The sequence below is a fragment of the Streptomyces niveiscabiei genome, from assembly GCF_033794345.1.
Taxonomy (GTDB): Bacteria; Actinomycetota; Actinomycetes; order Streptomycetales; family Streptomycetaceae; genus Streptomyces; species Streptomyces niveiscabiei.
Genome location: NZ_JARAYJ010000007.1, coordinates 1 through 56710, shown reverse-complemented (window position 1 = coordinate 56710; position 56710 = coordinate 1). Strand labels below are relative to the sequence as shown.

The 56710-nt window shown below is 72.1% G+C and carries 50 protein-coding genes, 1 tRNA gene and 1 riboswitch (1 of these 52 cut by a window edge); of the genes, 9 read left to right on the top strand and 42 right to left on the bottom strand.

Annotated elements, in window-relative coordinates:
• A protein-coding gene (locus PV682_RS11840) for an ABC transporter ATP-binding protein (RefSeq protein WP_319727394.1) crosses the window boundary here: on the bottom strand, positions 1 to 84 show its beginning. It extends 1719 nt beyond the left edge of the window; the window shows 84 of its 1803 coding nt (coding positions 1-84); it begins with the start codon at positions 82 to 84; its stop codon lies off the left edge, out of view.
• A 222-nt stretch (positions 85 to 306) separates the two neighbouring features.
• On the opposite strand from PV682_RS11840, the gene PV682_RS11835 reads away from it, so the two are divergent.
• Positions 307 to 1122: an SAM-dependent methyltransferase gene (locus PV682_RS11835; RefSeq protein ID WP_319727393.1), complete on the top strand. Its 816-nt coding sequence runs from the start codon at positions 307 to 309 to the stop codon at positions 1120 to 1122.
• An 81-nt stretch (positions 1123 to 1203) separates the two neighbouring features.
• Here the strand turns inward: PV682_RS11835 and PV682_RS11830 are convergent.
• Positions 1204 to 1277: transfer RNA gene (locus PV682_RS11830), tRNA-Pro, on the bottom strand.
• A 137-nt stretch (positions 1278 to 1414) separates the two neighbouring features.
• Between PV682_RS11830 and PV682_RS11825 the strand changes: the two genes are divergently transcribed.
• Positions 1415 to 2140 carry a transketolase gene (locus PV682_RS11825; RefSeq protein WP_319727389.1) on the top strand — a complete coding sequence of 242 codons (726 nt, stop codon included), beginning with the start codon at positions 1415 to 1417 and terminating at the stop codon, positions 2138 to 2140.
• A 45-nt stretch (positions 2141 to 2185) separates the two neighbouring features.
• Positions 2186 to 3103, top strand: coding sequence for a transketolase family protein (locus PV682_RS11820; protein ID WP_319727379.1), 918 nt, complete (start codon positions 2186 to 2188; stop codon positions 3101 to 3103).
• Position 3104: 1 nt separating this feature from the next.
• Here PV682_RS11820 and PV682_RS11815 read toward each other — a convergent pair whose 3' ends face one another.
• From PV682_RS11815 to PV682_RS11735, 17 genes are all read right to left on the bottom strand, one after another.
• On the bottom strand, positions 3105 to 3461 hold the full coding sequence (locus PV682_RS11815) for an MmcQ/YjbR family DNA-binding protein (protein ID WP_319727370.1): 357 nt from the start codon (positions 3459 to 3461) through the stop codon (positions 3105 to 3107).
• A 39-nt stretch (positions 3462 to 3500) separates the two neighbouring features.
• Positions 3501 to 4403 carry a LysR family transcriptional regulator gene (locus PV682_RS11810; RefSeq protein WP_319727358.1) on the bottom strand — a complete coding sequence of 301 codons (903 nt, stop codon included), beginning with the start codon at positions 4401 to 4403 and terminating at the stop codon, positions 3501 to 3503.
• A 59-nt stretch (positions 4404 to 4462) separates the two neighbouring features.
• The gene (locus tag PV682_RS11805) at positions 4463 to 5716 is read right to left on the bottom strand and encodes a glycine C-acetyltransferase (protein WP_319727347.1); all 1254 of its coding nucleotides are present in this window, start codon (positions 5714 to 5716) and stop codon (positions 4463 to 4465) included.
• Between the two features lie 9 nt (positions 5717 to 5725).
• The gene (gene tdh / locus PV682_RS11800) at positions 5726 to 6754 is read right to left on the bottom strand and encodes an L-threonine 3-dehydrogenase (protein ID WP_112474816.1); all 1029 of its coding nucleotides are present in this window, start codon (positions 6752 to 6754) and stop codon (positions 5726 to 5728) included.
• 148 nt (positions 6755 to 6902) lie between these two features.
• Positions 6903 to 7436, bottom strand: a complete 534-nt coding sequence (locus PV682_RS11795) for a GAF domain-containing protein (protein ID WP_319727338.1) — start codon at positions 7434 to 7436, stop codon at positions 6903 to 6905.
• 28 nt (positions 7437 to 7464) lie between these two features.
• Positions 7465 to 8085 (bottom strand): GTP-binding protein, encoded by a 621-nt coding sequence (locus PV682_RS11790; protein WP_055720033.1) that lies wholly within the window; start codon positions 8083 to 8085, stop codon positions 7465 to 7467.
• Positions 8063 to 8428 carry a DUF742 domain-containing protein gene (locus tag PV682_RS11785; RefSeq protein WP_109363650.1) on the bottom strand — a complete coding sequence of 122 codons (366 nt, stop codon included), beginning with the start codon at positions 8426 to 8428 and terminating at the stop codon, positions 8063 to 8065. The genes PV682_RS11790 and PV682_RS11785 overlap by 23 nt, the downstream gene beginning before the upstream one ends.
• Positions 8429 to 8433: 5 nt before the next feature.
• Positions 8434 to 8871, bottom strand: coding sequence for a roadblock/LC7 domain-containing protein (locus PV682_RS11780; protein WP_109363644.1), 438 nt, complete (start codon positions 8869 to 8871; stop codon positions 8434 to 8436).
• A gap of 258 nt (positions 8872 to 9129) precedes the next feature.
• Positions 9130 to 11715 carry an ATP-binding protein gene (locus PV682_RS11775; RefSeq protein WP_319727334.1) on the bottom strand — a complete coding sequence of 862 codons (2586 nt, stop codon included), beginning with the start codon at positions 11713 to 11715 and terminating at the stop codon, positions 9130 to 9132.
• 321 nt (positions 11716 to 12036) lie between these two features.
• Positions 12037 to 13209 (bottom strand): MBL fold metallo-hydrolase, encoded by a 1173-nt coding sequence (locus tag PV682_RS11770; protein ID WP_319727333.1) that lies wholly within the window; start codon positions 13207 to 13209, stop codon positions 12037 to 12039.
• A gap of 295 nt (positions 13210 to 13504) precedes the next feature.
• On the bottom strand, positions 13505 to 14269 hold the full coding sequence (locus PV682_RS11765) for an SIMPL domain-containing protein (RefSeq protein WP_319727331.1): 765 nt from the start codon (positions 14267 to 14269) through the stop codon (positions 13505 to 13507).
• A gap of 165 nt (positions 14270 to 14434) precedes the next feature.
• A complete protein-coding gene (locus PV682_RS11760) occupies positions 14435 to 15220 on the bottom strand; it encodes an SGNH/GDSL hydrolase family protein (protein ID WP_055719758.1) in 786 nt (261 codons plus the stop codon).
• Between the two features lie 125 nt (positions 15221 to 15345).
• Positions 15346 to 16053, bottom strand: a complete 708-nt coding sequence (locus tag PV682_RS11755; protein ID WP_319727328.1) for a DUF6250 domain-containing protein — start codon at positions 16051 to 16053, stop codon at positions 15346 to 15348.
• Complete coding sequence (locus PV682_RS11750; RefSeq protein WP_319727326.1) at positions 16037 to 17080, bottom strand: GDSL-type esterase/lipase family protein; 1044 nt, start codon at positions 17078 to 17080, stop codon at positions 16037 to 16039. The genes PV682_RS11755 and PV682_RS11750 overlap by 17 nt, the downstream gene beginning before the upstream one ends.
• The gene (locus PV682_RS11745) at positions 17077 to 19803 is read right to left on the bottom strand and encodes an exo-rhamnogalacturonan lyase family protein (RefSeq protein ID WP_319727324.1); all 2727 of its coding nucleotides are present in this window, start codon (positions 19801 to 19803) and stop codon (positions 17077 to 17079) included. The genes PV682_RS11750 and PV682_RS11745 overlap by 4 nt, the downstream gene beginning before the upstream one ends.
• A 111-nt stretch (positions 19804 to 19914) precedes the next feature.
• Positions 19915 to 20913: a M23 family metallopeptidase gene (locus PV682_RS11740; RefSeq protein WP_319727315.1), complete on the bottom strand. Its 999-nt coding sequence runs from the start codon at positions 20911 to 20913 to the stop codon at positions 19915 to 19917.
• A gap of 2 nt (positions 20914 to 20915) precedes the next feature.
• Positions 20916 to 21080: riboswitch (cyclic di-AMP (ydaO/yuaA leader) on the bottom strand.
• Between the two features lie 272 nt (positions 21081 to 21352).
• Complete coding sequence (locus tag PV682_RS11735) at positions 21353 to 23434, bottom strand: alpha-galactosidase (RefSeq protein ID WP_319727304.1); 2082 nt, start codon at positions 23432 to 23434, stop codon at positions 21353 to 21355.
• A gap of 205 nt (positions 23435 to 23639) precedes the next feature.
• Here PV682_RS11735 and PV682_RS11730 point away from each other — a divergent pair, with 205 nt between their 5' ends.
• Entirely contained in the window at positions 23640 to 24440 is an 801-nt protein-coding gene (locus PV682_RS11730; RefSeq protein ID WP_319727292.1) for a tyrosine-protein phosphatase, read from the top strand.
• A 14-nt stretch (positions 24441 to 24454) separates the two neighbouring features.
• Here the strand turns inward: PV682_RS11730 and PV682_RS11725 are convergent, their stop codons facing one another.
• From PV682_RS11725 to PV682_RS11635, 19 genes are all read right to left on the bottom strand, one after another.
• A complete protein-coding gene (locus PV682_RS11725) occupies positions 24455 to 24580 on the bottom strand; it encodes a DUF6126 family protein (protein ID WP_055719751.1) in 126 nt (41 codons plus the stop codon).
• Complete coding sequence (locus PV682_RS11720; protein ID WP_319727267.1) at positions 24577 to 25188, bottom strand: helix-turn-helix domain-containing protein; 612 nt, start codon at positions 25186 to 25188, stop codon at positions 24577 to 24579. Before PV682_RS11720 ends, PV682_RS11725 begins: the two co-directional genes overlap by 4 nt.
• Before the next feature lie 64 nt (positions 25189 to 25252).
• Positions 25253 to 26638: an aspartate aminotransferase family protein gene (locus tag PV682_RS11715; RefSeq protein WP_319727258.1), complete on the bottom strand. Its 1386-nt coding sequence runs from the start codon at positions 26636 to 26638 to the stop codon at positions 25253 to 25255.
• On the bottom strand, positions 26635 to 28596 hold the full coding sequence (dxs, locus tag PV682_RS11710) for a 1-deoxy-D-xylulose-5-phosphate synthase (protein ID WP_319727249.1): 1962 nt from the start codon (positions 28594 to 28596) through the stop codon (positions 26635 to 26637). Before dxs ends, PV682_RS11715 begins: the two co-directional genes overlap by 4 nt.
• 26 nt (positions 28597 to 28622) lie before the next feature.
• A complete protein-coding gene (gene ispG / locus PV682_RS11705) occupies positions 28623 to 29780 on the bottom strand; it encodes a flavodoxin-dependent (E)-4-hydroxy-3-methylbut-2-enyl-diphosphate synthase (RefSeq protein ID WP_319727223.1) in 1158 nt (385 codons plus the stop codon).
• On the bottom strand, positions 29777 to 30799 hold the full coding sequence (gene hpnH, locus PV682_RS11700; protein ID WP_055719747.1) for an adenosyl-hopene transferase HpnH: 1023 nt from the start codon (positions 30797 to 30799) through the stop codon (positions 29777 to 29779). Before hpnH ends, ispG begins: the two co-directional genes overlap by 4 nt.
• Before the next feature lie 5 nt (positions 30800 to 30804).
• Positions 30805 to 31446 (bottom strand): phosphorylase family protein, encoded by a 642-nt coding sequence (locus tag PV682_RS11695; RefSeq protein WP_319727210.1) that lies wholly within the window; start codon positions 31444 to 31446, stop codon positions 30805 to 30807.
• Entirely contained in the window at positions 31446 to 33698 is a 2253-nt protein-coding gene (gene shc, locus PV682_RS11690) for a squalene--hopene cyclase (RefSeq protein WP_319727203.1), read from the bottom strand. Before shc ends, PV682_RS11695 begins: the two co-directional genes overlap by 1 nt.
• A gap of 122 nt (positions 33699 to 33820) precedes the next feature.
• Positions 33821 to 34888 (bottom strand): polyprenyl synthetase family protein, encoded by a 1068-nt coding sequence (locus tag PV682_RS11685; RefSeq protein ID WP_319728916.1) that lies wholly within the window; start codon positions 34886 to 34888, stop codon positions 33821 to 33823.
• A gap of 107 nt (positions 34889 to 34995) precedes the next feature.
• Positions 34996 to 36387 carry a hydroxysqualene dehydroxylase HpnE gene (gene hpnE / locus PV682_RS11680; protein ID WP_319727179.1) on the bottom strand — a complete coding sequence of 464 codons (1392 nt, stop codon included), beginning with the start codon at positions 36385 to 36387 and terminating at the stop codon, positions 34996 to 34998.
• Positions 36388 to 36475: 88 nt separating this feature from the next.
• Positions 36476 to 37426, bottom strand: coding sequence for a presqualene diphosphate synthase HpnD (gene hpnD / locus PV682_RS11675; RefSeq protein WP_319727157.1), 951 nt, complete (start codon positions 37424 to 37426; stop codon positions 36476 to 36478).
• Positions 37423 to 38313, bottom strand: a complete 891-nt coding sequence (hpnC, locus tag PV682_RS11670) for a squalene synthase HpnC (RefSeq protein WP_319727133.1) — start codon at positions 38311 to 38313, stop codon at positions 37423 to 37425. Before hpnC ends, hpnD begins: the two co-directional genes overlap by 4 nt.
• 303 nt (positions 38314 to 38616) lie before the next feature.
• Positions 38617 to 39399 carry an ABC transporter ATP-binding protein gene (locus tag PV682_RS11665; protein ID WP_319727125.1) on the bottom strand — a complete coding sequence of 261 codons (783 nt, stop codon included), beginning with the start codon at positions 39397 to 39399 and terminating at the stop codon, positions 38617 to 38619.
• Positions 39392 to 40321 (bottom strand): ABC transporter permease, encoded by a 930-nt coding sequence (locus tag PV682_RS11660; protein ID WP_055719741.1) that lies wholly within the window; start codon positions 40319 to 40321, stop codon positions 39392 to 39394. Before PV682_RS11660 ends, PV682_RS11665 begins: the two co-directional genes overlap by 8 nt.
• Positions 40322 to 40457: 136 nt before the next feature.
• Positions 40458 to 41303: a glycosyltransferase family 2 protein gene (locus PV682_RS11655; RefSeq protein WP_055719760.1), complete on the bottom strand. Its 846-nt coding sequence runs from the start codon at positions 41301 to 41303 to the stop codon at positions 40458 to 40460.
• A gap of 44 nt (positions 41304 to 41347) precedes the next feature.
• A complete protein-coding gene (locus PV682_RS11650) occupies positions 41348 to 42127 on the bottom strand; it encodes a CDP-alcohol phosphatidyltransferase family protein (RefSeq protein WP_079056751.1) in 780 nt (259 codons plus the stop codon).
• A complete protein-coding gene (locus PV682_RS11645) occupies positions 42105 to 43166 on the bottom strand; it encodes an iron-containing alcohol dehydrogenase family protein (RefSeq protein WP_055719739.1) in 1062 nt (353 codons plus the stop codon). Before PV682_RS11645 ends, PV682_RS11650 begins: the two co-directional genes overlap by 23 nt.
• The gene (locus PV682_RS11640) at positions 43154 to 43891 is read right to left on the bottom strand and encodes a phosphocholine cytidylyltransferase family protein (protein ID WP_319727062.1); all 738 of its coding nucleotides are present in this window, start codon (positions 43889 to 43891) and stop codon (positions 43154 to 43156) included. Before PV682_RS11640 ends, PV682_RS11645 begins: the two co-directional genes overlap by 13 nt.
• The gene (locus tag PV682_RS11635) at positions 43888 to 45690 is read right to left on the bottom strand and encodes a DUF5941 domain-containing protein (protein ID WP_319727053.1); all 1803 of its coding nucleotides are present in this window, start codon (positions 45688 to 45690) and stop codon (positions 43888 to 43890) included. The genes PV682_RS11640 and PV682_RS11635 overlap by 4 nt, the downstream gene beginning before the upstream one ends.
• 413 nt (positions 45691 to 46103) lie before the next feature.
• Between PV682_RS11635 and PV682_RS11630 the strand changes: the two genes are divergently transcribed.
• Entirely contained in the window at positions 46104 to 47045 is a 942-nt protein-coding gene (locus PV682_RS11630) for a cation diffusion facilitator family transporter (RefSeq protein WP_319727050.1), read from the top strand.
• Positions 47046 to 47260: 215 nt separating this feature from the next.
• Positions 47261 to 47854 (top strand): isopentenyl-diphosphate Delta-isomerase, encoded by a 594-nt coding sequence (gene idi, locus PV682_RS11625; protein WP_055722157.1) that lies wholly within the window; start codon positions 47261 to 47263, stop codon positions 47852 to 47854.
• Between the two features lie 291 nt (positions 47855 to 48145).
• On the opposite strand, the gene PV682_RS11620 is transcribed toward idi, so the two are convergent.
• Positions 48146 to 48649 carry an ATP-binding protein gene (locus tag PV682_RS11620; RefSeq protein WP_319728913.1) on the bottom strand — a complete coding sequence of 168 codons (504 nt, stop codon included), beginning with the start codon at positions 48647 to 48649 and terminating at the stop codon, positions 48146 to 48148.
• 219 nt (positions 48650 to 48868) lie between these two features.
• On the opposite strand from PV682_RS11620, the gene PV682_RS11615 reads away from it, so the two are divergent.
• On the top strand, positions 48869 to 49612 hold the full coding sequence (locus PV682_RS11615) for an enoyl-CoA hydratase/isomerase family protein (RefSeq protein WP_055722158.1): 744 nt from the start codon (positions 48869 to 48871) through the stop codon (positions 49610 to 49612).
• Here the strand turns inward: PV682_RS11615 and PV682_RS11610 are convergent.
• Positions 49596 to 50240: a DJ-1/PfpI family protein gene (locus PV682_RS11610; protein ID WP_319727030.1), complete on the bottom strand. Its 645-nt coding sequence runs from the start codon at positions 50238 to 50240 to the stop codon at positions 49596 to 49598. The two genes, PV682_RS11615 and PV682_RS11610, sit on opposite strands and share 17 nt — an antisense overlap.
• Positions 50241 to 50290: 50 nt before the next feature.
• On the bottom strand, positions 50291 to 51247 hold the full coding sequence (locus PV682_RS11605; protein ID WP_319727018.1) for a GlxA family transcriptional regulator: 957 nt from the start codon (positions 51245 to 51247) through the stop codon (positions 50291 to 50293).
• 61 nt (positions 51248 to 51308) lie between these two features.
• Here PV682_RS11605 and PV682_RS11600 point away from each other — a divergent pair, with 61 nt between their 5' ends.
• Positions 51309 to 53789 (top strand): Tex family protein, encoded by a 2481-nt coding sequence (locus tag PV682_RS11600; RefSeq protein ID WP_319727008.1) that lies wholly within the window; start codon positions 51309 to 51311, stop codon positions 53787 to 53789.
• Here PV682_RS11600 and PV682_RS11595 read toward each other — a convergent pair.
• Positions 53786 to 55426, bottom strand: a complete 1641-nt coding sequence (locus PV682_RS11595; RefSeq protein WP_319726986.1) for an ABC-F family ATP-binding cassette domain-containing protein — start codon at positions 55424 to 55426, stop codon at positions 53786 to 53788. The genes PV682_RS11600 and PV682_RS11595 overlap by 4 nt on opposite strands.
• 223 nt (positions 55427 to 55649) lie before the next feature.
• Here PV682_RS11595 and PV682_RS11590 point away from each other — a divergent pair, with 223 nt between their 5' ends.
• Positions 55650 to 56621: an FAD-dependent oxidoreductase gene (locus tag PV682_RS11590; protein WP_319726984.1), complete on the top strand. Its 972-nt coding sequence runs from the start codon at positions 55650 to 55652 to the stop codon at positions 56619 to 56621.
• Positions 56622 to 56710: the final 89 nt, after the last annotated feature.

Genomic DNA, 56710 nt, shown 5'->3' with positions numbered 1-56710 from the left:
CAGCCATTTCAGCCGTCCCAACTCCCGTCCGTAGTACCGAAGGGCGAGCAGCACCGCGCCCTTGCGTGATTCAGCCGTATCCATCCCGTCCCTGTGTCGCTCAGGTCCCGGGCACGCGAAAAACGGCGCGCGTAAGCGGGACAAATCGGAGGAGGAACGGGAAGTCTCCCGCGCGGGCGGGGGCGGCGTCCAAGCGTTTTTCGGCGGTGGTGTACGGCAGAATGACGCCCACCGACGTCCCGGAGCGCGACCGCGCCCCAAGTGCCCGCTTCCGGGCGGCCCTTGGGCGCGTGAGGAGAGGAAGACGTGAGCGAGAAGCAGAGCGCCGACACAGCGGCTCAGCGAGTCGACACCCGCACGGCACACAACGCTCGCGTGTGGAACTACTGGCAGGGCGGCAAGGACAACTACGAGGTCGACCGGCAGGTGGGCGAGCACGTCGCCGGCATGATCCCCGTCATCCGCGACATCGCGCGCGCCGACCGGGAGTTCCTCGGCCGCGCCGTGCGCCGACTGGCGCGGGAGCACGGCATCCGCCAGTTCCTGGACATCGGCACCGGCCTGCCGGCGCTGGAGAACACCCACGAGATCGCCCAGCGGATCGCGCCCGCGTCACGGATCGTGTACGTCGACAACGACCCCATCGTGCTCGCGCACGCCCGCACCCTGCTGACCAGCGCCCCGGAGGGTGCCACCGACTACATCGACGCCGATGTGCACGACCCGGACGCCATCCTGCGCATCGCCGGAGACACCCTCGACTTCACCGAGCCCACCGCCCTGATGCTGCTCGGCATCCTCAACTTCGTCCTCGACGACGGCGAGGCGCGAGCTATCGCGGCCCGGCTCGTGGAAGCGCTGCCCCCCGGCAGCTTCCTCGTCCTGACCCACCCCACCACGGACCCCGGCCTCGGCGGCGACCTCCAGCTCCAGGCCATGGACTTCTGGAACGCCAACGCGAAACCCCCGGTCACCGCCCGCGGCAGCGAGGAGGTCGCCCGGTACTTCGACAGCCTCACCCTCCTGGAGCCCGGCCTCGTCTCCTGCTCCCGCTGGCACCCGGAGCCGGGCGAGGAGCCCGCGGTCGTACCCCAGCTGGGAGCCGTGGCCCGGAAGGGGTGATCTCCCACCGCCCTTCCCGCACACACGTCGAAGGCCGTGTCAGATCTCTCCGACACGGCCTCTGTTCTCCGACTTCCACAGTCGGGACGACAGGATTTGAACCTGCGACCCCTTGACCCCCAGTCAAGTGCGCTACCAAGCTGCGCCACGTCCCGTTGCCCGTTTGACCTGGGGTTTCCCCTGGTTGAACGCGCAGGGAAAATATACCGCACTCGGATCGCTGGTCGCGCATCGCTTTTCGCGGCGGGGCTGAGTTGACCTCAACTTTGGTTGAGGTTGCACGATCGGTGGCATGACGATCACAGAGGGAACGCGTCGCACGTACGGGTACGACGAACTGGCCGGGCTCATGGAGCGGATGACCGGCGCGGAGAAGCACGGACCAGCGGCGACGTCGACGCTGGACGTGCTGTGGGTGCTGTACGACCGGGTGCTGAAGGTGACGCCCGAGCGGGCCGAGGATCCGGAGCGGGACCGGTTCCTGCTGTCCAAGGGGCACGGGCCGATGGCGTACTACGCGGTCCTCGCCGCGAAGGGGTTCCTGCCGGTGGAGTGGCTGGACGGCTTCGGGTCGTACGACTCGCCCCTCGGCCACCACCCCGACCGCGTCCTCGTCCCCGGCGCGGAGATCGGCAGCGGCTCGCTCGGCCACGGTCTGCCGCTGGCCGTCGGTACGGCCCTGGGCCTGCGCGCCCAGCACCGGCCCGGCCCCGCCGTCTGGGTCCTGATCGGCGACGCCGAACTCGACGAGGGCAGCAACCACGAGGCCATCGCGTACGCCGGCCCGACCGGCCTCGACCGCCTGCACGCGGTCGTCATCGACAACGCCTCCGCCGGCCACGCCCGGCCCGGCGGGATCGCCGCGCGGTTCGAGGCGGCGGGGTGGTCGACGGCCACGGTCGACGGGCGCGACCACACGGCTCTGTACGAGGCGTTCACGGCACCGCACGCCGGGCGACCGCACGCGGTGATCGCCCAGGTGGAGCCGAAGAACCCGGCCCAGGTCCGACGGGGCTGAAGCCCCGCAAGAAGACAGCAGCACCCGCACTCCGAAGGAGCCCCCATGGACACCATGCGCGACCGCCTCGCCCCCACCCTCACCCGCCTCCTCGACGAAGACGCCCGCCTGGCCGTCGTCCTCGCCGTCATCGGCTCCGACAGTTTCGCCGAGGCGAGCCGCCGCCACCCCGAGCGCGTCATCGACGTCGGCATCAGGGAACAGCTGCTGATCGGCGCGGGCGCCGGCCTGGCGCTCACCGGTATGCGGCCGGTCATGCACACCTTCGCCAGCTTCCTCGTGGAGCGCCCCTTCGAGCAGGTCAAGCTGGACCTGGGGCACCAGGACGTGGGCGCGGTGCTGGTCAGCGCGGCGGCGTCGTACGACTGGCCCGCGGGCGGTTTCACGCACATGTCGCCCGGCGACGTCGCCCTGCTGGACACGCTGGACGGCTGGACCGTCCACGTCCCCGGCCACCCCGACGAGGCGGAGACGCTGCTGCGGCACGCGGTGGCCGCCGGGGACGACAAGGTGTACGTCCGCCTGTCGGAGCTGTCCAACGACGAGGCCCGGCCGGTCGACGGACACGGCTTCCTGACCGTACGGGAGGGCCGGCGCGGCGTGGTCCTCGCCGTCGGGCCGACGCTGGACGCGGTGCTCGCGGCGACGGAGGACCTGGACGTGACGGTCCTGTACGGCACGACGGTCCGCCCCTTCGACGCGGCGGCCCTGCGCCGGGCGACCGACGCGGCGGGCACGGACGTCGTCCTGGTCGAGCCGTACCTCGCGGGGACCTCGACGCCCGCCGCGAACGACGCGCTGGCCGACCGCCCGCACCGGGTCCTCGGCCTGGGGGTCGGCCGCCGTGAACTGCGCAGGTACGGCACGGTCGAGGAGCACACGGCGGCTCACGGACTGGACGCGGAGTCCCTGCGGAAGCGGATCGGCGGCTTCCTGGGGGAACGCGGGACGGCGACCGCCTGACCTACACCCCGGCCACCCCCAGCCCCGGATACGCCTCCAGCAACCGCGTCGGCGCGGCCTGTCTCCACGAGTCCGCGAGGATCGCCCTCAGCTCCTCCTCGTCCTCCACCGCCGCGAGCCGGGCCCGCACCCACGCGAACTGGGCCTCATGATCGGCGATCCAGAACTTCCCGGGCTCGGCGAGAACGAGTTCGTCGCGCTCCTCCTTGGGGCAGCGCACCGCGATGGACGTCTCGTCCTCGGGGAGCGTGGCGAACATCTTCCCGGCGACCCGAAAGGTCGGCATGGACCAGGCGACCTTCTCCGTGGTGTCGGGCAGCGACAGGGCGATTCGGCGTACATCTTCGGCGTCCGGCATGCTCCGCACCGTACCGGCCACCACTGACAGTCACCCGCGTCACGGATGGCTCACCTCGGCCAGTGCCTCCAGGACGGGCCGGATCAGTGGATGGGTCTCCGCGCCGCGCCTTATCGCCGCGAAGACCCGCCGGGTCGGGGCGACGCCGTCCACGGGGCGGACGCGGACTCCCGCGAGGTCGGTTCCGAGGAGGGCGGAGCGGGGTACGAGGGCGACTCCCGCACCGACGGCGACCAGGGCGACGACCGCGCGGAAGTCGTCCGAGGCGTGCTCCATACGCGGCTGGAACCCGGCGTTCTCGCAGGCCAGGACGGTGACGTCGTGGCAGGGGTTGCCGGGGTAGGGGCCGACCCAGGTGTCCTTGGCCAGCTCCGCGAGCGGCACCTCGGGCGTGTCCGCGAGGCGGTGGTGCGCGGGGAGGACCGCGTCGAAGGGCTCCGCGTAGAGGGGTACGTGGGTGAGGCGGGGGTCGTCGGCGGCGGGAGCGCCCCGGTACTCGACGGCCACGGCGACGTCCACCTGCCGGTCGAGGACCATCGGCAGGCTCGCGTCGCCCTCCGCGTCCTGGACGCGCAGCCGGATGCCGGGGGCGGTCCGGGCGAGCCGGGTCATCGCGGGCGCGACGACCAGCGCGATGCCGGTCGCGAACGCGGCGACGGTGACCGTGCCCGCCTCGCCGTTGCTGTACGCCGCCAACTCGGCTTCGGCGCGCTCCAGTTGGGCGAGCACGGCGTTGGTGTGGCCGAGCAGGATCTCGCCGGCCGGGGTGAGCCGTACGCCCTTGGCGCCGCGTTCGACGAGGCGGTGGCCGGTCTCCTGTTCCAGGGCGGCGAGCTGCTGGGAGACGGCGGAGGGGGTGAGGTAGAGCGCGGCGGCAGCCGCGGTGACCGTACGGTGGTCGGCCACCGCGCGGAGGATGTGGAGCCGCCGGGCTTCGATCATGGGTCCGATTATCGCAAGGTGCCCAAAACTGACCTAATCGCTCCTCACACGCCAGCTCGTCACACGCCGGCTCCTCGCGCGCCAGTTCCTCGTGCGTCAGTTCCTCGCTCGCCGGTTCCTCCCGCGTCCAGTTCCTCGCGCGCCGACACGAACGCGTCCACCGCCCGGTTCACGTCCTCCAGCGAGTGTGCCGCCGACAGCTGGACCCGGATCCGCGCCTGCCCCTGCGGAACGACCGGGTACGAGAACCCGATCACGTACACGCCCCGCTCCAGGAGCAGTTCCGCGAGCCGCCCCGCCTTCGCCGCGTCCCCGATCATGACCGGCGCGATGGGATGGTCGCCGGGCAGGATGTCGAACCCTTCCTCGGTCATCCGCCGCCGGAACAGCGCCGTGTTCTCGGCGAGCCGTTCCCGCAGGTCACCGGCGGACTCCAGGAGCTCGAGGACGGTCAGCGAAGCGGCGGCGATGACCGGTGCGAGGGTGTTGGAGAAGAGGTAGGGACGCGACCGCTGGCGCAGCAGGGCGACGATCTCGGCGCGCGCGGCGACGTACCCGCCGGAGGCGCCGCCGAGGGCCTTGCCGAGGGTGCCGGTGATGATGTCGACCCGGTCCATGACGCCGTGCAGTTCGGGGGTGCCGCGTCCGCCGGGGCCGGTGAAGCCGACGGCGTGGGAGTCGTCGACCATGACCATCGCGTCGTACCGGTCGGCGAGGTCGCAGATCTCGCGCAGCGGTGCGACGTACCCGTCCATCGAGAAGACGCCGTCGGTGACGATCAGGCGGCGGCGGGCGGTGGCCGCCTCCTTCAGCTGGCGTTCCAGGTCGGCGAGGTCGCGGTTGGCGTAGCGCAGGCGGCGGGCCTTGGAGAGGCGGATGCCGTCGATGATCGAGGCGTGGTTGAGGGCGTCGGAGATGACCGCGTCCTCCTCGGAGAGGAGCGTCTCGAAGACGCCGCCGTTCGCGTCGAAGCAGGAGGAGTAGAGGATCGTGTCCTCCTGGCCGAGGAACCGGGAGAGCCGGGCCTCCAGCTCCTTGTGGACCTCCTGCGTGCCGCAGATGAAGCGGACGGAGGCCATGCCGTAGCCCCAGCGGTCGAGGGCGCGGTGCGCGGCGTCGATCACGTCGGGGTGGTCGGCGAGGCCGAGGTAGTTGTTGGCGCAGAAGTTGAGGACCTCGCCGGGCCGGCCGCCGGAGCTGACGTTGACGGTCGCGGACTGCGGGGTGTCGATGACGCGTTCGGGCTTGTGGAGCCCGGCGGCGCGGATCTCTTCGAGGGTGGCGCGCAGGTCGTCGCGTACGGAGTCGAACATGGGGTTCCTTCAGCTCGTCCAGTCGAGGATGACTTTGCCGCCCCTGCCGCTCGCGGCGTCGGCGAAGGCGGCCTCGTGGTCGCGGTAGCCGTAGCGGCCGGTGATGACGGGGGCGAGGTCGAGGCCGCCCTCCAGGAGGACGGACATCGCGTACCAGGTCTCGAACATCTCGCGGCCGTAGATGCCCTTGAGGGTGATCATCGAGGTGACGATCCGGGCCCAGTCGACGGGGAACTCCTCGGTCGGCAGGCCCAGCATGGCGATCCGGCCGCCGTGCGTCATGTTGGCGATCATGTCGCGCAGCGCCTCGGGGCGCCCGGACATCTCCAGGCCGACGTCGAAGCCCTCGCGCAGCCCCAACTCCCGCTGACCGTCGACGATCTGACGGTCCGACACGTTCAGTGCGAGACTCACGCCGACCTTCCGCGCGAGGTCGAGGCGCTCCTCGCTGACGTCGGTGACGACGACGTTGCGCGCCCCGGCGTGCCGGGCGACGGCCGCCGCCATCAGGCCGATCGGGCCGGCGCCGGTGACGATGACGTCCTCGCCGACGAGCGGGAACGACAGGGCGGTGTGCACGGCGTTGCCGAACGGGTCGAAGATCGCGGCGACATCGAGGTCCACGGGGACGCGGTGCACCCACACGTTGGACGCGGGCAGCGCGACGTACTCCGCGAACGCGCCGTCCCGGCCGACCCCCAGCCCGACGGTCGCCCGGCACAAGTGCCGCCTCCCGGCGAGGCAGTTGCGGCACTTCCCGCACACCAGGTGGCCCTCGCCGCTGACCCGGTCGCCGATCGCGACGTCCGTGACGCCCGCGCCCAGCTCGACGACCTCGCCGACGAACTCGTGCCCCACGACCAGCGGCGTGCGGATCGTCTGCCGCGCCCAGCCGTCCCAGGCCCTGATGTGCAGGTCGGTGCCGCAGATCCCGGTGCGCTGCACCTTGATCAGTACGTCCCCGGCGCCGACCGCCGGCTCCGGGACGTCCCGCAGCCGCAGTCCCGGCTCCGCCTTCTCCTTGACCAGCGCCTTCAACGCAACGGCTCCTGAGGTGAGTCGACCGGCTCGCGGGCACGACGAGGTGACCCGGGTCCGGGGAGGGGGATGGATACGACGACGAATCTGCCGTACCCGTGCCGCCCCGGTCCATCGAGCTTTTCTTAAGCGGCGCCGCAGCTCCGCTTCACGCCCTCTCCTCCAGCAGGACGACGAGTTCGGCGGCGGTCGCCTTGACCGTCTCAAGTCCCGTGGTCCCCCAAGCCCTTGGGGCGAGGTCGGCGACACAGACCGTGCCGAGGACCATGCCGGTGCTGTCGGTCAGGGGGGCGCCGAGGTACGACCGGATGCCGTACTCGTCCACGATCGGGTTGCCGGCGAAGCGCGGGTAGTCGGTGACGTCGCCGAGCGCCAGCGCGCGGCGCCTGACGACGACATGGGGGCAGTAGCCGTGGTCGCGGGGCAGCTCGCGCCCCAACTCCCCGCGGGCGCCCGGCGCGACGTACAGGCCGGCGAAGAACTGGCGTTCCTCGCCCACGAAGTTGACCATCGCGTACGGGGCGCGGGTGAGGTCCGCGAGGCGCTGCGCGAGGCGGTCCAGCATGGGCTCCGCGCGCTCCCCGAGGCCGAGTCGGCTCAGCCTCCGGGCCCGTGCGGGGGCCTCCCGGTCCTCCGGCGTGACCAGCAGCCGCCCCACCGGCCGCGGCGGTCCGTAGCTCATCTCAGGGCTCCTCTCCGCGAGTTGGGGGTCATGCACGGGCGTTCTCGGCGGGCGTGTGGGCGATCAGGTGCTTGACGAGGGTCAGCAGGGTCTGGACGCCGGACGCGGAGATCCGCGCGTCGCAGCGGACCACCGGGATCGCCGGGTTCAGGTCCAGAGCGGCCCGGACCTCCTCCGGGTGATAGCGGTGGCCGCCGTCGAACTCGTTGACGGCGACGATGAATCCGAGGCCGCGCTCCTCGAAGAAGTCGACGGCCGCGAAGCAGTCCTGGAGGCGGCGCGTGTCCGCGAGGATCACCGCGCCGAGCGCCCCTTCGCACAACTCGTCCCACATGAACCAGAACCGCTGCTGGCCCGGCGTCCCGAACAGGTACAGGACGTGCTCCGGGTCCAGGCTGATGCGGCCGAAGTCCATGGCGACGGTCGTCTCGACCTTGTTCTCGACGCCGTCGAGGCTGTCGGTGCCGGCGCTGACGGTCGTGAGCAGTTCCTCCGTGCACAGCGGCGCGATCTCGCTGACCGCGCCGACGAAGGTGGTCTTGCCGACCCCGAACCCGCCCGCGACCAGCACCTTCAGCGCGGTCGGGAACGGGGTCTGATCATCGTGGGAGCCGTACGCGTCGTACTCACAGCTGTCGTCGTAGTCCATCGAGCACCGCCTCCAGTAGGGCCCGGTCGGTGGGGTTGTGGTGGAACTCCGGGGGTTTCGTGGTCAGAGCCCCGCAGTCCACCAGGTCCGACAGCAGCACTTTGGTGACCGCCGCCGGGAGTTTCAGATGGGCGGCCACCTCGGCCACCGGGACCGGGGCGCGGCACAGGTCGAGCGCCTGCGCGTGCTCCGGGCCCAGGTAGCCGAGGGGGCTCGTCCCGGTGGCCCGCACCTGCGACATCAGGTCCAGGGCGACGGTGGGCCTGGTGCGGCCGTTGCTCACGGTGAAGGGGCGCACCAGGCGGCCGGCCGCGTCGTCGAGCCACGGCCCGTCGGCCGCCATCACGTTCACGACCTCATCGCCGGGGGTTCGGCCGGGTGCTGGCGGGGGGCGGTCACGAGGTACGGCCGCACGCTCTTGACGAGCATCGCCATCTCGTACCCGAGCACCGCGGCGTCGGCCTCGCGGCCCGCCATCACGGCGAGACACGTCCCCGATCCGGCCGTCGTCACGAACAGCAGCGCGGAGTCCAGCTCCACCACCACCTGCCGGACGTCCCCGCCGTCCGCGAACCGCACGCCCGCGCTGCGGCCCAGCGAATACAGGCCCGACGCCAGCGCCGCCATATGGTCCGCGCTGTCGTGGTCCAGGCCGTGCACAGACTTCACGAGCCCGTCGCAGGACAGCAGTACCGCGCTCGTCGTGTGAGGCACACGCTGCACGAGGCCGCTCATCAGCCAGTCGAGATCGGATACGTGCCCGGTGGCCGGCGCGTCGCTCGCCATGGTGGATCGACTCCTTGAGGGGGGTTGCGGAGGTGTGGGGTGGGGGCGCGGGGTGGCTCGGGGGTCCGCGGTGGGTGGGGGTCGGGGGGAGGGAGAGGGGCTTGGGGGTGGGGGCCGTGCACACGGGTCGGGGGGCGGGGGTCGGTGAGGGGGACGGCGACGGGGGTGACGGAGTGGCGGGGCTCGGTAACGGGGTCATCGCGAGAAGGGGTTTCTGTCGGAGGGGGCGGAGGTCTCGGAGGGGGCGGCAGCGGTCGTTCATCCGGCGGGGGTGGTGCCGTCGGGGTGGTGGGTGAGCGAGGTCGGAGGGGTGTCCGGGGTCGGGGCCTGGTCCGACTGGTCCGTCTCCATGCCGAGTTGGGCCTCCGCGAGGCCCATCCCCCGCTGGAACGCCGCCATCAGTCCTGGATCGTGTCCCCCGGGTTCCTCGCTCTCGGGCCTCGGCACGGGGCCCCCGCGCAACTGCGGAGCCAGATGCTCCTGCGCCCGGCGCCGGGGCAGCCGGGGCTTCCCCATCGTCCCCCGCACCGCCCCCACCCTGGGCACGGGCACCTCCCCCTGCACCTCCTCGACAGCGGCCCGGTCCTCGACCCTGATCCCGGGCCGAGCCTCGGCGGGGTTGGGCCGCGTCTCCCGGGTGTCGCGCATCGGGAGGGGGGCGGGGCGTACGCCGTTGCCGGGGGCCGGGGCGGTGGGGTGCGTGCCGTCGGGAGCGGCGGGGCCGGGGGGCGTGCCGTTGAAGGCGGGACCGGGACCGGCGGGCGAACCGTCCGCTCGGGGCGCGTGCCCTGGACCCGCCGTACGGCCGGTTCCGACGCCGCCGGGAGGGCTCCCGTCGAGACGGTGTACGCCCCCGGGGCCGGCGCCGTCGGAGACCCCGCCACCCGAACCGCCCACGTGCCCACCAGCACTCCCGGCAGCGGCACCCCCCATGGCCGCGCCGCCACCACCGGAACCCCCCGAAGCCACCCCGTCGAAGCGACGCGTGCCACCGCTGGTCCGGCCGCCGAAAGACGTCCCGCCGAAACTCTGCGCCCCCTCAGCACCGGAACCACCCGCCCGCGGCCCACCGACAGGAGCCGCACCACCAGCGGCCGGGCCGCCGGGACCGTACCCGCCTTCGACACCGGAACCACCCGCCCGCGCGGCATCGACGCGAGGCACGCCCCCGGTGGCCGACCCGGCGGCTCCGTACCCGCCTTCGGCACCGCCCCCACCAACGCCGTACCCCTCGGCGCCGCCCCCACCAGCCCGCACGGCACCGCCCCGAGGCACACCCCCCGTGGCCTGGCCACCGACGCCGTACCCGGCACCGGCACCGGCACCGGCACCGGCACCAACCCCACCCGACCCCGCGCCGCCCCCCCGACGCGTCCCCCCGCCATGCCCGCCCCCGGAACCCGCCCCCGTCGGCCGTGTGCCGGTCCCCTGGGGTGAGGCGTCCGCGCTGTGCCCCCCGGCACGTGTGCCGTTGACCCGGTGTGCTCCGGCGGGCGGTTGTGTGCCGTTGGTGCTGGGTGCAGTCCGGGGGCTCGCGTGGCGGGGGCCCGGCGTGGTGGTGGCCGGTGTGGCAGGTGACGCGGCGCCCGGTACGGCGGTGCCGGCGGTCGGCCGGGGCCCCGCCGTCGTCGTGGCGGCAGGTACCCGCCCGGCGTCTCCCAGGAGGGCCTGAGGCACGACCAGGATCGCCTGGACCCCGCCGTAGATGTTGTTCTGGAGGCGCACCCGGATGCCGTGGCGGCGGGCGAGCTGGGAGACGACGAACAGGCCGATCCGGCCGTCGGCGAGGAGGCGGCCGACGTTGACCTGGTCGGGGTCGGCCAGCAGCGCGTTCATACGGGCCTGTTCCTCCGGCGGCATGCCCAGCCCCCGGTCCTCGACCTCGACCGCGAGGCCGGAGGTGACGAGGTTGGCGCGCAGGAGGACCTGGGTGTGCGGGGCGGAGAAGACCGTGGCGTTCTCGACGAGCTCGGCGAGGAGGTGGATGACGTCGGCGACGGCGTGCCCGCGGAGGTCGCCGTCGACCGGGGGGACCAGCTTCACGCGGGAGTACTGCTCCACCTCGGCGATCGCGGACCGCAGCACCTCGGTCATCGACACGGGATGGCTCCACTGGCGGCGCGACACCGCGCCCCCCAGCACCGCGAGGTTCTCCGCGTGCCGCCGCACCCGGGTGGCGAGGTGGTCGACGTGGAAGAGCCCCTTCAGCAGGTCGGGGTCCTCGATCTCGTTCTCCAGCTCGTCGAGGAGCAGGATCTCCCGGTGCACGAGGGACTGGAGGCGCCGCGCGAGATTGAGGAACACCTCCAGTTTCTGCTCGCTCCCGGTCCGGCTGGACAGCTGCGTCGCCTGGACGACGGCCGCCACGGCCCCGTCGTGCGCACGGGCGAGATCCGCCGCGAGCAGCTCGAACTCGTCGGCGTCCCCGGGCGGCAGCCCCCGCGTACGGCGCTGGGGCGGCGCCTCCCCGCGCCGTAACGCCTCGACCAGCGCCCGCAGATCGGCCTCGCCGCGCGCGGCGGACCGGCGCAGCGCGTCGAGCCGGTCGGTCACGGACCGCGCGGTGCGCCCCGCGGCGACGGCGGCGACCCCGATGCCCGCTCCGGTGACGACGACCGCGCCCGCGAGGACGGCCCACAGGGTGGGTCCGAGGCGGACGCCGGTGGCGCGCACGGTGAACAGCACGACCGCGCACGCGCCGAGCGCGACGGCGGTCGGCGGCAGTACCGCGAGCCGCAGGAGGTGCGGCCGTATGTGGGTCTCGGCCGTGCGGGCGACCGGTCGTCCGTGCCGTCCGCCCTCACGGCGGTCTGCGCGTGCGGCGGGTGCGCGGAGGTGCGACATCCGTGTCCTCGTCCTGATCCGTCGGGTCCCTGGCTGTGCGGCGACTCACAGTAGTTGCCAACGAGGCATGCAGGGCGGGCAGTTGGCGAACTCCTGCGGCAATCGTCCCGCTCTGGTATGAGCGCTCGCACGTCTGCCCGATAACCCGTCACAGGCGGGTATCACATAGGGAAAAGAACTGATCAGAGGCGGTCTCGAACGGTCCCACACGGAAGCCGGAACCCCCTCCCGGGCGCCGGTCACTCAACGTGTTCGCTTTGGCCAACAAAAAGCCGGGGCGGGCCCGAAAGGAACCCCGCCCCGGCGTACGGCCGGCCGGTCTCAGCCCTCGCCGACGAGCCCCAGGTCGTCCCGCGACACGCTCGGCACCGGCCACTCCTTCTGAAGCGGCGCCGAGACGCTCCGCCACCAGGCCCGCACCGGCAGCTCGCCACCGGGTTCGAAGGGCTGGCCGGGGATCGGTACGGCGACGGCCTGGCCGACGGCCTCGCCCGCCGCCAGCGTCCACTCCCCCGGCTCCGCCCACGGGTGCTGCGCGAGGTTGAACGTGCCCCAGTGGATCGGCATCATCACGCCGGACGGGGCGCCGCCCTGGAGGTCGAGGTGGGCGCGCATGCCCTCCTCGGGCGTCATGTGGATGTCCGGCCACAGCGGCGAGTACGCGCCGATCTGGATCATCGTGATGTCGAACGGGCCGTGCGCGGCGCCGATGTCCCGGAAGCCCTCGAAGTAGCCGGTGTCGCCGCTGTGGTAGATCCGGTGCTCGGACCCGGCGACCGACCAGGACGCCCACAGCGTGTGCTGCGTGTTGCGCAGGCCGCGCCCGCAGAAGTGGCGGGCCGGGGTCGCGGTCAGGGTGAGGCCGCCGACCTTCGCCTCCTCGTGCCAGTCCAGCTCGCGCAGGCGGTCCGCCGGGACGCCCCAGTGCTCCAGGTGCGCGCCGACGCCGAGGGGGACCGCGAAGAGGGTGTCCGTACCGGCCAGCGCCTTGATCGTGGGCAGGTCGAGGTGGTCGTAGTGGTCGTGCGAGATGACCACGACGTCGACCGGGCCGAGGGCGGCGAGCGGGAGCGGTACGGGGTGGAGGCGCTTGGGGCCCGCGAAGGGTACGGGGGAGCAGCGCTCGCCCCAGACCGGGTCGAACAGCACGCGGTGGCCGTCGATCTCCGCGAGCACGCTGGAGTGGCCCATCCAGGTCACGCGCAGGCCCGTCGCCGGGGGCCTGGCGAGGTCGGCGAGGGTCGTGGCGTGCACGGGGATGGTGCCGGTGGGGGCGCGGTGGGGGCGGGTGTCCTTGTCGAAGAGGCCCTTCACGAAGTCCACGGCCGTACCGGAGTCCCGCGGGGCCGAAGGGCCCCCGGGGTTGACGAAGACCCCGTCCTTGAAATGCGGCGATCTGCGGATCCGCGCCATACGCTCACCGCTCGGGTCCACGCCGAACGCCTCGGGCGTCAGCGCACGGAGCCCGGAGCTGAGGGAACGGGAACCGGCCACGGTACCTCCAGATGGTTCTGCTGAGGCGTCCCATTATGGTCGGCCCCTCTGACAACCGGCCCGGCCCCGGGGACCCTCCGCCGACCCGCTCCGGCCCGGCCGCGTCCCCGGCACCGCCGGACCCTCCGCGAGAACACCGCGGCGGCCTGCTTGATTCCGCGACGCCGGGGGCAACGCGACTCGGGCCCTGCGTACCCCGCCCCACGCCGGCCCCGGAACCCCTGCCCCCGAAACACCGCAGGCCGCCCGAGCCCCAGCCCGGACGGCCTGCGTGTGCCTGTACGCGCGGCTGCGCTCAGTCCAGCTCGTACACCACCGTCACCGAAGACGTCGCCTTGATCTCGCCCGGCGCGAGCGGCACCGCCCCGAGGCCGCCGGCGGGCATGTCCGCGGCCATCGGCGGGGCCGGGGTGGCGTAGCCCGTGCTGCCCTCGCTCAAGGTGACCAGGCGGCCGAGTCGGCGACCGCTCAGCGCGGCGTACTGCTCGGCCTTGGCGCGGGCGTCCGTGAACGCGGCCTTGCGGGCGGCGCGTTGGAGGGGTTCGCGGTTCGCCAGGTCGAAGACGACGGAGTTGACGCGGCCCGCGTCGCCGGTGGCGTCGGTGACGGCCTGGAGGACGGCGCCCGTGCGGTTGATGGCGCGGACCTTGACCGTGAAGGACTGGGCGGCCCGGTACCCGGTGAGCACGGAGGTGCCGTCCGTGTAGTCGTAGACGGGGCTGAGGGAGATGCCGTCGGTGTGGATGTCCTTGTCGGCCACCCCCTGCCCCCGCACCGCCTTCAGCAGCGCGTCGGCCGCCTTGTTCTGCGCGGCCATCGCCGCCTTCGCGGTCTTGGCGGTCGCCTCGACGCCGACGCCCAGCACCGCGAGATCGGGGTCGGCGCTCGCGCTGCCGTCCCCGGTCACGGTGACCGTGGTCGGCGCGGGCGCGGCCCGCTCGGCGACGGGCGCGGACGCGTGCCCCCCGTCCAGCGCGGCGGCACCGGGCGCGGACAGGCCCAGCGAGAGGAGGGTCACGGCGAGCGCGGCGGTGACACGGGACGTACGGGAACGGGGCATGCGGGCGGGTCCTTCACACGGTCGGGGACGTCGGTCCGCCGCCGGGGAACCCCCCGGAACCGGCGTCCGGCCATCCCAGCACCCGCGCCGGGACCCCCGCCCGCACCACTCCCGTACGATCACCTCACTGGCCGAGCCCTCGTGACAAGCACACGACACCGCGCCTCAGGCCACCGCCGAGATCCGCATCTTGATGTCGTCCGGCGACAACGTGCCCTTCGCCGTCACATGGTCCCCGGAGGACTCGCCGCGCAGCCGGCGCCCGATCCACGGCACGAGGTACTCGCGCGCCCAGTGCACGTCGTCGCGCCGGACGTCCAGCGTGCCGCGCGGCGGAAGCGCGGGCCACGGTTGCTCGGGGTCCGCCGGGATGTCGAGGCCCAGTGCCTGCCCCGCCCGGAGCGCGACGCGTGTGTGCCCCTCGGGGGACAGGTGGAGCCGGTCGTCGTCCCAGGCCCGCCGGTCCTGGATGGAGCGCAGGGACCACAGGTCGAGGACGGGGCAGCCGTACCGGTCGGCGATGGCGCGGACGTGTCCGTTGTACGTCGCGATCTTCCCGCGCAGGTGCTTGAGGACCGGCATCTGCCGGGTGTCGAACCCGGTCGTCACCATGACCGTCCCGGCCACGGACGCGAGCTGCGCGACGGCGAGCTCGAACCGTTCGGCGACCTCGTCGGGGTCGGTGCCGGGCCGCAGGATGTCGTTGCCGCCCGCGCACAGGGACACGAGGTCGGGGGCCATCGCGACGGCCTGGGGAAGCTGGTCGGCGACGACCTGGTCGAGCAGCTTCCCGCGCACCGCGAGGTTCGCGTACGCGAAGTCGCCCTCGGCCCGCCGGTCCGCGAGGAGTACCGCGAACCGGTCGGCCCAGCCGACGAACGCCCCGTCGGGGCCGGGGTCGCCGACGCCTTCGGTGAAGCTGTCCCCCACCGCCACGTACGACCCGATCATCACTGTCTTGCTGTCACTCTTCGAATCGTCTGCCACAGCAGCCCATGATTCACCTTCGAATGTGACCTACGCGACCGTAATAAAGGGTTGACGGGTGGTGAGATAAGCCACTTCTAAAGAGTTACTCAATCCGGGAATACGCCCCACACCCGGAACCTCTCGATCCGGAAATGGCTCCAGGTGGTCCGGAAGGCGAAATGCCCGCCCGTGTACGGCTCGGGGTCGGTGTAGTCGAAGACGAGCCGCCCGTTGTCCCACCACTGGACCGTGGACCCGTCGGAGACGATCCGCACCCGGTTCGGCTCGTTCGCGACGAGCAGCGGCTCGGTGTAGTCGTAGATCAGCGGGCGCACCCCCGCCTCCCCGACGTACCGCCGCAGCCGGGTCGTCGTGTTGTAGTTCGCGCCGTACCCGGAGTAGTAGGTCTTCAGGTAGTCGTACTCCGCGAGCGCGCCCCCGCGAGCGGTCGCGAAGAGGTCGTCCGGCGAGCGCACGTCGACGGCGTTCCAGAAGTTGTTGAGGTCGGAGACCCGGTCGTTGACGCCACCGGCCGAGACGGGGGTCGCCGTGTACTCGATGACGTACGGCCCCTGAAGGGGCTGCCGGAACCAGACGGTCGCCCCGGCGGGCACGTCGACCTCAAGCACGCCCCGCGAGGCGGTGACCGTGCCGCCCTTCTCCAGTTCCACGGCCCACTTCCCTAGCCCGTGGCAGAAGTCGTCGCGGGCGAGAAGCCGTCGGCGGGGTGCGGCGGCGGCCCGCGTCGCGGGGGCGACGGCGGCGAGGGCGGCTCCCGCCGCGAGGGCGCCGAACGCTCTACGCGTGGTCGTCATGTCGGTGCGCTCCTTCGGTCAGCAAGGTGATCAACCGGTCCGCCACCTTACGGTGGCCCCGGACGTTCGGGTGGACCGCGTCGTTCAGATCCTCCGTGGAGATCCAGCCGGTGGTGTCCACGAACTCGGTGCGCGGGTCTCCGAGTTGGGCGACGGCCGCCGAAACGTCCGCCGCGTGCGTCCCGTTGAGGGGCCGCAGCGCCAGGATCCGTGCGTGCGGGGCGGCTTGGCGCAGCCGGGCGAGGTACGCGCGGTAGGCGGCCGTGAACTCCTCGGCCCCGTACGCCGCGTCGTTCGACCCCTGATTGACGACGATCACGTCGGCCTTCCGGTCCGAACTCGCCGGTGAGCCCGCGTAGTTCCACCCGTACGCGGCCCTCGCGTCCGGCACTCCCCCGTTCCCGGTGAGGAGCACGCCCTGGCGCCCGAACCCGACCTGGGTCAGCGAGGCGTGCAGCGCGTCGGCGACGAGCGTCGGGTAGGCGGCGGTGCCGTCGGCGCAGTCGGAGGTGCTGTTGTCGCCGCACAGGGCGTTGACGCCCTGCGTGATGGAGTCGCCGTAGAACGCGAACTGCCGCTTGTGCACCGGCTTTTGCGGAACGATCCGCCCCTTGAGCCCGGTGAGCGTCACCCCCGTCTGAAGCGGCGGCACCCAGCGGTTCACCCGCGAGAACACGTCCTTCACGGACAGGACGGCGGTGTGCGGTCCGCGCCCCTTCGCGGTGATCTCGATGTCGGCGCGGTCGACGGCGTACCGCTGCCTGGGGCCGCCGTCGACGGAGACGTACACCTGCGCGGGAACCGTGACCGAGGTGACGTCGAAGAGGGCGTGGACGGTGTTCCCGGTGAACGAGAAACGCAGCCGGGAACCGGAGTTGACGGTGACGGCGGCCTCGGGGCCGCGGCTCCAGTGGCCCTCGTAGGCGAGGCGGCGGTCGTCGGGGCGGACGGTGTCCTGGCCCGCCGCGTGGGCGGGCTGCGGGACGAGGAAGGCGAGGCCGAGCGCCGGTGTCAGGAGGCGTTTCACGAGGGGATCTCATCTCCGATCAGGGCCAGGTTCTGGATCGCCGCGAGCGCCCACTGCGCCGAGGAGTTGGTGGAGACCCAGGGGATCTCCCGGGTGGTGCGCAGGACTTGGGGCGTGGGGACGGTGACGCGGCGCCAGTCGTTCGACGGGAAGTAGGTGTCGGCGCCGGTGAAGAACTCCTTCCACGCGCGGCTCGCGAGCGCGGGGTCGCCCTGGTGGCGGGCGGCGTACGCGGTGATGCGGGAGTGGGCTGCGGGGAGGGCCGACTTCCAGGTGGAGCCGGTGAGTTGACGCTTCTGCGCGTCGGTCCCGTTGTAGTGGCGGGCGTAGTTCAGCCACGCCGTGCGGAACTCCGGTTCCTGGTCGCCGAGGAGGGCGACGATCTCGCTGTTGGTCTCCACGAGCCCGAACACGGCGCTGAGGTGCGAGACGTTCACCGCCGTGCTCGTCGTGAGCGCGAACCGGCCGGTGTCGGCGTCGAGCAGACCGGCGCCGGTGAAGAAGCCGTTGGGCTGGGCGGCTATCGTCCGCAGGGAGTTGACCAGTTTCGTGCGGGCCTGTTCCGCGCGCGGTCCGCGCCGCTCCCACTCGGTGAGCCAGGCCGCCGAGATGCCGCCCCAGTCGGTGCCGAAGCCGACCGAGAGGGCGTGCCGGTCGCCGGGGGTGTAGCCGTCGGCGCGGACCTTGCGCTGCGGGTCCACGGCGAGGAACGTCAGCTCCACGTCCGCGAGTTCGCGCAGCAGGTCGCCGGTGCGCTCGTCGCCGGTGAGGTAGTAGAAGAAGCGCCGGTTGGCGGCCGTCGAGATCCGCACCTGCTTGGCGCTGTCCGCGTAGTGCTGGACGCCGTGCCGGGTGCCGAGCCCCGCCCACGCGCCGAGGTGGTAGACGTCGACCTCGCCGGTGTGCCGCGTCATGGCCTCCGCGAACCGGAACACCTCGGCGGAGCCGGTGCGCAGGAAGTGGTACCAGAGCCAGAGGTCGGTGCCCAACTCCGAGTTGTCCCAGGCGAATCCGCCGACGTCGTAGCGCCAGACGTGCCGGTCGGTGTCGTAGGTGTGCTGGACGTCGCCGTAGTCGAGGAACCCGTACCAGCGGCGCTCCTCGCGCTGGTCGCGGTAGTAGGCGAACAGGTCGTCGAGGTGGTCCTCGATGACCGTACGGGCCTTGGTCGACCGATCGACGGGCGCCCAGTCGCCGAACACCCCGGCGGCGTGCAGGCGTTGAGGGGTGGCGGCGAGCTGGGGCGGGGTCGCGACGGCCTGGGCGAAGGCGGCGAGTCGAGTGGCGTCCGGTGTCTTCTCCACGGCCCAGAAGGTGAGTTCACTGGTCCGCGCGATGCCGTACGGGGTGCCGAAGCCCGGTTCGTAGTCCTCGTAGGTGATCTCCAGGCCGCCGTCCGACTGCTCGTCGTAGGTGTTCTGGCCCAACCCGTCGTGGTAGAAGCGCAGATCGAGCGGCTGGGCTTCCGGGGAGTAGAGCCAGAGGGTGACCTCGGCGGCGCTCGAAGCGGCGCCGCGTACGTCGAGCTGGGTGGGGTGGCGCTGCCAGAAGTCCCGTACGCCGAAGGCGAGTCCGCCGCTCGCGCCGCCGATGTACCCGAAGCCACCGGCCCGTTGACCTGCTGCGGCCGGGATCCAGCCGTGGCCGGACTTGGTGCGCTTGCGGATCTGGTAGCCGTCGGCGGTGAGTTGGGAGAGCGTGTAGTCGCCCCACCGGGGGATGTAGGCGAGGCGGCCGGAGACGCGCGGGTCCCAGGTCGCGAGGTCGGGGAGCCTCTCCCCGGCGATCTGCGCGGCCCGTACGGCTGCCCCGGGGTCGCGGCGCAGGCCGGTGACGCCCTGGACGGCCTCGGTGAAGAGGCCGCCGCCGGAGTCGGCGAAGCGGATGTGCCGGTCGTACGCGCGGTCGCGCAGCGGGACCGTGAAGCGCACGCCGAGCCCGCGCAGGAAGTCGCCCTGGTCGCGGCCGGGTTCCTGGTCGCCGTCCCAGACGAAGGTGTGCACGAGCCGCAGCGACTCGGCGCCCGCCGAGAACGCGAACCGCAGCACGAACGGCAGCCAGCCGCGCCCGCCGTGCCGGTGCCGCCCCTCGACCCGGACGACGGCCCGCACCGGCCCGTCCTGCTCGACCTCCACCTTCTCCACCCGCCCGGCGAACGCCTCCACACCGGCCCCGTCCCGCACACTCCCCTGCCGCAGCGCGACCAGCCGCCCGTCCCGCGCGACCTCGACGCCGCCGCGCAGCAGGCTCCGGACGACGGTGTCGGCGCCCTTCTGCGCGAAGCGGGCCGTCAGGACGCCGGTCGAGACCTCGACGCCGCCCTTCGCGCGCCGGACCGTCACCCGGTGTTCCGGTGCGGCCGGGGTGCCCGCGTCGAGGAGGTAGCGGTCGGCTCGGGGGGCGTCGGGGGCGATCGCGTGGGCCGTCCACTTGACCGAGCCGTCGGGCCAGTAGGCGGTGGGCCAGGACTGGACAGGGACGTCGGTGCCGTCCGCGGTCGTCAGCCTCAGGGGCTGTCCGGGTCTGTGCGTTCCGCGCGCCCAGGGGACGCCCCAGGTGGTGCCGGCGTGGGCGTCGGGGGTGCCCTCCAGCCAGTGCAGCTCGGTGGCGGCGTCCGTGCCGGTGGCGGCTGCCGCCGGGCGGGACAGGGACCAGGCGAACGAGGTGGCGGCTGCCGCGACGGCGGCGCTCTTGATGACGGTACGTCGGTTGACGCCGGACACGGGACCTCCGGGAAAGCGCTTTCAGGGGATGGAGATCACTGTGTCCCCGCGCTTTCCCGGCTGTCGACGTATGTCACATGACCGCAACAGAACGATCATGATCGCGCAAGATCAGACGGAGACCCCGTGCGAGCGCAGGTACGCGAGCGGGTCGACGTCCGAGCCGTAGTCGGCCGTGGTCCGTATCTCGAAGTGCAGGTGCGGCCCGGTCACGTTGCCCGTGGAGCCGGAGTAGCCGATCACCTGCCCCGCGCTGACGCGCTGGCCGACCGAGACGGCCAGCGCCGAGAGGTGCGCGTACTGCGCGTAGTAGCCGTCCGCGAGCTTGATGACGACCTGGTTGCCGTACGCCCCGCCCCAGCCCGCCGAGACGACCGTGCCGGCGCCGACGGCCCGCAGGGTCGTACCGCTCGGGACGACGAAGTCGACGCCCGTGTGGTAGCCGCTGGACCACATGCTGCCGGAGACCCGGTAGCCCGTGCCGACGACCGCGCCCCGGACGGGGAGGGTGAAGCCGGAGGAGGACGAGGCGCTCTCGGTGGTGGCCTTCGAGGAGGACGAGCCGGAGGACTTCTTCGACGAAGATGACGAGGACGACGAGCTTGCGGAGTCCGAAGAGCCCGAGGAGCTCTGGGACTTCCGCGACGACCGCTGCGAGGACTGCGTGTCCGTGTTCGCCCGGCTCTCCGCCCGCGCCGCCTTCGCGCCGAGCGAGAGGCGCAGGCCGGGGTGGATCAGCGAGGGGTCGGAGCCGACGGCGTCCCGGTTGTCCTCGTAGATCCGCTGCCAGCCGCCGGTGACGTTCTGCTCCTCGGCGATCTTCGAGAGGTAGTCGCCGGAGCGGACGGTGTAGGTGGTCGTCTTGCGGGTGGTGGCCGATGTCGTGGCCGAGGCGGTGCGCGCGACCGGCACGGCCTGGACGGTCGTCCCCGAGACCGGCGCCGTGGCGGTGGAGGTACCCACCGAGGACACCGAGGACGCGGTCTCGGCGTGTGCCCCGGTGGCCCCGATGAGCGGAAGTGCGAGCGCCGCGCCACCCGTTCCGGCCGCGGCGAGCGACCGGGAGAAACGAGGCGGCTTCGGGCGGCGGTGCTTACCCCTGGCGGGCATGGAATTCCTCTCCTGCGCCTGCGAGGTGAGCTGTCGGGTGCGGACAGGAGATGTCCGGCCGTGCCGAGGCACGGCTTTACCCCAAGCCTGCTCCGGAAGACCGGACCAGGCGGAACTGCCTGTGGGTCCCCCGCTCCTGCCGTTTCGCTGGTGGGTGTGTTCGGCTCCGGACTGCGGCAGGATTCGGCGTCCGCCCGGATTGGTGATGAACGTAGGCGACGCGGACGCACGGGGACAAGCAGAAGTTGTATATGAATCTTTTTCCTGTCGATTCACGGCGCGTTTCGACCGTCCCCGCACACCGCGTGAAAACCCGGCCGAACCCCTGAATCCCCTTGAAAACCCGGCCTATTACGTGCACATGACGCGTGCCGCAGGGCCAGGAATATGACCCTGCTCACGCGACCGATTCACAGATTTCCCAATTCGGACAGAAACCTCAGATACGGCGCAGCCGGAATACCGCCGCGTCGAGGTCACCGCTCAGCCCGGTCCGCAGCCCGTGGTGCACCAGGACCGCACCCCGGTGGATCTCACCGGTTTCGAGGCATTCGTACGACGCCGTCGCGTCAAGTCCGCGCAGCCGCACCGCCGGTGCGCTCTCCCCGTAGTGCTGGGCCTGGAGCCAGGCCAGGACGACGGTGTCGTCCCCGCGCACGTACTGCACGGCGCTGAGACCGCCCTCGGGGGCGCGCAGCCGGTACAGGTCGCCCTGCTGGACGACGGGCCGGATCTTCTTGTAGAGCTCCACCCACTCGCGCGCCTCGGCGAGTTCCGCGTCGGTCCACTCCGAGAGGTCCCCGCCGACGCCGAGCACCCCGGCGAAGGAGCTGACGAACCGGAACCTCAGCGAGCTGACCCGGTTGTTGAGCTGGGTGTTGGGGCTGTCGGTGACCCAGGCGGCCATCACGCGCGCGGGGTGGATCTGGCTGAAGCCGTGCTGGATGGCGAGCCGGTCCAGCGGGTCGGTGTTGTCGGAGGTCCACACCTGGTCGGTGCGGCTGAGGATGCCGAGGTCGATCCGGCCGCCGCCGCCCGAGCAGGACTCGAAGGCGACGCCGGGGTGGGCCGCGCGCAGCCGGTCCAGGAGCCGGTACAGCGCGCGCACGTGGTCGACCCACAGGCGCTGCGGGTAGGGGTCGCCGGGCCAGCCGGCGTCGGTGAAGCAGCGGTTGAAGTCCCACTTCACGTAGTCGATGGGGGCGCTGGACAGCAGGGTGTCGAGCTGCTCCCAGAGGTACTCCTGGACGTCCTCGCGCGCGAGGTTGAGCATCAGCTGGTTGCGGGACTCCGTGCGCGTGCGGCCCTCCTGGAACTGCACCCAGTCGGGGTGCGCGCGGTAGAGGTCGCTGTCCGGGTTGACCATCTCGGGCTCGACCCAGATGCCGAACTGCATCCCGAGGCCGTGCACCTGGTCGGCGAGCGGCTTGAGTCCCTGGGGGAAGCGGTCGGGGTTGGGCGTCCAGTCGCCGAGGCCCGCGCGGTCGCTGACGCGCTTGCCGAACCAGCCGTCGTCGACGACGAACAGCTCGACCCCGATGTCGGCGGCCTTGCGCGCGAGGACGAGCTGCTGCTCCTCGGAGATGTCGAAGGTGGTCGCCTCCCAGGAGTTGAACAGCACCGGGCGGTCCTGGTCCGCGTCCGGGATCACGTGCTCGCGCTGGTAGGCGTGCCAGGCGCGGCTGGCGCCGCCGAAGCCTCCGTCGGACCACAGGGCCGCGAAGACGGGCGTCGTGAAGGAGTCGCCGTCGGCGAGGAGGAGCAGGCCGGAGTCGTCGTGCCCGGCGCCGCCGGTGATCTGTACGCGCGCGTCGGGGAGCTGCGCGACGGCGATCCGCCAGGAGCCGGACCAGCCGAGGGCGGTGGTGAAGACCTCGCCGGACTCCTCGGTGGCGTCGGTGTCGAGGGCGACCCAGGGCAGGTGCGGGTGGCCGGTGTGGCCGCGGCGGCTGCCGATGATCTTCTCGCCGTAGGTGAGCCGCGTCCGCGCGAGACGGGACTCGGCGGCCCAGCGGCCGTGGAGCTGGGAGAGGCGCCAGCCCTCGCGGTGCGGGAGGGTCCAGGTCGCGGAGTCGGCGCGCAGCAGCTCCAGGGGTTCGTCGCCGTCGTTGCCGAGGACGGCCCAGCGCTCGACGACGTCCCCGCGCATCCGGTAGTGCAGCGCGACGGTCAGTCCGCCGTCGCGGAACGCGAGCCGGAGTTCGGAGTCATCCGCCCCGTACACCTCGTACGCGTCGAAGGTCCACTCGGTGCCCCGGCGCGCGGGCGTGCGCACGGAGAGCGCGGGGCGGGTGAAGCGGGGGCCGCCCTCGACGGGGTACTCCTCGCGGCCGTCCAGCGCGGACTCGAAGGACGAGCCGTGCGACAGGGGGACGGCCGCCAGCGCCTCGGCGTCGGCGAGGGTGATCGCCGGTCCCCAGTGGAGGTGCAGCAGCTCGCCGCGTTCGGTGAGGTGCAGGGCGTAACTGCTCGTGGGGCCCGACAGGAGCCATGTACGCCCGTTCTCAGCGGTTTCCAGCATCAGACCCTCACACGATCGAAAATCAGTTAAAACACATACGAACACGTACGACCAGACGGCAACATCATCGGGGGTTCCCGGGGCCCCCTGCAACGCCTGTGGAAAACTCCTGGGGTGTCTTCCCCGTGTCGTATGGTCGACAGCGTGTCCCACCGGCCATTCTCCTGAGCCGCGCCGGGCCGGGACCCACTGGGAGGGAGACCCCGTGACGCAGCAGATCCCCTCGACCGAACCCGAGCTGGCAGGCGTGCGCAACTTCCGTGACGTCGGAGGCCTGCCGACGACCGACGGGCGCCGGGTGCGCCGGGGCGTGCTGTTCCGCAGCGGCCATCTGGCGCACGCGACCGAGGAGGACGCCGCGTTCCTGGCCTCCCTGGGGCTGCACACGATCTTCGACTTCCGCAACGCGGCGGACCAGAAGCTGGAGGGCCCGGACGTCGAGCTGCCGGGCACGCGGAACGTGAACCTCCCGCTGTCGGACCCGGCGGACGGCGCGGAGTTCTGGGCGATGGTCCGCGACGGGCGGATCGAGCAGCTGCGCGAGCTCCTCGGCGGGGGCAGGGCCGCGGGGCGGATGATCACCTCGTACCGGACGATCATCAAGGGGCGCACGCCCGAGCACACCCAGGTGCTGGCCGCCCTCGCCGACGACAGCACGCCCGCGCTGATGCACTGCGCCGCCGGCAAGGACCGCGCGGGCCTGTCCATCGCGGTGACGCTCCTCGCGCTGGGCGTCGAGCGCGAGGCGATCGTCGCGGACTACCTGGAGTCCAACGCGACCCACCGCCGCTACCGGCTGCGCCGGACGGACGGCTCCACGCCCCCCGCGCGCGACCCCGAGATCACCGAACTCCTCAGCCCCCTGTTCGAGGCCCGTATCGAGTACCTCCAGGCGGCCTTCGACACGATCGACGAGCACTGGGGGTCGGTGGACGCGTATCTGGAGCAGGGCCTCGGGGTCACGCCGGAGCTGCGGGCGCGCCTGAAGGACCGCTTCCTGGAGTAACCCCCCGGCCCCGCCTACTGCCGTGAGCCCGCCTCGAACAGGAACCAGATGAACAGCGCCAGGACGTGGCCGCCGACGACGTAGATCAGCAGCCTGATCCACAGCGCGCGCGGGAAGCCTTCCTCACGGTTGTCGCTCATGGCATGCCTCCGGGGTCGGTCCCCAGGCACAGCGTGGCCGTGGGGCTCTGCAACAGGGTGTGGACGAAGAGGAGGTCGACGCCGGACGCGTCGCGCGCGGCGATGCGGTGCGGGGTCAGCGAGTCGAAGTGCGCGCTGTCCCCGGGGCCGAGGAGGTGCGTGGAGTCGCCGAGGGCCAGGCGCAGGCGCCCCGTGAGGACGTACAGCCACTCCTCGCCGGGGTGCACGCGCACGATGTCGCCCTGCGCGCCGTGCGGCACCCGCACCCGCAGGGCCTGCATCCCGCGCCCGGCGGCCCCGGCCTGGACGTACGTCCAGCCGCCCGCCTCGGTGGGCTCCATGGCCCCGGCGCGCACGACCGCGTCCCGCGCTGCGGACGTCTCGCCGAGGAGTTCGGAGACCGTCGTACCGTAGACCCGGGCGAGGGCGAGCAGCATCGGCAGCGAGGGCTGGCGCTGGCCGGTCTCCAGCCGGGAGAGGTAGGCGGGCGACAGTCCGGCGGACCGCGCGGCGGCCTCCAGCGTGAGGGAGGCTCGGCGGCGCAGGGCCCGCAGGTGCGGGGCCATCGCCGGGAGGGCCGTGGTCGGCTCGGCGTCCGGAGTGCTCATGCCTCCATTCAGCCGCGAGCTTGCCTGTGGGGCAAATTTCTTGCCCCACAGACAAAAAAGCCCGCTAGCGGTTCGCCACGGCCTGCTTGATCAGCGTCTTCCCGAAGTCCCACATCAGCCCGCCCCCGCTGTGCGCGTCGTCCATCACCTCGGTGAACGCGTCCACGAACCGCTCGACGTCCGCTTCGTCGACGACGAGCGGCGGGATCAGCTTGATGACCTCCAGATGGTCCCCGGACACCTGCGTGAGGATGCGGTGGCGCTGGAGCAGCGGGACGACGACCATCTGCGCGAACAGCCCCTTGCGGGCGGCCTGGAGCATCGCCCAGCGGCTGCGCAGCTTCAGCGAGGACGGCTTCCCGAACTCGATGCCGATCATCAGCCCGCGCCCGCGCACGTCGGCGAGCAGCTCGTACTTCCCGACCAGCGCCGTGAGCCGCGACTTGAGCAGTTCCCCGACCCGCCGGACGTGGGCGACGGTCTGCTCGTTCTCCATCACGGTGAGGACGGCGAGCCCGACGGCCATGGCCTGCGCGTTGGACCCGAAGCTCGCGGAGTGCACGAGGACGCGGTCCATCGACGAGTAGACCTTCTTGAAGATCCAGTCCTTCCCGAGCGTCGCCCCCACGGGCACGTACCCGCCGGACAGCGCCTTGGCGACGCAGACGAGGTCCGGCTCGACCCCGTCCTCGTGCTGGTAGGCGTAGAAGTCCCCGGTCCGCCCGAGCCCGGTCTGCACCTCGTCGACGATCAGCAGCGCCTTGTGCCGGCGCAGCAGCTCCTGCGCGCCCCGCAGATACCCGGGCGGCGCCTCGTGCACGCCCTTGCCCTGGATCGGCTCGACGATCAGCGCGGCGACGTCGCCCTTCCGCAACTCCCGTGCCAGCGCGTCGAGATCGCCGAGGGGTACGGCCGTGTCGGGCAGCAGCGGCGCGAACCCGTCGCGGAAGCCGTCCTCGCCGTTGACCGAGAGGGCGCCGGTGGTGAGGCCGTGGAAGGCGTGCTCGCAGTACAGGACGCGCGGCTTCCCGGTCGCGTACCGCGCGAACTTCAGCGCCGTCTCGACCGCCTCGGTGCCGCTGTTGCCGAAGAACACGCGGTCCAGGTGCGGGCTGTGCGCGAGGAGCCGCTGCGCGAGCAGTCCGGGCAGGGGCTGGCAGTCGAAGCGCGTGAGGTCGGCGAGGCCGAGGTCGAGGACGTCGTGCAGGGCCTTGCGGACGACGGGGTGGTGGCGGCCGAGGGCCATGACGCCGAACCCGGCGAGCATGTCCAGGTGGTCGTTGCCGTCGGCGTCCCAGAAGTGGGCGCCCTCGGCACGGTCGTAGACCTTGTCGAAGCCGATGGTGTGCAGCATGCGCGGCAGTTGGGGGTTGAGGTACTTGCCGTGCAGCTCGTAGCGCTCCTCGCCGCGCGCGGCGAGCAGGGCGCCGAGGTCGAACTCCGTGCTCATTCCTTCTCCTTGACTGCGCCGCCGGGCTGCCCGTCGGCACCGTTGACCGCGTCGCCCCTCCCGGCGAGGTCCGCCCGCTCCACGACGTCCTCGGCCTCCCGCACCGCGAGGCTCGCCCCGATCCGCCCCGCGATCTCCACCGGCGTCAGCCCGATGTCCGCCAGCACCTCCCCCCGCTTCGCGTGCGCGAGGAACTGCTCCGGAATCCCGAACCGCCGCACGGGCACGTCCACTTCGGCGTCCCCCAGCGCCAGCGCGACCGCCGAACCCACCCCGCCCGACCGCGAGTTGTCCTCCACCACGGCGACGAGCCGGTGCCGCGCGGCGAGCCCCGGCAGCTCGGGGTCGACCGGCTTGACCCACCGGGGGTCGACGACCGTGCACTCGACCCCCCGCGCGGCCAGCAGTTCGGCGGCCTGGAGGCACACCGGCGCCATCACCCCGACGGCGACGAGGAGTACGTCCGTCCCTGCCCGCAACACGTCCATGTCCCCGACCCGTTCGAGCGCCGGAACCGAGGGCCCCACCGACTCCTTGGGGAACCGGATCAGCGTGGGCGCGTCGTCGACGGCCACCGACTCCCGCAGCTGCACCCGGAGTTGATCGGCGTCCCGCGGCGCGGCGATCCTGAGCCCCGGCACCACCTGGAGGATCGACATGTCCCACATCCCGTTGTGGGACGCCCCGTCGACCCCGGTCACCCCGGCCCGGTCGAGGACGAACGTCACCCCGCAGCGGTGCAGGGCGACGTCCATGAGGAGCTGGTCGAAGGCCCGGTTGAGGAAGGTCGCGTACACGGCGACGACGGGGTGCAGTCCCCCGGTGGCGAGCCCCGCCGCGCTGACGGCGGCGTGCTGCTCGGCGATCCCCACGTCCCACACCCGGTCGGGGAACCGCTCCGCGAACCCGGCGAGCCCCACGGGGTGCAGCATGGCCGCCGTGATCGCCACGACGTCGTCCCGCTCCTCCCCGATCCTGACCATCTCCTCCCCGAACACCGACGTCCAGGAAGGCCCGCCCGAGGGCGCGAGGGGCTCGCAGGTCTCCGGGTCCATGACGCCGACGGTGTGGAAGTGGTCCTCCTCGTGCGCGAGGGCGGGCTCGTACCCGCGCCCCTTCTCGGTGAGGCAGTGGACCAGGACGGGACCGTGGAAGCGTTTCGCGCGGCGCAGCGCTGACTCGACGGCCTTGATGTCGTGCCCGTCGATGGGGCCGACGTATTTCAGGCCGAGGTCCTCGAAGAGCCCCTGCGGCGCGAACGCGTCCTTGAAGCCCTTCTTCGCTCCGTGCAGCGCCTCGTACACGGTCCGTCCGACGACGGGCGTGCGCTGGAGGACGTCCTTGCCCCAGGCGAGGACGCGCTCGTAGGAGTCGGTGGTGCGCAGGGTCGCGAGGTGGTTGGCGAGGCCGCCGATGGTGGGCGCGTAGGAGCGTTCGTTGTCGTTGACGACGATGATCAGGGGCCGGTTCTTGGCGGCGGCGATGTTGTTGAGCGCCTCCCAGGCCATGCCGCCGGTCAGCGCGCCGTCCCCGATGACGGCGACGACGTGGCCCTTCTCGCCCTGCACGTCCCGCGCCTTGGCGAGGCCGTCGGCCCAGCCGAGGGCGGTGGAGGCGTGGCTGTTCTCGATGACGTCGTGCTCGGACTCCTCGCGGGAGGGGTAGCCGGACAGGCCGCCCTTGCCGCGCAGCTTCGAGAAGTCCTGACGGCCCGTCAGAAGCTTGTGGACGTACGCCTGGTGGCCGGTGTCCCACAGGATGCGGTCGACGGGCGAGGCGAAGACCCGGTGCAGGGCGATCGTCAGCTCGACCACCCCCAGGTTGGGGCCGAGGTGGCCGCCGGTCCTGGCCACCGCGTGGACCAGGAACTCCCTGATCTCCTCGGCCAGCAGCCGCAGTTGAGGCTCGGTCAGCGCTTTCAGGTCGCGCGGTTGTCGGACACTCTCCAGAATGGTCACGCTCGGTCCCCCTTCTGTGCGGTGGTTCAACTCACGGTGACGGCGGGCTCCCCTGCTTCGACGCCGTCCTTCTCCAGCTGTGCGGCGATCTTCATCGCCTCCTCGATCAGGGTCTCGACGATCTTCGACTCGGGGACGGTCCTGACGACCTCGCCCTTCACGAAGATCTGCCCCTTGCCGTTGCCGGAGGCGACCCCGAGGTCGGCCTCGCGCGCCTCGCCGGGTCCGTTGACCACGCACCCCATGACGGCGACCCTGAGCGGCACCTCCATGCCGTCGAGACCGGCCATGACCTCGTCGGCGAGCCGGTACACGTCGACCTGGGCGCGCCCGCAGGACGGGCAGGACACGATCTCCAGCCGCCGCTGCCGCAGGTTCAGCGCCTGAAGGATCTGGATGCCGACCTTGACCTCCTCGGCGGGCGGCGCGGACAGCGAGACCCGGATGGTGTCACCGATGCCCTGGGAGAGCAACGCGCCGAACGCGACGGCCGACTTGACGGTCCCCTGGAACGCGGGCCCCGCCTCGGTGACCCCCAGATGCAGGGGATAGTCGCACTGCGCGGCCAGTTGCCGGTACGCCTCGACCATCACGACGGGGTCGTTGTGCTTGACGGAGATCTTGAGGTCCCGGAAGCCGTGCTCCTCGAACAGCGACGCCTCCCACAGCGCCGACTCGACGAGCGCCTCCGGCGTCGCCTTCCCGTGCTTCTGGAGCAGCCTCCGGTCCAGGGACCCGGCGTTGACCCCGATCCGGACCGGCGTCCCGTGATCACGGGCGGCCCGCGCGATCTCGCGGACCTTGTCGTCGAACTGCTTGATGTTGCCGGGGTTGACGCGGACGGCCGCGCAGCCCGCCTCGATCGCGGCGAACACGTACTTCGGCTGGAAGTGGATGTCCGCGATCACCGGGATCTGCGACTTGCGCGCGATGGTGGCGAGCGCGTCCGCGTCGTCCTGCGTGGGACACGCGACGCGGACGATCTGGCAGCCGGACGCGGTGAGTTCGGCGATCTGCTGGAGCGTCGCGCCGATGTCCGACGTACGCGTCGTCGTCATCGACTGCACCGACACAGGGGCCCCGCCCCCGACCGGTACCGGCCCGACGTCGATCCGCCGCGAGACGCGTCGCGCGGCGATCGGGCGGGCCGGTACCTCGGGGACGCCCAGCGGGACGGAGGTCACTCGCGGTTCCCGGCGACGGTCTCGCGCATGGCCCGCAGCGACTCCTTCAGCGAGCCCATGGTGGCGAGGACGGCGGTCGGTTCGTAGCCGCAGTGGGCCATGCAGTTGTCGCAGCGGGGGTCCTTGCCGCGGCCGTACTTGTCCCAGTCGGTCTTCTCGATGAGTTCGCGGTACGTCGGGACGTAGCCGTCGGCCATCAGGTAGCAGGGGCGCTGCCAGCCGAACAGGGAGTAGTTGGGGATCGCCCACGCCGTGCAGGGGAAGTCGACCTTGCCCTCCAGGAAGTCCAGGAAGAGCGGGGAGTGGTTGAGCCGCCAGCGGCGCCGGCTGCCGCCGGAGAACGCCTTGCGGAACAGTTCGTGGGTCTGCTCGACGCCGAGGAAGTGGTCCTGGTCGGGCGCCTTCTCGTAGGCGTAGGCCGGGGAGATCATCATCTCGTCGACCTTGAGGTCGTCGTTGAGGTAGTTGAGGACCTCGATGATGGTCTGCGGGGTGTCGGTGTTGAAGAACGTCGAGTTGGTGGTGACGCGGAAGCCGCGCCGCTTGGCCTCCTTGATCGCCTCCACGGCCTCGTCGAACACGCCCTCCTTCGCCACCGACTCGTCGTGCCGCTCGCGCAGGCCGTCGATGTGCACGGTGAACGCGAAGTACGGCGACGGCGTGAACTTGTCGATCTTCTTGCGCAGCAGCAGGGCGTTGGTGCAGAGGAAGACGTACTTCTTCCGGGCCACCAACTGGCGCACGATCTCGTCGATCTGAGGGTGCATCAGGGGCTCGCCGCCCGCGATGGACACCATCGGCGCACCCGACTCCAGGACCGCGCCGACGGCCTGCGCGACGGGCATGCGCTGCTTGAGGACACCGGCCGGGTGCTGGATCTTTCCGCAGCCCTCGCACTTCAGATTGCAGGCGAACAGGGGTTCCAGCTCCACGATCAGCGGGAACTTGTCCCGCTTACGGAGCTTCTGTTCGGCCAGGTATGTGGCGACTTTGATGGACTGACGCAGCGGCATGGCCATCTGGCTCACCTCCGGGGGAGCAGCACATTACGGTGCCATTCGAAGAAAGAAGGCAGGACGGAACGAAGGACGCGGAAAGCCGATATTCCACCGCGCAGCGTGCCGATCCGGACGAGTTCATGTTCCGGAGCGTCCACGACCACCCGGACGGCCGCAACGGGGCGCGTGCCCGCGCGCACGGCGCTCAGGAGCGTCGCGGCGGACTCCATGTCCACGGCGATCGCGCCGGTGGCCCTGAGCGCGGAACGCTCCGGGCCCCGGACGACGTGGTCGGACCCCACGAGGGGGCCCGTGTGGACGGTGCGCCCCGGCAGGGTGCGGGCGAGTTCCTTGACCAGCAGTTCGGTGTCCCAGCACGGGACGCTCCCGCGCGGATCCCGGGTCTCCTCGGCGACCACCAGGTCACCGGGGTGCATCCCGGGAGCGAGGCCCGCGCAGAACCCGGTGGCGAGCACGGCGGCCCCGTCGAGCAGCGGATCTCCGAGCACCCGCCCGACCGACCGCTCGGCCGCCCTGGGCCCCATCCCGGTGCGCAGCACGGTCACGGGCCCGGCGGCCCCGCCGCGGTCCCCCAGGCGCAGGGCGACATGCTCGATGCCCAGCGCACAGGCGACCAGCAGCGGGGCCGGCCCGACGGGGGTGCCCATCAACTGGCCTTGGCTTCGGGGGAACCGGCGGCGGGCGCTGCGGGGGCCGAACCTGCCGCGGGGGCTGTACCGCCGGCGGCGGCTACACGCGAACCCCGGCCACCGGCACCGGAGGCGGCGGTCCGCGCGGAGGCGCTGCCGGAGGAGCGCGCCCCGCCGCCCGCCTCCGCGTCGGCCGCCCCGCCCGACAGCACACCGGCCCCGGCGACCCCGGCAGGCCGGCCGCCTGAGCCGGCCCCCTTCCCCACCGCCCCCGTCACCGCATCCGGCGTCCGTGCGAACACCGGCTCCCCGTTGACGTACCGCCCGAGCGCGGTCAGCGGGAACACCTGCCGGTACAGGTGGTAGTTGATCGAGAAGTCCCACGGGAACCCCGTGCCGGTGAAGTACGGCTCGTCCCAGGAGCCGTCCTCCCGCTGGGTCCGCGCGAGCCAGGCGATGCCCCGCTCGACGGCGCGGGAGTCGCGCTCGCCCGCCGCGAGGAGCGCCATCAGGGCCCAGCCGGTCTGGGACGCCGTGGACGCGCCGCTGCCCGCCCACTTCGTGGACTCCTGGTAGGAGCGCAGGTCCTCGCCCCAGCCGCCGTCCTCGTTCTGGACGTGCTCCAGCCAGGTCACCGCGCGCCGGATCGCGGGGTGCTGGGCGGGCAGTCCGGCGGCGACGAGCGCGGGGACCACCGACCCGGTGCCGTACACGTAGTTGACGCCCCAGCGCCCGAACCACGAGCCGTCCGGCTCCTGTTCGGCGAGCAGCCAGGCGATGCCGCGCCGGGTGCGCGGGTCGTGGGAGAGGCCCTCGACCGCGAGCATCTCGACGACGTGCGCGGTGACGTCGGCGGACGGCGGGTCGATGACCTCGCCGAAGTCGCAGAACGGCAGCCGGTTGGGGAAGGGGCTGGTGTTGTCGACGTCGAAGGCGCCCCAGCCGCCGCCCCGGGACTGCATCCCGAGGTTCCACCGCACCCCGCGCGCGATCGCCTTCTCCACCCGCTCCGGGTCGTGGTGGCGCACCCGGCGCAGCGCGAGGACGACCTCGGCGGTGTCGTCGATGTCGGGGTAGTTGTCGTTGTGGAACTCGAACGCCCAGCCGCCCGGCGGCAGTTGGGGCCGCGATACGGACCAGTCGCCGGGCCGCACGATCTGCTCGCCGAGCATCCAGTCGGCGGCCTTCACCAACTGCGGGTGATCGGCGGGCACTCCGGCGTCCGCGAGGGCGATGGTGGCCAGGCAGGTGTCCCACACCGGCGACTGGCACGCCTCGATCATCCGGGCGCCGTCCTCGCGCCACACGGCGTACCGGTCGAGCGACTCCAGCCCGGCGCGCATGACGGGGTGTTCGAGGTCGTAGCCGAGCAGGTACAGGGCGATGACGGAGTACACGGCGGGCGGCTGGATGCCTCCCCAGCAGCCGTCGTTCTCCTGCCGCTCGACGATCCAGCGGGCGGCGGAGTTCAGCGCGGACCGCCTGAGCCTGCGCACCGCGAACGGCCGGTAGCCGCGCACGACCTTGTCGAGCCGCTGGAAGAGCCCGTCCCAGCTCGCCAGCGGGGCAAGGGGTTTGGGCGGGTTGGGCAGCGCGGGGTCGGTGTGCAGCTCGTCCAGCGGGAAGGGCGCCGGGCGCACCGGGCGCTTCGCTGAGACCACGGTCAGCGGGACGATGGTCTGCCGGGCCCAGCAGCCGAAGTTGTAGATCGACAGGGGGAACCAGCGCGGGAAGTAGATGAGTTCCGGCGGGAGTTCGGGCAGGTCCTCCCACTTCCACCAGCCGAACAGGGCGAGCCAGATCCGGGTGAAGACGCGGGCGGAGGCGATGCCGCCCCGGTCGCGGATCCAGGCGGACGCCTTCGCCATGTGCGGGGCCTCGGGGTCGTCCCCGGCGAGCCGGAGGGCGACGTACGCCTCGATCGTGGCGGAGAGGTCGGGGGGGCCGCCGTAGAAGGTGGCCCAGGTGCCGTCCTCGCGCTGCTCGCCGCGGACGAAGAGGGCGGACGCCCGCGTGGTCTCCTCGTCGCGGATGCCGAGGAACTGCCGCAGGAGCAGGTCCTCGGCGTCCATGGTGACGTTGGTCTCCAGGTCGCCCTTCCACCAGCCCTGCGCGTCCTGGTGGGCGAGCAGGTGCTCGGTGGCGCGGCGCATCGCGCGCTCGGCGGCTTCTTGTACCCCGGCCGCCACGGGGATCGTGATGTCGGTGTCGCTGGCCGCGGCAGCGCGGGGCGGCAGGGCCCCGGTGCTTCCGTCGGTCGTCGCTGTCATGGCTTCCCCTATCAGTGCAGTCGTGCGAAGTCGTGCTGCTGTGGGTCCGCCGTCGGCCGGTGCTCGCGTTCTCCTCGCGGCACCGGCCGGCGACTACGCGAGGGCTATTCGACCGATAGTGATCATCTCTTTCGTACGACGACGAAGTCGGCGAGCGCCGTGAACTTCTCCCGTACCTGCTCGGGCATGTCCACGTCGCCGAGGGCTTCGATGGCGATGGTGTGCTGGCGGCGCGCTTCCGCGGCCGTCCACTCCCGGCCGCCCGCCTCCTCGATGAGGGCGGCGCGGGCCGCGAACTCCTCCTCGGAGAAGTTCGCGAAGTCGGTGCTCTTCGCGTCGGCGGCGAGCAGGTCGCCGAGCCGCTCCGAGGCGCTGCCGCCGGCCGCGAGCGCGGCGACGACGGGCAGGGACTTCTTGCGCTGGCGCAGGTCGGACCAGGTCTGCTTGCCGGTCGCGTCCGGGTCGCCCCAGATGCCGAGGAGGTCGTCGACGGCCTGGAAGGCGAGGCCCAGGTGGTAGCCGTACTTCTCCAGGGTGTCGGCGTCCTTCTCGCCCGCCCCGCCGAGGACGGCCCCGACGGAGGAGGCGCAGGCGAGGAGGGCGCCGGTCTTGTTGCCCTCCATCTCCAGGCACTCCTCGACGCTGACGCGGTCGCGGTGCTCGTAGGAGATGTCCTGGGCCTGCCCGTCGATGAGGGCGCGGGTCGCGGCGGTGAGCCGGCGTGCGGCGCGGCCGGCTCCCGCGGTGCCGGACTCCAGGAGGACCTCGTAGGCGAGCGCGAACAGGGCGTCGCCGACGAGGATCGCCTGGGCGGGGCCGTGCACCTTCCAGACGGTGTCGCGGTGGCGGCGCTGCTCGTCGCCGTCCATCAGGTCGTCGTGCAGGAGCGAGAAGTTGTGCACCAGCTCGACGGCGACCGCGCCGGGTACGCCGACGGCCGGGTCGGCGCCGGTGACCTCAGCGGACAGCACGGCGAGCGCGGGGCGTACGGCCTTGCCGCCGTCGCCCTCGGTGGGGTTGCCCAGGGCGTCGATCCAGCCGAAGTGGTAGGCCGCGACCGTGTCCATGGGGGGTGCGAGCCGGCTCGCGGCGGCCCGCAGCACCGGGGTGGCCAGGGTGCGTCCGCGCTCCAGGAGCGCGGCCACGTCCACCGCGGTCCTTCGAGCGGCGGCCGGCGAGGCCGGGGGCACAGTGGGCACAGTTTCTCCTCTTGTCGCGGTGTGCGCGGCGTGCGCGGCGTGATCGGGGGCCGCGGTACCGGAGGTGCGGGAACCTGCCGTGCTGTGCTGGTGGAGCATCAGGCGGCCTCCTCTGATGCGAAGAGCCGGGAGGGTCGTGGGCGGCCGAGCGCGCCGAGCGCGGCGTCGACCGCGTTCGTACCGCTGCGGACCGCGCTCTCCATGGTCGCGGGCCACCCGGTGGCGGTCCACGCGCCGGCCAGGTAGAGGCCGGGTGCTTTCGTGCGGGCGCCGGGACGCAGCCGTCCGACGCCGGGGGCGGGGGCGAAGGTCGCGGTCTTCTCACGGGTGACGAAGAAGTCGCGTACGGCGGCGCCGCGCGCCCTCGGCAGCAGCTTCTCCAGCTCGGGGAGGTAGCGCTCGCGCAGGGTCGCCACGGGCGCGTCGATCTCGTCCTGGGCGGCCGACTGGGACAGCGCCAGGTACTGGCCGCCGGTGAGCCCGGAGGCGTGGGTGCGGTCGAAGACCCACTGCACGGGGGTGCCGAGGGCGGCGAGGAAGGGCACGTTCATGACCGGCCGGTCGTAGATCACGTGCACGTTCAGGATGGGCGCGGTGCCGATCTCCAGGAGCCGCTCGGGCGCGTCGAGCGCGCCGGCCGGCAGGAGGTCGTACGCCTCGCGCTGGGGTACGGCGAGAACGACCGCGTCCGTTTCGAGGGCGCGGCCGGGAACTTCGACGGTCCACCGGCCGTTGTCCTGCCGGGAGATGGAGGTGACGCGTGTTCGGACCTCGATGTTCACGCCCGCGGAGTCGAGCGCCTTGCGGGCCAGCCGGTCGTGCAGTTCGCCCAGCGGGACATGGGCCCAGCCGATGTCGGCGGCGCCCGGGTCGGACAGCAGACCGGTCTTGAACACCATCGCGGCGAGCCCCAGCGAGGCGTCCGACGCGACCGCGTTGAGGGTGGCGACCCCGACCAGGTCCCACAGGGCCTCGACGGTCCGCGCGGACTGGCCGTGCGCGGCCAGCCAGCCGCCGAAGTCCTGCTCGTCCAGCGCCGGGTCGGCGAGGTCAAGCCCCTTCAGCGCGAGCGCGGCGCGGCCCACCTTGGCGCGCTCGGCGAGCGAGAGATGCGGGTACGTGGCGAGGCTGCGCCCGAGATGCAGCGGCACCGGCAGGGCGTCACGCCTGAGCCTGCCCAGGCGCCGTCCCTCGGGTCTGGCGACGTCGACGACCGGTACGTCGAGCCGGGGCTGGAGCGGGGCGAGTGAGGCGCCGCCGATGCGCTCCAGGAACCAGCGGTAGGCCGTGCAGCAGCGCAGGTAGACGTGCTGGCCGTTGTCGACGCTCAACTCGCCGCGCCGGAAGGAGAACGCGAGCCCGCCGAGGCGTGGCCTGCCTTCGAGGAGGGTGACCCGCACGCCCGCGTCCGCGAGGCCGAGCGCCGCGGTGACCCCGGCGAGGCCGCCGCCGACGACGACGGCGGAGCGGCCGGTGTTCTCGTCGGTCATCGTGCGCCCTCCCATGCCGTCTGTGACGCCGGGCGGACGCGGAGGGTTGCCTGGGAGACGGGGGTGACAAGCGGGGCCCAAGAGTCCGTCAAGAGGACCTCCTGACGGTCTGGCGGGAGACGGTGCGGGCGTCGAGTCCGGACAGGCCGCGCGCGGCGACGTACGCCTTCTCCCGGCCGGGCAGCGAGACCCGGCCGCGCAGGACGGCCTCGGGGTCGCGTTCGATGCGGTCGAGCAGGCGCCGGTAGATCCCGGCCATCGCGGCCACGCAGGCGCCGCTGCGCCGGTCCAGCATCGGCAGCAGGCGGTAGCCCTCGGCGAACAGCGCGCGGGCGCGCCGTACCTCGAAGTGGACGAGGCCCGCGAAGTCGGAGCCCGGTGGGGGCACGGGGGAGGCGAAGCCGGCCGCGCAGCCGAACTTGGCGAGGTCGTCGGCGGGCAGGTAGGTACGGCCGCCCTCGGCGTCCTCGCGGACGTCGCGCAGGATGTTGGTGAGCTGGAGGGCGAGGCCGAGGGTGTCGGCGTACTCGGGGGCCCGCTCGACGCCGCGCGCGCCGGGGCGGGTGCCGAAGACGCCGATGGAGAGCCGTCCGATGGCTCCGGCGACGCACTTGCAGTACGTCTTGAGGTCGTCCCAGGTCTCGTAGGTCTCGCCGCGCAGGTCCATCTCGACGCCGTCGATCAGCTCGTCGAGCCCGCCGAGCGGGATCGGGTAGACGCGGGAGGCGTGGGTGAGGGCGACCGCGACGGGGTCGGTGTCGTCCTCGGCGACGTCGCCCTCGCGTACGCGGGCGAGCAGGGCGCGGGTCTCGTCGAGGCGGGTGCGTTTCACCTCGGGTTTCAGGTCGCCGTCGCCGATGTCGTCGACGCGCCGGGAGAACGCGTACAGCGCGGACATCGCGCGTCTCTTGGATGTGGGCAGCAGCCGGATGCCGTAAGCGAAGTTGCGGGCCTGTGTGCCGGTGACGGCCTCGCAGTAGCTGTAGGCGGCGAGTACCGGCGCGGACACGTTCGGTGACGGTTCCACGAACCGGATCACCCCTCTCCTCGCAGGGTCACGCCCACCTCGCGCAGCAGCCTGAGCTTGCCGGGCCTCGGCGGGCCGGGAAGTACGTCGTACCGTGCGGCGGAGATCGCGTGGACCGCCGCCCGTCCCCCCGCCACGAACCCCGCGAGCAGCAGTCTGAGTCTGCCGGTGACGCTACCCACAAGGGGGGCGCCTTCATTCAGGAGTTGACAGGCGCGTTCCGCCTCGAACGCGACCAGTGCGCGCAGGGACGCGCCGGCGTGCGCCGCCTTGAGGTCGGCCTCGGTGACACGGAAGCGGTCCATGTCCTCGGCGGGCAGGTAGATGCGGTCGCGGCCGAGGTCCTCGGCCACGTCCTGGAGGTGTTCGACGATCTGGAGAGCCGTGCAGACCGCGTCGGAGCGGCGGATCCGCTCGGGGGTCGCGGTGCCGGTGACGGCGAGGACCAGGCGGCCCACCGGGTTGGCGGACAGCTCGCAGTAGGCGAGGAGGTCGTCGTACGTCGCGTAGCGGCTGACCAGCTGGTCCTGGCGGTTGGCGGCGATCAGGCCGAGGAAGGGCTCGGGGATCAGGTCGCGGCGGCGGACCGTGGGCTGGAGGTTCAGCAGGAGGGGGTGCGAGGGGGTGCCGTCGAAGACGCGGCGCAGGTCGGCCTCGAAGGCGTCGAGCATCGTCAGGCGGTCGTCGGCTGCGGAGGCGGGGACGCCGAGGTGGCGGGCGTCGGCGCCGCCGGGGGCGAGGTCGCCGTCGCCGATGTCGTCGACGAGGCGCGCGAAGCCGTAGATCGCCATGAGGTCGTCGCGCCAGGCGCGGGGGAGGAAGAAGGGGGCGACGGGGAAGTTCTCGTCGGCGGCCTTGTCGAGGGTGCCACGGTCGGTCCTGGGAGTATCCGTAGCCATTGCCGTCACATCTCCCGTTCTACACTGCCGACCCAATACGCACTATTTCGGACACGCCGCCCGGACCCCCGCGCGGCGGTGTACCCACTGAAGTCGTCCGCGCACGTTATCGCCCCACTTGCCGCGATTCGAGACCGCTACAGCTTACGTTGTACAGCGAATGGCGGTTCGTCGGGGTCTCCCGCAGATCACAACAACACACCGATTGCCGTCAAGATTCCTACGGCCCCGCCGAGTTGACATTTCTTTTGCAGACGCGGGGCCCCGCCGGAAGGTTCCGGCGGGGCCCCGGTGTCCTGCGGGCTATTTGCCCGTGAACTTCTCGTACTCCTTGATCACCGCGTCCGTCGGACCGTCCATGCGCAGCTCGCCGCGCTCCAGCCACAGGACCCGGTCGCAGGTGTCGCGGATCGACTTGTTGCTGTGGCTGACGAGGAACACCGTGCCCGCCTGCTTGCGCAGCTCCCGGATGCGTTCCTCGGAGCGGACCTGGAACTTGCGGTCGCCGGTCGCGAGGGCCTCGTCGATCATCAGGACGTCGTGGTCCTTGGCGGCGGCGATGGAGAAGCGCAGCCGCGCCGCCATCCCGGAGGAGTAGGTGCGCATCGGCAGCGAGATGAAGTCGCCCTTCTCGTTGATGCCCGAGAAGTCGACGATCTCCTGGTAGCGCTCCTTGACCTGCTCCCGGGACATGCCCATGGCGAGCCCGCCGAGGACGACGTTGCGCTCCCCGGTGAGGTCGTTCATCAGGGCCGCGTTGACGCCGAGCAGCGAGGGCTGCCCGTCGGTGTACACCTTGCCGCTCTCCGGCGGCAGCAGCCCGGCGATCGCCCGCAGCAGCGTCGACTTGCCCGAGCCGTTGGTGCCGATCAGCCCGATCGCCTCGCCCCGGTACGCGGTGAACGACACCCCCCGTACGGCGTGGACCTTGCGCACGCCGCGCTCCTCGCCGCCCTTGCGGCGCTTGACGATCCGGCTGAGGGCGGCGGTCGCGCTGCCCTTGCCGCCCTTGGCGCCGTTGACGCGGTACACGATGTGCACGTCCTGCGCGATGACGGTGGGCACCCTGGGGTTCTGCTCAGCCACGGCCGTACCTCTCCTCCGCCTGCCAGAAGTACACGAAGCCGCCGACGGCGAACAGGACGGCCCAGCCGCCCGCGACCATCCAGACGTGGTCGGGCAGGTTGGCCGAGCCGTAGTCCTCGATCAGGGCGAAACGCATCAGGTCCATGTAGACGGCCGTCGGGTTCCACTGGAGCACGGTGGAGACCCAGCCGGGACGCTCGGCGAGGTAGACCGGGATGGAGAACATGACACCGGACGCGTACATCCACGTGCGCAGCACGAACGGCATGAGCTGCGCGAGGTCGGGGGTCTTGGCGCCGGCGCGGGCGAAGATCAGGGCGAGGCCGGTGTTGAAGAGGAACTGGAGCGCCAGCACCGGCACGATCAGCGCCCAGGACAGGTCGGGGTAGCTGCCGAACGCCATCACGACCAGGAACAGCACCAGCATCGACCACAGCAGCTGCTGGAGCTGCTGGAGCGCGAAGGAGATCGGCAGGGAGGCGCGCGGGAAGTGCAGCGCGCGCACCAGGCCGAGGTTGCCGGAGATCGCCCGCACGCCCGACATGACCGAGCTCTGCGTGAAGGTGAAGACGAAGATACCCGTGACGAGGAACGGGATGTAGACGTCCTTCGGCATGCCCTTCCCGGCGTTCAGGATCAGCCCGAAGATCAGGAAGTACACGACCGCGTTCAGCAGGGGCGTCGCCACCTGCCAGAGCTGGCCCAGCTTGGCCTGGCTGTACTGGGCGGCCAGCTTGGCCGAGGAGAAGGCCAGGATGAAGTGGCGCCGGCCCCACAGCTGGCGGACGTACGCGCGCAGGGACGGGCGGGCCCCGCTGACGGCCAGCCCGTACTTCGCGGCGAGCTGCTCGGGCGTGAGCCCGTCGTCCGGTGACGGGGGCTCACTCGTCATGACGCCGCCTTCATGGGTTCTCTCACTCACAAGCGGAAACTTTCGTCTCGGGATGCGCGGGCCTGGGCGGGCCTGGCACGAGGCGGGGGCCGTCTCGCGGCCGGGGGTGACCTGGTAGGCCCTGTCGCCGGAGTCCCGCCCCGACCGGGCCTGGGGGACGAGCTTTTCAGATGATCGGCGGACGGCCCAGCCGGGTCAGCCGCCACACCGTACGCCACCGCATCGGCCGGCGTGGGCCGCAGTCGGTGGTCCAGCCTTCCCGGAAACCGCCGAACCACGCCTTCAGCGCGGACAGGGAGGGCCGGCGGAGCAGGGTCAGCGCCAGCCACACCCCGAGGTAGACCGGGACGAGGACGGCGGGCAGGTTGCGGCGGGCCAGCCACACGCGGTTGCGGGCCACCATGCGGTGGTAGACCGCGTGCCGCGAGGGCGCCGTCGTCGGGTGGAACAGCACCATGTCGGACCGGTAGTCGATCCCCCACCCCGCGTCCAGCGCCCGCCACGCGAGGTCGGTCTCCTCGTGGGCGTAGAAGAACGCGTCGGGCAACCCGCCGACCTCCGCGAACACCTGGGTGCGCACCGCGTTGGCGCCGCCGAGGAACGTCGTGACCCGTGAGGAGCGCATCGGGTCGGAGGCGCGCAGCCTCGGCACGTGCCGGCGCTGCGTCACCCCCGTCTCGGGGTCGGCGATGCGGAAGCTGACGATCCCGAGCCGCGCGTCCTCGGCGAACGCCCTGCGGCACAGCTCGGCGGTGTCGTGCTCCGGCAGCAGGCCGTCGTCGTCGAGGAACAGCAGTATGTCGACGTCCCGCCCGCTCGGCCCGAACGCCTCGATGCCGACGTTGCGCCCGCCCGGGATGCCGAGGTTCTCCGGCAGCTCGACCGTGCGCACGCCCTCGGGCACGTCGGGGACGGGCGAGCCGTTGCCGACCACGACCACCTCGACCGGGTCGCCGTCCTGCTTGGCGACCGAGTCGAGCAGCGCCCGCAGTTCCTCGGGGCGGTTGCCCATCGTGATGACGACGGCGCCGACCTTCGTGCCGGCCTCGGCGGTGGTCACTTCAGCCTGCTGGAGACCAGCACCGACACCAGGTGCAGGAGCGTCTGGAGGAGCGCGATCCCGGCGAGGACGGCGGTGCCGAGGCGGGTCCAGAACAGGTCGCCGTGGTAGTGGTCGGCGACCGCGAGGACCAGGATCAGCAAGGACGCCTCGATGCCGAGGATCAGCCGGTGGAACTTGAGCGCGGCGGCGGCCTTGCGGGCCAGCGCCATCCCGGAGGAGCGCGGCTCGGACGCCGACTCCTTGACCGGCGCCATCCCGTTCTGGTGCCGGGCCACGCCGACCAGGTCCGTCTCGGCCTTGATCAGGATCGCGCCGAGCGCGGCGAGCGTCCCGAGGAACGCCCACAGCCAGTCGATGCGGCCGGTGCCGAACACGTCGGCGGCGCGCAGGCCGAGGCCGACGAGGACGGCCGCGTCGGTCAGGTAGGCGCCGACGCGGTCCAGGTACACGCCGGCCAGCGAGTACTGCTTGCGCCAGCGCGCGATCTCGCCGTCCACGCAGTCCAGCAGGAGGTACAGCTGCACCGCGACGACGCCGAGAACCGCACCCCAGATGCCGGGCACCAGGAGGGCGGGTGCGGCCAGGACGCCGCACACCGTCATCAGGTACGTCAACTGGTTCGGCGTGACGCGGGTGTTGACCAGGTAGCGGTCGACCCTGAGGGACACCTCGCGCATGTAGAGGCGGCCCATCCAGTGCTCGCCGCTGCGGCGGTCCTTGACCCCGGCGGGGTGGACTACCGGCCGGAGTTCAGCTACCGATGGCCTTGACATAGTCGGCGTAGACGTCCTTGATCTGGTCGGTCGTGAGGTCGAGGTGTTCGAGGATCGTGTAGCGGCCGGGGCGGGTCTGCGGGGCGAACTCGACGGCCCGGACGAACTCGTCCACGCTGAAGCCGATCTCCTCCGGCAGCACCGGCAGGCCGTGGCGGCGCAGGACCTCCGCCATGTACGCGGACTCCTCGTGCGCGCCCCGCAGGTACATGGCGAACGCGGCACCGAGGCCGCACTGCTCGCCGTGCGCCGCGGCACGCTTGGGGAACAGCAGGTCGAAGGCGTGGTTGATCTCGTGGCAGGCGCCGGAGGAGGGCCGCGAGTCGCCGGAGACGGACATCGCGATCCCGGTGAGCACCAGCGCCTCGGCGAGGACCTGGAGGAACCCGTCGTCGCCGACGCCACCGGGGTGGCGCAGCACCGCCTCGCCCGCCTGACGGGCCATGGCGGCGGCGAGGCCGTCGATCTTCTCGCCGTTGACCCGGTTCGACAGCTCCCAGTCCGCGACGGCCGAGATGTTGGAGATCGCGTCCCCGATCCCGGACCGCACGAAGCGCACGGGCGCCTCACGGACGAGTTCGAGGTCGATGACGACCGCGATCGGGTTCGGCACGCCGTACGAGCCGCGCCCCGCGTCGTTGTCGAGGGTCGCGACCGGCGAACACAGGCCGTCGTGCGCCAGGTTGGTGGCGACCGCGACCAGCGGCAGCCCGACCCGGGCGGCGGCGAACTTCGCGCAGTCGATGATCTTCCCGCCGCCGAGGCCGACGACCGCGTCGTAGTGGCCGGCCTTTATGGCACCGGCGAGGCTGATCGCGTCGTCGAGGGTGCCGCCCCCGACCTCGTACCAGCTCGCGCCCGGCAGGCTCGGCTGGAGCCGCTCCCTCAGGCGCGCGCCCGAACCCGGGCTGACGGCGACCGCCAGCTTCCCCGAGTGCGAGATGCGCTCGTCGGCGAGGACCCCGGCGAGGTCGTCGAGGGCACCCGCGCGGATGTCCACGACGACCGGCGACGGGATCAGCCGGGTCAGTACTGGCATGCGATCTCCCGCCCCTTGGCCAGGTCGTCGTGGTTGTCGATCTCGACCCACTTGACGTCACCGATGGGCGCCACGTCGATCTGGAAGCCGCGGTTGACCAGCTCCTGGTAGCCGTGCTCGTAGAACTGCTGGGGGTCGGTCTCCCAGACGGTCTTGAGCGCGTCGGCCAGCGCGTCGGTCGCCTCGCCCTCGATGAGGGTGACGCCGATGTACTCGCCGGTCGCCTCGGCCGGGTCCATCAGCTTGGTGATCTTGCTGACGCCCTTCTCGGGGTCGGCGACGACCTTCATCTCCTCGTCCGCCAGGGACTTGACGGTGTCCAGCGCGAGGATGATCCGCTTGCCGTCGCCGCGGGCGGCGAGCAGCGTCCGCTCGACCGACACGGGGTGGACGGTGTCGCCGTTGGCGAGGATCACGCCGTCGCGCAGGGCGTCACGGCCGCACCACAGGGAGTAGGCGTTGTTCCACTCCTCGGCCTTGTCGTTGTCGATGAGGGTGAGCTTCAGGCCGTACTTGGCCTCCAGGGCCGCCTGGCGCTCGTACACGGCCTCCTTGCGGTACCCGACGATGATCGCGACCTCGGTGAGGCCGATCTCGGCGAAGTTGCCGAGGGTCAGGTCGAGGACGGTCGTCTCGCCGTCCACCGGCACCAGCGCCTTGGGCAGGGTGTCGGTGTAGGGGCGCAGTCTCCGGCCGGCGCCGGCCGCCAGCACGAGGCCGATCATGCGGGTTCTCCTTCGTCGTGTACGGCAGGGGCGCCGGCCTTGTGTGCGGCGACCCAGAAGCGGATGCTCTCGACGAGCCCCAGCAGGGCGACGGCCACGGCGAGCGCCGTGAGCGCGAGCGTGAACGGCTTCCCGTCGAGCAGGGCGGCGAGGACGCAGACGAGCAGCGTCCGTCCTTCCTGCCCCCCGATGGCGCGCACCAGCCAGGCCGGCGGCGCTCCGGCGCCACCGCGGATGCGGTACACCGTGTCGTAGTGATGGTAGGCGACGGCGCCCACCAGCCCGAAAGCCGCCGGAAGCGCTCCGTTCACGTCGGCGTGGACCGCGAGCAGCAGGACGGTGGTGTATTCGGCGGTGCGGAAGAGGGGGACGATCAGCCAGTCCAGGCTGCCCTTGAGGGGCAGGGCGGTGGCGGTCGCGGAGCCAAGGACGTAGAGCGCGGCGAGGATCAGGGGCCAGCGGCTGCCGTGTCCGGTGAGGGCGGCGGCGAGCAGCAGGGGTGTCGTGACGCCGACGACCGTGCCGACGCGGGAGATCGTGCCGCGGTCGCGTACGCCGATGCGGCGGCTGAGGGGGTGCAGGGCCGCGACGAGCGCGCCGTTGTCCGCCATGTCGGCCAGCGCCCGCGCGGAGCGGTCCGTGTTCGGGGTGCGGCGGCGGATCGAGCGGGCGACGCGGCCGGCCGTCGTGTACGCGGCGGCGAAGGCGCAGCCGATCAGCAGGGCGTAGAAGGTGATCCGGGGCGTGGCGACGGCCGTCAGGACCGCGATCATCGCCCACCGCTCGCCGATCGGCAGGATGATCATCCGGCGTACCCACACCGACAGGCCGACCTTCTTGACGGGTCCTGTCGCGGGCGGGGAGACGTCGTCCTCGGCCTCGTGGTACGCGAAGTCGACCATGTGCCGGACGCTCTGGAGGACCATCGCGGCCAGCGCGAGGTGCCATACGTCGTCGCCGCCGCGCGCCGCTCCGAGGGCGAGGCCGGCGTAGTAGACGTACTCCTTGGCCCGGTCGAAGGTCGCGTCCAGCCAGGCGCCCAGCGTCGAGTACTTGAGGGCGTAGCGGGCCAGCTGGCCGTCCGTGCAGTCCAGGACGAACGACACGATCAGCAGGACGCCCGCAGCGACGAACCCCCCGCGCGTGCCGGTCGCCGCGCAGCCCGCCGCGATCAGGGCCGTCAGCAGGGAGGCGGTGGTGACCTGGTTCGGGGTCAGGCCCCGACGCGCGCACCAGCGGGCGAGGTGGCGGGAGTAGGGGCTGATGAAGAAGGTCGTGAAGAAGCCGTCGCCGGACTTCACGGAGGACTTGAGGCGTACGGCCTCGTCGTCGACGGCGGCGACGGCCTGCCGCGCCTCCTCCAGGGCCCGCGGGTCCTGCGGGACGGCGGCCACGAGGCTGCCCAGCGCGGGGCGGTGCACGGTGGCGCCCTCGGCGTCCAGGGCCTCCACGACACGGTCGGCGACGCTGCCGACGGCTATCGCCGTACGGCCGCCCGCCGAGGTCTCCCGCGCGAGCGCCCGCCCCAGGGCGGTACGGCCGTCGGGGCGGGCGGCGACGGCGCCGGGTACGGCGGACAGGGGGAACCGGGGGTCGGTCAGCGCCAGCCTCAGCGCGTGCACGTGCCCCACGAACCGGGCGTCCACCAGCGCGACGCGCTCCCCGCACTGCGCCTCGGCGATCGCGCGTTCCGCCTCGGCGGCGCCCCGCGCGGCCCTGACCTCGAACCCCAGGGACCTCAAGTCCGCCTCGATCGACGATCCGGGGACCGGAGTGCCGGTGAGGATGGCGGTCGACAACCGAACTCACTCCCTGAGAGCCGGCGCGCCCCGGCCACGTACGACGAATGTTCCGCGCCCGGCCCCCGACTCCGGGCGGGCGATATGACGGCAGAGGCTATCGGATACCCGAAGGCTCACGTTCACTGCCCGTTCAACCGTGCTCAAGACCGCACACACCGGGCTCGGGCGAGATCATCATCGGTGATCAAGGGGGTTCCGGCCAAACCGCGCCGACAGGGCGGTGACGACCCGTGACCCCCTCGTCACGGGCCCCTGTGCCCACGGGCCCGTGAAACCCTCGTCCCGGCTCTGACCTGCGGTTCATTTGCGCAGGTCAGAGCACATGACAACGGTGTTCAATGCCGCGTTGCCGGATACCCCCCACCCGTAGTTCACTGTGGGCTCGGGCTACCGCTGGGAGGGCATTCTTCATGGGGGCTGGACACGATCACGGGCACGGTCACAGCCATGCGCCGCCGACCGGGACGGCCGCCGCCGCGTACAAGGGGCGGCTGCGGATCGCGCTCGGGATCACGCTCGGCGTGATGGTGGTGGAGATCGTCGGCGGGGTCGTCGCGGACTCGCTCGCGCTGGTCGCGGACGCGGCCCATATGGCGACCGACGCCGTGGGGCTCGGGATGGCGCTGCTCGCGATCCGCTTCGCGGGGCGGCCGGCGAGTTCGCACCGGACGTTCGGGCTCGCCCGCGCGGAGATCCTCGCGGCGCTCGCGAACTGCCTGCTGCTGCTCGGCGTCGGCGGGTTCGTGCTGTACGAGGCGGTGCAGCGGTTCTTCACCCCGGCGCCGACCGAGGGCGGCCTCATGGTCGTGTTCGGCGCGATCGGCCTGGTCGCGAACATGATCTCGCTCACGCTCCTGATGCGCGGCCAGAAGGAGAGCCTGAACGTGCGCGGCGCGTTCCTGGAGGTCGCCGCCGACGCGCTCGGCTCGGTCGCGGTGCTGATCTCGGCCGCGGTGATCCTGACGACGGGCTGGCAGGCCGCCGACCCGGTCGCCTCGCTGGTGATCGGCCTGATGATCGTCCCGCGGACGGTCAAGCTGCTGCGCGAGACGCTGGACGTGCTGCTGGAGTCCGCGCCGAAGGACGTCGACATGACCGAGGTGCGCGACCACATCCTCGCCCTGGACGGCGTCGAGGACGTCCACGACCTGCACGCCTGGACGATCACCTCGGGGCTGCCGGTGCTCTCCGCGCACATCGTCGTCCGCTCCGACGCCCTCGACGCGATCGGCCACGAGAAGCTGCTGCACGACCTCCAGGGCTGCCTGGGGCACCACTTCGACGTCGAGCACTGCACGTTCCAGCTGGAGCCGAGCGGGCACGCGGAACACGAGGCGCGGCTCTGCCACTGAGGCGGGGGCGGTCGGATCATCGGATCGTCGGCCGTGTTTGCGACGTGCCACTCGTCCGGGTTGGTTGTCGGTCCGCTCCCCGCCGGGGACGGTTCCGGGGCTGCCGGGGCGGGCAAGATCACCCCTCGGGCCCCGTTCCCGGCACCGCTTCGCGCCGGGAGAGCCGGACGTGTACGGCAGACTGGGGGGCGCGAGGACCGATGCTAAGGATGGGTATGCCGATCACACCTGCCACCACGACGCACAGTTCACCGAACGGCACCGCGGACCCGATCCTGCTGGAACTGGTCGACGAGAACGGCGTCACGATCGGCACGGCCGAGAAGCTGACCGCGCACCAGCCGCCGGGGCAGCTCCACCGCGCGTTCTCGGTGTTCCTCTTCGACGAACAGGGCCGTCTCCTGCTCCAGCAGCGGGCGCTCGGCAAGTACCACTCCCCCGGCGTGTGGTCGAACACCTGCTGCGGGCACCCGTACCCCGGCGAGGCCCCCTTCGCGGCGGCGGCCCGGCGGACGCACGAGGAGCTGGGGGTCTCCCCGTCGCTGATGGCCGAGGCGGGGACCGTCCGCTACAACCACCCCGACCCCGAATCGGGCCTGGTGGAGCAGGAGTTCAACCACCTCTTCGTCGGTCTCGTGCAGTCGCCGGTGCGGCCGGAACCGGAAGAGGTCGGCGACACGGCCTTCGTGACGGCCGCGGAACTCGCCGAGCGGCACGCGAAGGACCCGTTCTCCGCCTGGTTCATGACCGTCCTGGACGCCGCCCGCCCGGCGATCCGCGAGCTGACGGGGGACGGGGCGGGCTGGTAGCGGCGACGGGACGCCGGCTGGCCGAGGCGGCGGACGCGGCGGCGGGGCAAGGCCGACCGGACGAAGCGGGGCCCGGCGGCTGGTTGAGGCGGGCCGGGCAAGGCTGCGGGGCGCGGCGGGCCGGGCGAAACGGCGGGGCTCGGCGGCCGGTCTTGGCGGGCCGGGCAGGGCGGCGGGCTCGGCGGCTGGGCAAGTCTGCGGGGCGCGGGTCGGTGGCGGGGTGGGGCGGGGGCCGGGTGGTTGGGGCGCGTGGGTCGGCGGAAGCGGTTGGCCGCGCCCCGAAATCCCTGGTCAGCCCGTGCGCAAAGGTTTCAGCGGAAGTGCCGCCCAGATGACCTTGCCGCCCGTCGTCGTGTGTTCCACGTCGCACACGCCGCCCGCCTCCCGGGTGAACTCCCGCACCAGCAGCAGCCCCCGGCCGCCGGTCTCGCTGTGAGGGTTCTCCATGGCGGTCGGGCGGTAGGGGTGGTTGTCCTCGACGGACACCCGCACCCACTCCGCGCCGACCGCGACCTCCAGCGCGAGCGTCGGCGACAGCAGCGCCGCGTGCTTGACGGCGTTGGTCACCAGCTCCGACACGATCAGCAGGAGCGCGTCGACGACCTCGTCCGCGACCGGCACACCCTGCCGGTGCAGCAGATCCCGTACCGCGCGCCGCGCCTGCGGTACGGAGGCGTCCACGGCCGGCGCGGTGAACCGCCAGACCCCCTCGTACGGCAGCGGCTCCGGCGCCGCCGTGGTCGTGCTGTCGCCGCCCTCGGGGCGTGGGTCGGGCCCGCGCCCGTGATCGTCCATCGTCCGGTCGCCGCCTCTGTCCTCGATGCCGCTGTACTCCGTTGTCGCCACACGACGAGTGTTGGCAACGGCGACGTCCACTCCTATTGACTGGCCGTAAATAGATCGATATTGATCGAATCGCAGGTCCCTAGGGGTGACGGTTTACGGATACGACCGTTTCGTTGATCAGGCGGTTACCCGAAACGTCCCTCCGGGCGGCGGTTAGCATCCCCTGACATGGAGCCCCGACTGTCCCACCGGGTGGCCGATTCGGTCGCCACCGTCGTCATCGGCCACCCAGCGCGGCGCAACGCCATGACCCCGGACATGTGGCGGGCCCTGCCGCCGCTCCTCGCGTCCCTCGCGGACGACCCGCGCGTGGGCGCGCTCGTGCTCACCGGGGAGGGCGGCACGTTCTGCGCGGGCGCCGACATCTCCAGCCTGCGTGGTTCGGCCGCCGAGGCGCGGGAGCTGGCGGTCCTCGCGGAGGAGGCGCTGGCCGCGTTCCCCCGGCCCACCCTGGCCGCCGTACGCGGGCACTGTGTGGGCGGCGGGGCGCAGTTGGCGGGGGCCTGCGATCTGCGGTTCGCGGAGGAGGGGGCGCTGTTCGGGGTGACGCCCGCGAAGCTCGGGCTGGTCTACCCGGCGTCCAGCACGCGCAGGCTGGTGTCCCTGGTGGGGCCGGCGACCGCGAAGTGGCTGCTGTTCTCCGGCGAGTTGATCGGTACGGAGCGCGCGCTGCGCACGGGGTTCGTCGACGAGGTGCTGCCTTCGGGCGGGCTCGGCGAGCGGGTCGAGGAGTTCACGCGGGTCCTGGTCTCCCGCTCGCGGCTGACGCAGGCCGCGGCGAAGGAGTTCGCGGACGGGCGCACGGACCGGGACGCGTACTGGGCCGGCGTGGAACGCGGCAGCGGCGACACCGCCGAGGGTGTCGCCGCGTTCCTGGAGCGCAGGGCGCCGAGGTTCAGCTGGTCCCGCTGAGGACGAAACGGCTGCTCTCGCGCAGGGACTCGACGATCTCGGCGGGAGCCTTCTGCGGCGAGCCGGCGTCGTAGGGCGGCTGCGGGTCGTACTCGATGACGAGCTGGACCGTCTGCGCGCGCGTGTCACCGGCGATCCGGCCGAGCAGCGCGAGCCCCATGTCGATGCCGGAGGAGACGCCCGCGGCGGTGACGTACTTGCCGTCGAACACGACCCGCTCGCCGGTGGGTTCGGCGCCGTAGGTGCGCAGGGTGTCGAGGCCCAGCCAGTGGCAGGTCGCGCGGCGGCCTTCGAGCAGGCCGGCGGCGCCCAGGAGCAGCGAGCCGGTGCACACGGACGTCGTCCACGTGCTGGTCTCGTCGACTTCGCGCAGCCAGTCCAGGATGCGTTCGTTGTCCATCTGCCGGGTCTGTCCGGGGCCTCCGGGAACCACGACGACGTCGGGCCGGGTGACCTCGTCGAGCGTGCGGTCGGCGGTGAGGGCGAGGTGTCCGCTGTGCGAGCGGACGGGGCCGGCCTGCTCGGCGACGAAGACGATCTCGACGTCGGGGACGCCCTCCAGGGGTTCGTAGGGGCCTACGGCGTCGAGGGCGGTGAAACCGTCGAACAGGAGGATGGCGATCTGCATGGGTGGGGCCTTCCGGTCGGTGGCGGGTGGTTCGGGTGACGGCCGGGGGGTCACGTCGTGCTCGGGCGGAAGCGGCGGCGGTATTCCGCCGGGGGTGTGCCGAGGGCTTTGACGAAGGCACGGCGCATGGCTTCGGGGGTGCCGTAGCCGCTCGTGCGGGAGATCTGTTCGATGCCGGCCGTGGTGTCCTCCAGGAGGCGGCGGGCGTGTTCGAGGCGGACCCGGTCCACGTAGCGGCCCGGGGTGGTGCCGGTCTCGGCGCGGAAGGCTCTCGCGAAGTGGCGGGGAGACAGAGCCGCGCGAGCGGCCAGCGAATCGACGTCCAGGTCGGCCGCCGGGTGCTCGGAGATCCAGCGCTGGACCTCCCTGAGGGGTTCACGCCGGGCCATCTGGGCGGTCAGCTGGGCGCTGAACTGGGCCTGGTTGCCCGGGCGGCGCAGGAAGACGACGAGGTTGCGGGCCACCGAGAGGGCGATGTCGCGGCCGAGGTCCTCCTCGACGAGGGCGAGCGCGAGGTCGATGCCCGCGGTCACGCCCGCCGAGGTGGAGACGGCGCCGTCCCGGACGTAGATGGGCTCGGGGTCGACGTCGACCTCCGGGTGGTCCTCGGCGAGTTTCGCGCAGTACGCCCAGTGCGTCGTCGCCCGCCGCCCGTCGAGGAACCCCGCCTGCGCGAGCCGGATCGCGCCGGTGCACACCGACACCAGGCGCCGCGCGCGCGAGCCGTTGTCCCGCAGCCAGGCGACGAGTTCGGGCGCCTCACCCCGCGTCCCGGGGCCGCCGGGCACCAGCAGGGTGTCGGGGACGGGTACGCCGGACAGGGCCGCGTCCGGGACGAGGGTGAGGCCGCTGGTGGTCCGTACGGGCCCGCCGTCCAGGGACGCCGTGACGATCCGGTAGCTGCCGGGGGCGAACACGTGCGTGCCCGCGAAGACCTCCGCCGGGCCGCTCACGTCGAGGCTCTGGACGCCGTCGAAGAGGACGACGAGGACGGTGCGCTCTTCCATGCGGCCGATTCTTCGCGGGTGTCCGGACGGCGGCAATGACGCGCTTCCCACCTTTTCAGCCATGGTCGTCCGGGGCATCGTCCGGGACGAGTTCGCGCACCAGGTCACCCGCTGTCAGTGGCACCTGCCACAATTGCGGCGCAAGCTGACGTTGGAGAAGGCGGTACGGGTCGTGACCGAAGCAGGGTCCATCGAAGGCAGGATCGCCGAGGAGCTCGGCGTACGGGAGCGGCAGGTCAGGGCAGCCGTGGAACTGCTCGACGGCGGCTCCACGGTGCCGTTCATCGCCCGCTACCGCAAGGAAGCGACGGAGATGCTCGACGACGCGCAGCTGCGCACGCTCGAAGAGCGCCTGCGCTACCTGCGCGAGCTGGAGGAGCGGCGTACGGCCGTCCTGGAGTCGGTCCGCGAACAGGGCAAGCTCACCGACGAGTTGGCGGCGCGCATCCGGGGTGCCGAGACGAAGGCGCGGCTGGAGGACATCTACCTGCCGTTCAAGCCGAAGCGGCGGACGAAGGCCCAGATCGCGCGCGAGGCCGGTCTCGAACCGCTCGCCGAGGGGCTGCTCGGGGACCCGTCGGTCGACCCGCTGGCCGCCGCCGCTGCCTTCGTGGACGCCGGGAAGGGCGTCGCCGATCCGCAGGCCGCGCTGGACGGGGCGCGCGCGATCCTCACCGAGCGGTTCTCGGAGGACGCCGACCTGATCGGCGAGGTCCGGGAGCGGATGTGGACGCGCGGGCGGCTGGCCGCGAAGGTGCGGGACGGCAAGGAGGAGGCGGGCGCGAAGTTCGCCGACTACTTCGACTTCGCGGAGCCGTTCACGGCGCTGCCCTCGCACCGGATCCTGGCGATGCTGCGGGGTGAGAAGGAGGAGGTCCTCGATCTGGTGCTGGAGCCGGAGGAGCCTTCGGCGGACGCGTCGGGTGCGGGTTCGGGTGCGGGTTCCGCTTCGGTTTCGTCCTATGAGCCGATCATCGCCTCGCGGTTCGGGATCGCCGACCGCGGCCGGCCCGCCGACAAGTGGCTCCTCGACACGGTGCGCTGGGCCTGGCGCACCCGCATCCTCGTCCACCTCGGCATCGACATCCGCCTGCGCCTGCGGACGGCCGCCGAGGACGAGGCGGTCGACGTGTTCGCCGCCAACCTCCGCGACCTCCTGCTCGCCGCCCCCGCGGGCACGCGCGCGACGCTCGGCCTCGACCCCGGTTTCCGTACGGGCGTGAAGGTCGCCGTCGTCGACGCGACCGGCAAGGTCGTCGCCACCGACGTCATCTATCCGCACGTCCCGGCGAACAGGTGGGACGAGGCCATCGCCAAGCTCGCGCGCCTCGCGAAGGAGCACGCGGTCGAGCTGATCGCCATCGGCAACGGGACCGCGTCCCGCGAGACCGACAAGCTCGCCGGTGAACTCATCACCAAGCATCCCGAGTTGAAGCTGACGAAGGTCATGGTCTCCGAGGCCGGTGCCTCCGTGTACTCGGCGTCCGCGTTCGCCTCGCAGGAGCTGCCCGACATGGACGTGTCGCTGCGCGGCGCCGTCTCCATCGCGCGGCGGCTCCAGGACCCCCTCGCCGAGCTCGTGAAGATCGACCCCAAGTCCATCGGGGTCGGGCAGTACCAGCACGACCTCTCCGAGGTGAAGCTGTCCCGGTCCCTCGACGCGGTCGTCGAGGACTGCGTGAACGGCGTCGGGGTCGACGTCAACACGGCGTCCGCGCCGCTGCTGGCCCGCGTGTCCGGGGTGACCTCCACGCTCGCCGAGAACATCGTCGCCCACCGTGACGCCAACGGGCCGTTCCGGTCGCGTACCGAGCTGAAGAAGGTCGCCCGGCTCGGGCCCAAGGCGTACGAGCAGTGTGCCGGATTCCTGCGGATCCGGGGCGGGGTCGATCCGCTGGACGCGTCCAGCGTTCACCCCGAGGCTTATCCCGTCGTGCGGCGGATGGTGAAGTCGTCCGGGCAGGAGGTCGCGTCTCTCATCGGCGATACGGCCACTCTGCGGTCCCTCCGGGCTTCCGACTTCGTCGACGAGACGTTCGGGCTCCCCACCGTTTCCGACATTCTCAAGGAGTTGGAGAAGCCCGGTCGCGATCCTCGGCCCGCCTTCAAGACGGCGACATTCAAGGAGGGCGTCGAGAAGATTGCCGACCTGTCCTCCGGGATGGTGCTGGAAGGGGTTGTCACGAATGTCGCCGCGTTCGGGGCGTTCGTCGATGTCGGTGTGCATCAGGACGGGCTCGTGCACGTTTCCGCGATGTCGCGGAATTTCGTCAAGGATCCTCGGGAAGTGGTGAAGCCGGGGGACATCGTCAAGGTGAAGGTGCTTGACGTGGATATTCCTCGGAAGAGGATTTCGTTGACTTTGCGGCTGGAGGACGAGGCGGCGAAGCCGGCGGCGGGGGCCGGGCCTCGGCGTCAGCCTCAGCAGCGTCAGCAAGGGCGTGGCGGTCAGCGGCAGGCTCCGGCGCCCTCCAACAGTGCGATGGCGGACGCCTTGCGGAAGGCCGGGTTGGTGGACCCCAAGAGGGGAAAGCGCGCCTAACGTTCCGTCACTCTGCCTGCGCTGACCTCCAGGCGGCGCGTCACCTGTACCGCGTCCAGCATTCTGCGGTCGTGCGTCACCAGGAGCAGCGTTCCCTCGTACGCCTCCAGCGCCGATTCCAGTTGCTCGATCGCCGGTAGGTCCAGGTGGTTCGTCGGCTCGTCCAGGACCAGGAGGTTGACGCCCTTGCCCTGGAGCAGTGCCAGGCCCGACCTTGTCCTCTCGCCCGGGGACAAGGTCGCCGCCGGGCGCAGGACGTGGTCCGCCTTGAGGCCGAACTTCGCCAGGAGCGTGCGGACTTCCGCCGGTTCCGTGTCGGGGACCGCCGCGCAGAACGCGTCCAGCAGGGACTCCGGGCCGTAGAACAGTTTGCGGGCCTGGTCGACCTCGCCCACCAGGACGCCCGAACCCAGCGTCGCCGTACCGGAGTCGAGGGGGAGGCGGCCGAGGAGTGCTGCGAGCAGGGTTGATTTTCCTGCGCCGTTCGCGCCGGTCACGGCTACGCGGTCCGCCCAGTCGATCTGGAGCGTCACCGGGCCGAACTCGAAGTCGCCGAGGCGGACCTTCGCATCGCGCAGAGACGCGACGACCGCGCCCGAGCGGGGTGCGGAGGCGATCTCCATCCGCAGTTCCCACTCCTTGCGGGGTTCCTCGACGACGTCGAGGCGTTCGATCATGCGCTGGGTCTGACGTGCCTTCGCCGCCTGCTTCTCGCTGGCCTCGCTGCGGAACTTGCGGCCGATCTTGTCGTTGTCGTTGTTCGCCTTGCGCCGCGCGTTCTTGACGCCCTTGTCCATCCAGGAGCGCTGCATCTGGGCGCGGTCCTGGAGGGCGGCGCGTTTGTCGGCGTACTCCTCGTAGTCGTCGCGGGCGTGGCGGCGGGCGGTGGCGCGTTCTTCGAGGTACGCCTCGTAGCCGCCGCCGTAGAGGTTGATCCGGCCTTGCGCCAGGTCGAGTTCGAGGACCTTGGTGACCGTGCGGGTGAGGAACTCGCGGTCGTGGCTGACGACGACCGTGCCGGCGCGCAGGCCCTTCACGAACCGTTCCAGGCGTTCGAGGCCGTCGAGGTCGAGGTCGTTGGTGGGCTCGTCGAGGAGGAAGACGTCGTAGCGGGAGAGGAGCAGCGAGGCGAGGCCCGCGCGGGCCGCCTGGCCGCCGGACAGGGACGTCATCGGCTGGTCCAGGCCGACGGCGAGACCCAGGGACGCGGCGGTTTCCTCCGCGCGTTCGTCCAGGTCGGCGCCGCCGAGGTCGAGCCAGCGCTCCAGGTGCACGGAGTAGGCGTCGTCCGCGCCGGGGACTCCGTCGGCGAGGCCCTGCGCGGACTCGTCCATCAGGCGCTGTGCCTCGGCGACGCCGGTCCTGCGGGCCAGGAACTCGCGGATCGTCTCGCCGGGGCGGCGTTCGGGTTCCTGCGGGAGGTGGCCTACGGTCGCGGTCGGCGGGGAGAGCTTGAGGTCGCCCTCCTCCGGGGTGAGCAGGCCCGCGAGCAGTCTCAGCAGCGTGGACTTGCCCGCGCCGTTGGCCCCGACCAGGCCGATCACGTCCCCGGGGGCCACGACGAGGTCGAGTCCGGAGAAGAGGGAGCGGTCGCCGTGGCCGGCGGCGAGGTTCTTGGCGACGAGGGTGGCGGTCACAGAGAGTAGATCCTAGCGGGGGTCGGGGGGTGCGGGCTTCTGGGTTTCGAGGGGGCGGGGCCAAGGGCAAGGGGTGGGGGTGGTGCCGGGGGCGGGTTCCGCGAGGGTGGGGCCTCTCAGGGCGGCTCCGGCTCAGGAGGGTTCCTCAAGGTGGCGGCTCGGGCGTCCGGCCGTGGTGGTGCCGTACGGCTTGAGGGCCGGTCCCTCCGGGGAGGTTCGGGGCATGAATCGTGACGTCGTGATCATCGGGGCCGGGGTCGTCGGGCTGACGACCGGAGTGGTGCTGGCCGAGCGGGGGTGGCGGGTGCGGGTGTGGGCCCGCGAGGTGGGTGAGGCGACGACCTCGGCCGTCGCCGGTGGGCTGTGGTGGCCGTACCACATCGAACCCCGGCCGGCCGCGCGCGCCTGGGCGTTGGAGTCGCTCGACGTGTACCGGGAGCTGGCGCGGCGGGGTGGGGCCGGGGTGCGGATGGCGGAAGGGGTGCTCGGCGGGACGTCCCTCGACGAGGTGGCGTGGCTGGAAGGGGCGGCGTTGGGGTTGCGGGCCTGCACGCCGGGTGAGTACGCGGCGGGGTCCGGGTTGTGGGCCCGGTTGCCGCTGGTCGACATGGCCGGGTATCTGCCGTGGCTGCGGGGGCGGTTGGCGGACGCCGGTGGCCGGGTCGAGGTGCGTACCGTGACCGGCCTCGCCGACGCCGACGTGCCCGTGGTCGTCAACTGTGCCGGGCTCGGGGCGCGGGAGTTGGCCGACGATCCCGAAGTGCACCCGGTTCGTGGGCAGTTGGTGGTCGTCGAGAACCCCGGCATCGACCACTGGACCGTGTCCGACGGCGCGGACGGTTCCCTGACGTACTTCTTCCCCCAGCCCGGGCGACTGCTGCTGGGCGGCACGGCCGAGGAGGGCGCCTGGTCCCTCGTACCCGATCCCGCCGTGGCGGAGGCGATCGTCCAGCGCTGCGCGCGGCTCCGGCCGGAGATCGCGGGGGCGCGGGTGCTGGGGCATCGGGTGGGGCTGCGGCCCGCGCGGGGGGTGGTGCGGTTGGAGCGGGGGGTGCTGGGCGACGGGCGGGTTGTCGTGCATCACTATGGGCACGGGGGTGCGGGAGTGACGGTGGCTTGGGGGTGCGCGCGGGAGGCGGCGGGGTTGGTGGAGGGGGGCGTGGGTGAGGGGGCGGCGGAGGTGGGGGGCGGGTGAGGGGCGGGGCCCCCGGGGGGGGCGGCGGCGCCCGGGGTGAAAACAGGGCCGGGCGCCGGGGGGGCGCCCGGCGGTTGGGTGTGACCGGC

Bases quoted from the DNA above. Each gene is read 5' to 3' on its own strand.
- PV682_RS11620 (WP_319728913.1), bottom strand. From the start codon at position 48,649: ATGGACGATCACGGGCGCGGGCCCGACCCACGCCCCGAGGGCGGCGAC.
- hpnH (WP_055719747.1), bottom strand. From the start codon at position 30,799: ATGGCCATGCCGCTGCGTCAGTCCATCAAAGTCGCCACATACCTGGCC.
- PV682_RS11815 (WP_319727370.1), bottom strand. From the start codon at position 3,461: ATGCCGGACGCCGAAGATGTACGCCGAATCGCCCTGTCGCTGCCCGAC.
- idi (WP_055722157.1), top strand. From the start codon at position 47,261: ATGCCGATCACACCTGCCACCACGACGCACAGTTCACCGAACGGCACC.
- PV682_RS11740 (WP_319727315.1), bottom strand. From the start codon at position 20,913: ATGCCCGCCAGGGGTAAGCACCGCCGCCCGAAGCCGCCTCGTTTCTCC.
- PV682_RS11805 (WP_319727347.1), bottom strand. From the start codon at position 5,716: ATGTTCGACTCCGTACGCGACGACCTGCGCGCCACCCTCGAAGAGATC.
- hpnC (WP_319727133.1), bottom strand. From the start codon at position 38,313: ATGGCTACGGATACTCCCAGGACCGACCGTGGCACCCTCGACAAGGCC.
- shc (WP_319727203.1), bottom strand. From the start codon at position 33,698: ATGACAGCGACGACCGACGGAAGCACCGGGGCCCTGCCGCCCCGCGCT.
- PV682_RS11615 (WP_055722158.1), top strand. From the start codon at position 48,869: ATGGAGCCCCGACTGTCCCACCGGGTGGCCGATTCGGTCGCCACCGTC.
- PV682_RS11590 (WP_319726984.1), top strand. From the start codon at position 55,650: ATGAATCGTGACGTCGTGATCATCGGGGCCGGGGTCGTCGGGCTGACG.
- PV682_RS11790 (WP_055720033.1), bottom strand. From the start codon at position 8,085: ATGGACTACGACGACAGCTGTGAGTACGACGCGTACGGCTCCCACGAT.
- PV682_RS11650 (WP_079056751.1), bottom strand. From the start codon at position 42,127: ATGTCAAGGCCATCGGTAGCTGAACTCCGGCCGGTAGTCCACCCCGCC.
- hpnE (WP_319727179.1), bottom strand. From the start codon at position 36,387: ATGACCGACGAGAACACCGGCCGCTCCGCCGTCGTCGTCGGCGGCGGC.
- PV682_RS11760 (WP_055719758.1), bottom strand. From the start codon at position 15,220: ATGATCGGGTCGTACGTGGCGGTGGGGGACAGCTTCACCGAAGGCGTC.
- PV682_RS11630 (WP_319727050.1), top strand. From the start codon at position 46,104: ATGGGGGCTGGACACGATCACGGGCACGGTCACAGCCATGCGCCGCCG.
- PV682_RS11655 (WP_055719760.1), bottom strand. From the start codon at position 41,303: ATGGGCAACCGCCCCGAGGAACTGCGGGCGCTGCTCGACTCGGTCGCC.
- PV682_RS11725 (WP_055719751.1), bottom strand. From the start codon at position 24,580: ATGAGCGACAACCGTGAGGAAGGCTTCCCGCGCGCGCTGTGGATCAGG.
- PV682_RS11785 (WP_109363650.1), bottom strand. From the start codon at position 8,428: ATGGCGGCCGACGGGCCGTGGCTCGACGACGCGGCCGGCCGCCTGGTG.
- PV682_RS11775 (WP_319727334.1), bottom strand. From the start codon at position 11,715: ATGTCGCACCTCCGCGCACCCGCCGCACGCGCAGACCGCCGTGAGGGC.
- PV682_RS11765 (WP_319727331.1), bottom strand. From the start codon at position 14,269: ATGCCCCGTTCCCGTACGTCCCGTGTCACCGCCGCGCTCGCCGTGACC.
- PV682_RS11810 (WP_319727358.1), bottom strand. From the start codon at position 4,403: ATGATCGAAGCCCGGCGGCTCCACATCCTCCGCGCGGTGGCCGACCAC.
- PV682_RS11715 (WP_319727258.1), bottom strand. From the start codon at position 26,638: ATGAGCACGGAGTTCGACCTCGGCGCCCTGCTCGCCGCGCGCGGCGAG.
- PV682_RS11780 (WP_109363644.1), bottom strand. From the start codon at position 8,871: ATGGCGAGCGACGCGCCGGCCACCGGGCACGTATCCGATCTCGACTGG.
- PV682_RS11695 (WP_319727210.1), bottom strand. From the start codon at position 31,446: ATGGGCACCCCCGTCGGGCCGGCCCCGCTGCTGGTCGCCTGTGCGCTG.
- PV682_RS11640 (WP_319727062.1), bottom strand. From the start codon at position 43,891: ATGATCGGCCTCGTGCTGGCGGCCGGCGCCGGCCGGAGACTGCGCCCC.
- PV682_RS11795 (WP_319727338.1), bottom strand. From the start codon at position 7,436: ATGAGCTACGGACCGCCGCGGCCGGTGGGGCGGCTGCTGGTCACGCCG.
- PV682_RS11610 (WP_319727030.1), bottom strand. From the start codon at position 50,240: ATGCAGATCGCCATCCTCCTGTTCGACGGTTTCACCGCCCTCGACGCC.
- PV682_RS11820 (WP_319727379.1), top strand. From the start codon at position 2,186: ATGGACACCATGCGCGACCGCCTCGCCCCCACCCTCACCCGCCTCCTC.
- PV682_RS11600 (WP_319727008.1), top strand. From the start codon at position 51,309: ATGGTCGTCCGGGGCATCGTCCGGGACGAGTTCGCGCACCAGGTCACC.
- PV682_RS11825 (WP_319727389.1), top strand. From the start codon at position 1,415: ATGACGATCACAGAGGGAACGCGTCGCACGTACGGGTACGACGAACTG.
- PV682_RS11720 (WP_319727267.1), bottom strand. From the start codon at position 25,188: ATGAGCACTCCGGACGCCGAGCCGACCACGGCCCTCCCGGCGATGGCC.
- PV682_RS11735 (WP_319727304.1), bottom strand. From the start codon at position 23,434: ATGCTGGAAACCGCTGAGAACGGGCGTACATGGCTCCTGTCGGGCCCC.
- PV682_RS11755 (WP_319727328.1), bottom strand. From the start codon at position 16,053: ATGACGACCACGCGTAGAGCGTTCGGCGCCCTCGCGGCGGGAGCCGCC.
- PV682_RS11605 (WP_319727018.1), bottom strand. From the start codon at position 51,247: ATGGAAGAGCGCACCGTCCTCGTCGTCCTCTTCGACGGCGTCCAGAGC.
- PV682_RS11645 (WP_055719739.1), bottom strand. From the start codon at position 43,166: ATGCCAGTACTGACCCGGCTGATCCCGTCGCCGGTCGTCGTGGACATC.